This window comes from Streptomyces sp. NPDC045678, from assembly GCF_056432085.1.
In genome coordinates this window covers 1-56,193 of sequence record NZ_JBWKJS010000012.1, presented here as the reverse complement: position 1 = coordinate 56,193, position 56,193 = coordinate 1, and the positions used below count along the sequence as shown (strand labels likewise).

The window sequence follows — 56,193 nt, the reverse complement described above, 5'->3', positions numbered from 1 at the left end:
AGACCGCAAGCGCGAGGGGTACTTCTGATGAGCGTTCTGAGCGACACCGCCGCCGACACACTGCGCTTTGCCACCGCCGGCTCCGTCGACGACGGCAAATCCACGCTGGTCGGCCGCCTCCTCCACGACTCCAAGTCGGTCCTGGCCGACCAGCTGGAGGCCGTCGCCCACGCCTCCCGCAACCGCGGGCAGGCCACCCCCGACCTGGCGCTGCTCACCGACGGCCTGCGCGCCGAGCGCGAGCAGGGCATCACCATCGACGTCGCCTACCGCTACTTCGCCACCCCCCGGCGCCGCTTCATCCTCGCCGACACCCCCGGCCACGTGCAGTACACCCGCAACATGGTCACCGGCGCCTCCACCGCCGAGCTGACCGTCATCCTGGTCGACGCCCGCAACGGCGTCGTCGAGCAGACCCGCCGCCACACCGCCATCGCCGCCCTGCTGCGCGTCCCGCACGTCGTCCTGGCGGTCAACAAGATGGACCTCGTCGGCTACCAGGAGTCCGTCTTCGCCGCGATCGCCAAGGAGTACACGGCCTACGTCAAGGAGCTCGGCGGCCCGGAGGCCACCGTCATCCCGATCTCCGCGCTGGACGGCGACAACGTCGTGGACACCTCCGCGCACATGGACTGGTACGGCGGCCCCACCGTCCTGGAACACCTGGAGACCGTGCCGGTCAGCCACCACCCGGCGCCCTGCGCCGCCCGGCTGCCCGTGCAGTACGTGATCCGCCCGCAGAGCCCGGCCCACCCCGACTACCGCGGCTACGCCGGCCGCATCGCGGAGGGCACCTTCCGCACCGGCCAGCAGGTGCGCGTCATGCCCTCGGGCCGCACCACCACCATCACCGCCATCGAACGCCTGGGCCGGCCCGTGGAGTCGGCCCGGGCCCTGCAGTCGGTGACCGTGCTGCTCCAAGACGACCTCGACGTCTCCCGCGGCGACCTGATCGTGCCGGCCACCGACGCCCCGGCCACCACCCGCGAGGTGACGGCGACCGTCTGCCACGTCGCCGACCAGCCGCTGGGCGTCGGCCACCGGGTACTGCTCAAACACGGCACCCGCACGGTCAAGGCGATCGTCACCGACATCCCCTCCCGCCTCACCCTGGAGGACCTCTCGCCCTACCCGCACCCCGGCCGGCTCCTGGCCAACGACATCGGCCAGGTGCGCCTGCGCACCGCCGAACCACTGCCCCTCGACTCCTACGCGGACTCGCGCCGCACCGGCTCGTTCATCCTCATCGACCCGGCCGACGGCACCACCCTGACCGCGGGCATGGCCGGCGAGTCCTTCGCCCTGCCGGACCCGGCCGCCCCCCGTGCCAAGGACGAGGAATGGGACTTCTGACCCGGCGCTGCGCCCCCGCCCTGCTGGCCGCCCTGCTGCTGCTCGCGCCCGCCGGCTGCGGCTACGGCTCGCAGGCCAAGGACGAGGACACCGTGCGGATCGCCGCCGGCGCCCGAAAGATCGACGGCCTGGACTCGGTACGGATCGGCTACTTCGCCAACCTGACCCACGCCACCGCCCTGGTCGGCAACCGGCAGGGCTTCATCCAAAAAGCGCTGGGCGCCACCAAAGCGACGTACGCCACCTTCAACGCGGGACCCTCCGAGATCGAGGCCCTGAACTCCGGGTCCATCGACATCGGCTGGATCGGCCCGTCCCCGGCGATCAACGGGTTCACCAAGTCGGGCGGCACGAACCTGCGCATCATCGGCGGCGCCGCCTCCGGCGGCGTGAAACTCGTCGTGAACCCCAAGAAGATCACCTCCCTGGACGACGTCAAGGGCAAGAAGATCGCCACCCCGCAGCTCGGCAACACCCAGGACGTCGCCTTCCTCAACTGGATCGCCGAGCGGGGCTGGCAGGCCGACGCGCAGAGCGGCACGGGCGAGGTGACCGTGGTGCGCAGCGACAACAAGGTCACCCCCGACGCCTACACCTCCGGCTCCATCGACGGCGCGTGGGTGCCGGAGCCGACCGCCTCCAAAATCGTCGCCCGGGGCGGAAAGGTGCTGCTCGACGAGAAGAGGCTGTGGCCCGGCGGCGCCTTCGTCATCACCAACATCATCGTGTCGCAGAAGTTCCTCGCCCGGCACCCCCGGGTGGTCGAGGCGGTACTGACGGCGTCGGTGCACACCAACCGGTGGATCCGCCACCACCCCGGCCGCGCCCGGCAGGCCGCCAACCGCCAGCTGGCGGCCGACGCCGGCAAGGCCCTGCCCCGCCAGGTCCTGGACCCCGCCTGGCGGTCGATCGACTTCACCGACGACCCGCTGGCCGCCACCTTGCGCACCGAGGCCGCACACGCCGTCAGGGCCGGCCTGCTGGAGCGCCCCGACCTGTCCGGCATCTACGACCTCACCCTGCTCAACAAGGTCCTCAAAGCCGCCGGGCAGCGCCCGGTGGACGACGCCGACCTCGGCGTCCGGCAACCCCCTCGATGAGTTCCCGGAGGTGACGACCATGACCACGATCCTCGACCAGGCCACAGACGGCACCGCGACGGCCCGCCACGCCGCCCGCCTCGAGCACGTCTCCAAGTCGTTCACGGGCCCCGCCGGGCCACAGCTCGTCCTGGACGACATCAGCCTGACGGTCGCCCCCGGCGAGTTCGTCACCCTCCTCGGGGCCTCCGGCTGCGGCAAATCCACCCTGCTCAACCTCGTCGCCGGCCTCGACGAGCCCACCACCGGCGAGATCACCACCGACGGCCGGCCCGCCCTGATGTTCCAGGAACACGCCCTGTTCCCCTGGCTGACCGCCGGCAAGAACATCGAACTCGCCCTGAAACTGCGCGGCATCGCCCCCAAGCGGCGCCGCGAACGCGCCGAGGAACTCCTGGCCCTGGTCCGTCTGAAGGGCGCCCACCACAAGCGGGTGCACGAACTGTCCGGCGGCATGCGCCAGCGGGTCGCGCTGGCCCGCGCCCTGGCCCAGGAGAGCCGCCTGCTGCTCATGGACGAACCCTTCGCCGCCCTGGACGCCATCACCCGCGACGTGCTGCACGACGAACTGACCCGCATCTGGAGCGAGACACAGCTCTCCGTCCTGTTCGTCACCCACAACGTGCGCGAGGCCGCCCGCCTGGCCCAGCGCGTGATCCTGCTGTCCTCCCGCCCCGGGCGCATCGCCCGCCAATGGGCCGTGGACATCCCCCAGCCGCGCCGCATCGAGGACACCGCCGTCGCCGAGCTCTCCATCGAGATCACCGAACAGCTGCGGGGGGAGATCCGCCGACATGGCCAGTACTGACACCAGCGCCCCCAAGGACGGCAACGACCTCGCAGGCCTGGACGCCCTGGAGACCCACCAGCAGATCCGCAAGCCCTTCACCCTCACCCTGAAGGAGAAGGTCCTGCCGCCCGCCATCGCCATCGCGCTGGTCCTCGCGGTGTGGCAGGGCCTGGTCTCCTTCGGCATCGTCGACGACCCCGGCAAACTGCCCGCCCCCGGCGCCGTGTGGGACGTGGCCCACCGGGCCTGGCTGGAGGGCGAACTCCTCGGCTACATCTGGACGTCCGTCTCGCGCGGCCTGTCCGGCTTCTTCCTGGCCCTGCTCATCGGCACCCCGCTGGGCCTGCTCGTGGCCCGGCTGACGTTCCTGCGCGCGGCGATCGGCCCGATCCTGTCCGGCCTGCAGTCCCTGCCCTCGGTGGCCTGGGTGCCGCCCGCGGTGATCTGGCTGGGCCTGAACAACTCGATGATGTACGCGGTGATCCTGCTCGGCGCGGTCCCCTCCATCGCCAACGGCCTGGTCTCCGGCGTCGACCAGGTGCCGCCGCTGTTCCTGCGGGCCGGCCGCACCATGGGCGCCACCGGCCTCAGGGGCACCTGGCACGTGGTGCTGCCGGCCGCCCTGCCCGGCTACGTCGCCGGACTCAAACAGGGCTGGGCCTTCGCCTGGCGCTCCCTGATGGCCGCCGAGATCATCGCGTCCTTCCCCGACCTCGGCCTGGGCCTGGGCCAGCTGTTGGAGAACGGCCGCAACGCCAGCGACATGGCCATGGTCTTCGAGGCCATCCTGCTGATCCTGCTGGTCGGCATCGCCATCGACCTGCTCGTCTTCAGCCCCCTGGAGCGCTGGGTCCTGCGCAGCCGCGGCCTGCTCGTACGCCGCTGAAACCTGGCACAGGCCCTCATCCGACGACCGTCGACCCACCCTCTACTCGGGCTAGAGAAACCGCTGCGACGCTCATCCGGAATGGCAGCAGAAAGGGCACACCGGATGGCTTTCAAAGACGGGCGGGCTACGGTGATCGCAGACGGTTTGAGTTCTGCCGCATTACAGTACAGCGAACCGGCGGCCGGTGAGAAAACCGGCCCCGAAATCGCCTCCCAGAACATCGAAAATACACCGGCACAGGAACTCCCGGTCCATGCGCTGTCGCCCGGACTGCACCTGCGCCAGGGCGGAATCAACGCCGCCTATCTCCAATTGCTCGTCGAAGCGTCGGGCCGCTCCCCATTGCCGCCCGTACTCGTCCAGAAAGACGGCTGGCGGGTCATCGACGGCCTCCACAGACTGGAGGCCGCGAAACTCTGCGGCGACCACAGCATCACCGCGCGGCTCGTCGACTGCACCGATGCCGAAGCACTCGTACTCGCCATGAAGGCCAACAGTTCCCACGGACTTCCCCTCTCGCGGGCCGACCGCATCGCCGGCGCCGAACGCGTCCTTGTGGCCCACCCCGAATGGTCCGACCGCGCCATCGCCAGCGTCACCGGACTGAGCGCCAAGACGATCGCCGTCCTGCGCGAACGCTCCGCGTGCACCACCCCGCCCGGCGGCCAGCGCCTGGGCCTGGACGGCAGACTGCGCGCGGTCGGCTCCGGCGAGGGCCGCCGCCGCGCCGCCGCCTACATCCACGCCCACCCCGAGGCCACGCTGCGCGAAGTCGCCCGCGAGACCGAGGTGTCCCTGGGCACCGTCCACGACGTCAGCGCCCGCCTGCGCCGCGGGGTGAGCCCGGAACGCGACGGACTGCGCGGCCCCGGGGCGCGGCCGGGCCCGCACCCGGCCGACCGGCCCGCCGACCCCCCGCCGCCCCCGCACCCCCAGGGCCGGCCCGTCACGCCGCCGGCCGCCGAGGACCTGCCGGCGCGCCGGCCCGCCGCCCCGCCGGCAGAGGCGGTCCCCGCCTGGGAGACGGTCGCCGCCAAGGTCGCCAACGACCCGTGCATCCGCTACACCGCGGGCGGCAAGGAGTTCCTGCAGTGGATGGCGCTGCACGCCGGCGACCCGGACGGCTGGCGCGAGCTCGTCGGCGCCGTCCCCGCGCACTGGGTCGGCGTCATCGCGCCCATCGCGGAGAGCGTCGGCAAGGAGTGGTGCCTGTTCGCCGAGCGGCTGCGAAGCCGCCAGGAAGCCGTCTGACACCGAACCCCCCAAGGCCCCCACCCCTCAGAGCCCCGGGAAGCCCTTCCGGGTCCTCGAAAGCTCTTCAGGGCCCGGTCTCCAGCTGCCGGTTGAGGGCGCGCTCCACCGGGGTCAGGGCGACCTCCGGGCACAGCCGCTCCGGATGGCCCGCGGGCGGCCCGCCCTGCTGCGGCGCGCGGGGCGGGGCCGGGTCCTCGGCAGGCTGCGCCCCCGCGATGTAGAAGGCGCCCAGCGCCTGCAGGGCCGTGTACACCTCGCGCCACAAACGCCTGATGAAGCTGGCCATGGAATGTCCCTCCAACGGGGCGTGGCCGCGTGGCGGCGGTGGCCGGGGGCGGGCCGGGAGCCGTCACTGTGCGGGCCGCCGGTCGCACCGGGTTCGAAGCCGACTCGACCGCCGCGGCCGCCCGCCGGGCCCGCGCGATGCGGTGTCGAGGCGGACTCGAGCCGCCCCTCCGCCCGGCCTCGAGAGCGCCTTGCCAACGTGGGCGGGTGGAGCGAGCCGGCTCCGCAGGGTGCACGGTCGCCGGAAGGACAGGCCCATGGACGAGGCCGAACGCGAGCGGCAGACACGCGGTGCCGAAGGGGTCGCGCCGGTGCTCCGGCTGGCCGGGGTGGACGAGGAGGAGGACGATCCCGCGGAGCGGAACGTGGTCCGCGGGATCGACTGACCGGGTGCCGGGCGCGTTGCGCCGGTGAGACCGAAGAGGAGTCCAAGACGATGACGCTCTCCCCGCAGCGCGCCGGCGCGACGGCGCTGTCCCCCGCGGCACGCCGGTTCCTCACCGCGCCGCACACCGGCGTGCTGAGCACGCTGCGGCCCGACGGCTCGCCCCACCTGGCACCGGTGCGCTTCACCTGGGACGCGCCGGCCTCTCTGGTCCGCGTCCTGACCGTGAACACGACCCGCAAGGTCAAGAACGTGCTGGCCACCCCGCACGCACGCGTCGCGCTGTGCCAGGTGGACGGTTTCGCCTGGGTGTCCCTGGAGGGCACCGCCCGCGTCGTCGATGCCCCCGAACGCGTCGCCGAAGGGGTCCGCCGCTACACCGAGCGCTACTTCTCCGGCCCGCCGAACCCGCCCGGCCGCGTGGTCGTGGAGATCACCGTCGACCGGGTGCTGAGCCTCAACTGCTGACCCGGCGCCCGCGGCCGCCCCGCCCGCCGCCATCAGCCGCGGGCGCCGGGCGGCACCCCGTCCACCCAGATCAGGGCGAACGAGAGCCGGGTCAGCCGCCAGCCGTCCGCGGTGCGGCGGGCCGCCCCGGTCACCGAGGTGCCGGTGGTGAACAGCTCCGGGGCCGGGCCGCCGGGATGGTGCACGTGCGTGGACAGCAGATTGGCGCGCAGGCTCGCCGCGTCGCCCGCGCACTCCACCACCGCGGGTGAGTTCAGATGCTGGGTGCGCGCGAAATTCTCCAGCGCGGCCCGGTGCCACCGGGCCAGCCCGTCTCTTCCCTCGTGCCGGCTCAAAGGGAATGCGACCACCGCGTCCTCGGTGAACAGGGTGCGCGCCCACGTGTCATCGAGTTTTTCGGTGTCCAGCGCCAGGAGATAGCGGTCCAGCAAAGAGCGCACCGTAAAGGCGTCCACCATGGCCGTGTCCGGAGTGAAGGATTCAGCTTCAGTCGAGGTCATGCTTGAGAATGGGCCCACAAACCCGCCCCGACCAACCCCGCATGTAGAAGATCTGACGTTGTCCGCACGTTTCTGTAGTGGACTGCAAAAGCTGTGTACCGGCGTCCCTTTACCGGCCGCTCGGCCGCTGTCCATACTCGTAAAACATCAACCACACGACGGCGGATGGGCGACGATGGACAATTATGACGCGGACGTGATCATTGTAGGTGCAGGGCCCACCGGCCTTATGTTTGCCGGTGAGTTGGGCCTGCACGGAATTTCCGTTCTCGTGCTCGACAGGCTCGCCGAACCGATGCGGCAGTCACGCGCCCTCGGATTCTCCGCGCGCACCATCGAGGAATTCGCACAGCGCGGACTGCTCGCCCGCCTCGGCGAGGTCGACGTCATCCCCGCCGGGCACTTCGGCGGCATCCCCCTGGACTACCAGGTACTCAGCGGCGGTTCCTACGGCGCACGCGGCATCCCCCAGTCCCGCACCGAGGCGATGCTGGCCGACCGGGCCGGCGAACAGGGCGCCCGCATCCGCCGCTCCGTCGAGGTCACCGGCCTCAGCCAGGACGAGCACGGGGTGACCCTGCACACGAGCGGCACCGGGGCCAAGGACGGGGCCGAGGAACTGCGCGCCCGGTACGTGATCGGCTGCGACGGCGCCCGCAGCGCGGTGCGCGCCGCCGCCGGCATCGACTTCCCCGGCACCGAGCCGGCCGTCGAGCTGCGCTTCGCCGACATCACCGGAGTGCGGCTGCGGCCCCGCTTCGCCGGCGAGCGGGTGCCCGGCGGCATGATCATGGTGCTGCCGCTGGGCCCGGACCGCTGCCGCATCATCTACTACGACCGCAGCGAACCGCTGCGCAAGAGCACCGAGCCGATCACCTTCGACGAGGTCGCCGACACCTTCCACAAGCTGTCGGGCGAGGACATCCACGCCGCCACCCCGCTGTGGGTGAGCTCGACCACCGATGTGAGCCGGCAGGCCGCCGAGTACCGGCGCGGGCGGGTGTTCCTGGCCGGCGACGCCGCGCACATCCACCTGCCCATCGGCGCCCAGGGCATGAGCGCCGGCGTGCAGGACGCGGTCAACCTCGGCTGGAAACTCGCCCTCGTCCTCAAGGAAGCGGCCCCCGACACCCTGCTGGACACCTACCACAGCGAGCGCCACCCGGTCGGCGCCCGCATCCTGACCAACACCCTGGCCCAGCGCATCCTCTACCTCGGCGGCGAGGAGATCACCCCGCTGCTCGACGTCTTCACCGAACTCACCCGCTACGAGTCGGTCCAGCGCCACCTGGTCGGCATGGTCACCGGCCTCGACATCCGCCACGACGTCGGCGCGGGGGAGCACCCCCTGCTCGGCCGGCGCCTGGAGGACGGCCACCTCATCTGCGAGGGCCGGCACACCAGCGTCCACGCGCTGCTGCACGCCGGCCGCGGCGTGCTGCTCGATCTCGGCGGCGACAGCCCGCTGCCGGCCGCCGCCAAGGCCTGGTCGGACCGCGTCGACATCGTCACCGCACGGCCCGGCCCCGGCCTGCCCGCCGCCGACGCGATCCTGCTGCGCCCCGACGGCTACATCGCCTGGATCGCGCCCGACCCGGGCGCGCCCGCCCTGCCCGACGCCCTGGAGCGCTGGTTCGGCCCCGCCGCCTGAACCCGCCCCGCCCGCCGCGCACCCACTCCTGACAGGAAGAGACCCCACCGCCATGCCCTACATCTCCACCCAGGACAAGCACCTGACCGTCCTCAATCTGTTCACCACCGACCAGCCGGAGAAGCAGGACAAGCTCCTGCAGGAGATGCGGAAGATCGTCGACACCGCGGCGTTCGACGGCTGGATCTCCTCCACCGTGCACGCCGGACAGGACAGCCCCGGCACCGCCAACTTCATCCAGTGGCGCAGCGGCGAGGACCTGGAGAAGCGGTACGCGGGCGAGGAGTTCAAGCACCGCACGCTGCCCGTCTTCCAGGACATCACCACCTCGATCCGGCTGCTGCAGAGCGTCATCGTCCACACCGGGCGCCACCCCTCCCAGGGCGAGGCGACCGAGGTCTCGCCCGACCGCGACGACCACACCGTCATCGAGATCTTCAAGGTCTCCCAGGGCAACCAGGACGAACTGATCGCCGAGCTCGGCAAGGGCCGCTCCTGGCTGGTGGACGTGGACGGCTACCGCTCGCACAGCGTCTTCAAGGGCCTGCGCGCCCGCTTCCTGGACGGCCCCTTCGTCGTCGTCTACTCCCAGTGGGCCAGCAAGGAGCAGTACGACGCCCACCGCCACCAGGCCACCGCGCAGCAGTCCGAGGCGCGCCAGAAGTCCGAGGCGCGCATCAACGCCCTGAAGACCGAGAGCGACTGGAACTCCTACCGGGTCGTCCACAGCCGCGCCGCCGGCGCGTGAGCCGCCCGGACCGGCCGCGCGGGCCCCGCCCGCCCGGCCGGTCCCGTCCCCGTCGACCACGGCGCCCGTCGCCCACCGCAAGGAGCGAGGTATGCACAGCACGCTGATCGTGGCCCGGATGGCGATCGACTCCAGCCGCAGCGTCGCCGAACTGTTCACCGACTTCGACGCCACCGACATGCCCCACCGGATGGGCACCCGGCGCCGCCAACTCTTCGCCTACCGCGGCCTCTACTTCCACCTGCAGGACTTCGACTCCGACGACGGAGGCGCCCGCATCGAACGCGCCAAGGACGACCCCCGCTTCGTGCGGATCAGCGACGACCTCAAGCCGCACATCGAGGCCTACGACCCGGCGACCTGGCGCTCCCCGGCCGACGCGATGGCCCAGCGCTTCTACTCCTGGGAGGCCGGCGCATGACGCAGCGCCGCGTCGCCATCACCGGCATCGAGGTCCTGGCCCCCGGCGGCCCGGGCCGAAAAGAGTTCTGGCAGCTCATCAGCGAGGGCCGCACCGCGACCCGGGGCATCACCTTCTTCGACCCCGCCCCCTTCCGCTCCAAGGTGGCGGCCGAGGCCGACTTCTGCGGCCTGGAACACGGCCTGAGCCCGCAGGAGGTGCGGCGCATGGACCGCGCCGCACAGTTCGCCGTGGTCACCGCGCGCAGCGCCGTGGCGGACAGCGGCGCCGAACTGGCCGAGCACCCCCCGCACCGGATCGGCGTGGTCGTGGGCAGCGCGGTGGGCGCCACCATGGGCCTGGACAACGAATACCGCGTCGTCAGCGACGGCGGCCGCCTGGACCTGGTCGACCACCGCTACGCGGTGCCGCACCTGTACAACTACCTGGTGCCCAGCTCGTTCGCGGCCGAGGTGGCCTGGGCGGTCGGCGCGGAAGGCCCCTCCACGGTCGTCTCCACCGGCTGCACCTCGGGCATCGACGCGGTCGGCTACGCCGTGGAGCTGGTGCGCGAGGGCTCCGTCGACGTCATGGTCGCCGGCGCCTCGGACGCACCGATCTCCCCGATCACCATGGCGTGCTTCGACGCGATCAAGGCGACCACACCGCGCCACGACGCCCCCGAACAGGCCTCGCGGCCCTTCGACAGCACCCGCAACGGCTTCGTGCTCGGCGAGGGCGCCGCCTTCTTCGTCCTGGAGGAACTGCACAGCGCCCGGCGCCGCGGCGCGCACATCTACGCCGAGATCGCCGGCTACGCCACCCGCTCCAACGCCTACCACATGACCGGACTGCGCCGGGACGGCGCGGAGATGGCCGAGGCCATCCGCCTGGCCCTGGACGAGGCGCGGCTCAACCCCGAGAGCATCGACTACATCAACGCCCACGGCTCGGGCACCAAGCAGAACGACCGGCACGAGACGGCCGCGTTCAAACGGGCCCTGGGCGAACACGCCTACCGCACCCCGGTCAGCTCCATCAAGTCGATGGTGGGCCACTCGCTGGGCGCCATCGGCTCCATCGAGATCGCCGCCTCCGCGCTGGCCATGGAGTACGACGTCGTGCCGCCCACCGCCAACCTGCACACCCCCGACCCCGAATGCGACCTGGACTACGTGCCGTTGACCGCCCGCGACCAGCGGGTCGACACGGTCCTCACGGTCGGCAGCGGCTTCGGCGGATTCCAGAGCGCGATGGTGCTCACCTCGGCGCAAAGGAGCACCGTATGACTGCGGTCGCGGTCACCGGCATGGGCATCGCCGCCCCCAACGGCCTGGGCGCGGCCGACTACTGGGCGGCCACCCTCGGCGCGAAGAGCGGCATCGGCCGCATCACCCGCTTCGACCCCTCCGGCTACCCCGCCCAACTGGCCGGCGAGATCCCCGGCTTTGAAGCAGCCGACCACCTGCCGGGCCGGCTGCTGCCGCAGACCGACCGCGTCACCCGGCTCTCGCTGGCCGCCGCGGACTGGGCGCTGGCCGACGCCGGGGTGGACGTGGCCGCCTTCGACCCGCTGGACATGGGGGTGGTCACCGCCAGCCACGCGGGCGGCTTCGAGTTCGGCCAGGACGAACTGCAGAAACTGTGGGCCAAGGGCAGCCAGTTCGTCTCCGCCTACCAGTCCTTCGCCTGGTTCTACGCCGTCAACAGCGGCCAGATCTCCATCCGGCACGGCATGAAGGGCCCCAGCGGCGTCGTCGTCAGCGACCAGGCCGGCGGCCTGGACGCGCTCGCACAGGCCCGGCGCCTGGTGCGCAAGGGCACCCCGCTGATCGTGGGCGGCGCCCTGGACGCCTCGGTCTGCCCCTGGGGCTGGGTGGCCCAGCTCGCCGGCGGACGCATGAGCGACAGCGACGAACCCACCCGCGCCTACCTGCCCTTCGACCGCGACGCCCGCGGCTACGTGCCCGGCGAGGGCGGCGCCATCCTCACCCTGGAGCCCGCCGAGGCGGCCCGCGCCCGCGGCGCCACCCTCTACGGCGAACTCGCCGGCTACGGCTCCACCATCGACCCGCCCCCGCACAGCGGCCGCGGCTCCACCCTGCGCACCGCCATCCGCACCGCGCTGGCGGACGCAGGCACCGCGCCCGGCGACATCGACGTGGTCTTCGCCGACGGCGCGGGCGTACCCGAACTGGACCGGGCCGAGGCCGCCGCGATCAGCGAGGTCTTCGGCGCGGGCCGCGTCCCGGTCACCGTGCCCAAGACGATGACCGGCCGCCTGCACTCCGGCGCCGCACCCCTGGACGTGGCCTGCGCGCTCCTCGCGATGCGCGCCGGCCTCATCCCGCCCACCGTCCACATCGACCCCTGCCCCGAGTACGACCTGGACCTGGTCCTGTACCAGGTCCGCCCGGCCACGCTGCGCACCGCGCTGGTACTGGCCCGCGGCCACGGAGGGTTCAACTCCGCGATGGTCGTACGCGCGGCCCCAGACGAAGGAAACCCCTCGACATGACGGACCAGCCGTTCACCCTCACCGACCTCAAGCGCATCCTCCTCGAGGCCGCGGGCGCCGACGAGGCCGCCCCGCTCGACGACGACATCCTGGACACCACCTTCGCCCTGCTGGGCTACGAGTCGCTCGCCCTGCTGGAGACCGGCGGCTGCATCGAGCGCGAGTACGGCATCGCACTGGACGACGACACACTGAGCGACGCCCTGACCCCCCGGGAACTGATCCACACCGTCAACGAGCGGCTGGCCGCCGCCCGCGTGGCCTGAGAGGACACCCGCCATGACACAGACCGCCCCCCGCCTCGCGCTCGTCACCGGCGCCACCAGCGGCATCGGCCTGGCCACCGCCGCCCTGCTGGCCCAGCAGGGCCACCGGGTCTTTCTGGGCGCCCGCACCGACAGCGACGTCGTGGCCACCGTCAAAGCCCTGCGCAACGACGGCCTGGAGGCCGAGGGCCAGGCACTCGACGTACGCGATGCCGCCTCCATCGGCGCCTTCGTGACCGCCGCCGTGGAACGGTTCGGCCCCGTGGACGTCCTGGTCAACAACGCCGGCCGCTCCGGCGGCGGCGTCACCGCCGACATCGCCGACGACCTGTGGGACGACGTCATCGACACCAACCTCAACAGCGTCTTCCGCATGACCCGCGAGGTCCTCACCACCGGCCGCATGCGCGAACAAGGCCGCGGCCGCATCATCAACGTCGCCTCCACCGCCGGCAAACAGGGCGTCGTGCTCGGCGCCCCCTACTCCGCCTCCAAACACGGCGTCGTCGGCTTCACCAAGGCACTGGGCAACGAACTCGCCCCCACCGGCATCACCGTCAACGCCGTGTGCCCCGGCTACGTGGAGACCCCCATGGCCCAGCGGGTCCGCCAGGGCTACGCCGCCGCCTACGACACCACCGAAGAGGCGATCCTCACCAAGTTCCAGGCCAAGATCCCCCTCGGCCGCTACAGCACCCCCCAGGAAGTCGCCGGCCTCATCGGCTACCTGGCCGGCGACACCGCCGCCTCCATCACCTCCCAGGCACTCAACGTCTGCGGCGGCCTCGGCAACTTCTGACCCCCGACCGCCCCGTACAAGGAGCAGCAGTCATGACGACGCGTCAGGTCGAGCACGAGATCACCATCGGCGCGCCCGCCGCCACGGTCTACCGCCTGCTGGCGGACGTGAGCCACTGGCCGCAGATCTTCCCGCCCACCATCCACGTCGAGCGCGAGGAGACGGGCCAGAACCAGGAGCGCATCCGCATCTGGGCCACCGCCAACGGCGAGGCCAAGAACTGGACATCGCGCCGCACCCTGGACCCCGGCCGGCTGCGCATCGTCTTCCGCCAGGAGGTCACCACCGCGCCGGTCGCCGCGATGGGCGGCACCTGGATCGTGGAGCCGCAGGGCGCGGACACCGCACGGGTGCGGCTGCTGCACGACTACCGGGCCATCGACGACGACCCGCAGGACCTGCGGTGGATCGACAAGGCCGTGGACACCAACAGCACCTCGGAACTGGCCGCCCTCAAGGACAACGTCGAACACGCCCACGCCGCCGAGAGCGAGGACCTGGTCTTCTCCTTCACCGACACCGTGGAGATCAACGGCCCGGCCAAGGACGCCTTCGACTTCGTCAACGAGGCCGGGCGCTGGCCCGAACGGCTGCCGCACGTGGCCACCGTACGCTTCGAAGAACCCGCCCCCGGCCTGCAGGTCCTGGAGATGGACACCCGCGCCAAGGACGGCTCGGTGCACACCACCAAGTCCTACCGGGTCGCCCTGGACACCCGCAAAATCGCCTACAAGCAGGTCACCCTGCCCGCCCTGATGACCCTGCACACCGGCCACTGGACCTTCACCGACACCGGCCGGGGCACCACCGAGGCCGCCTCCCAGCACACCGTGTCCCTCAACACCGCCAACATCGCCACGATCCTCGGCGAGCAGGCCACCGTCGCCGACGCCCGCGCCTACGTGCACAGCGCGCTGAGCACCAACAGCCGCGCCACGCTGGGCCATGCCAAGGACTACGCGGAGCGGACGCACTGACATGGCCGCGCAGGGCGCAGCCCGCCCCCGCAGGACCGCCACGGCCCCCACCGACGTACTGGACACCCAGGTCATCGTCGTGGGCGCAGGACCCGTGGGGCTGCTGCTCACCGCCGAACTGTGCCTGCACGGCATCCAGGTCGCCGTCGTCGAACAGCGCCACCGCCCCACCAAGGAGTCACGGGCCTCCACCCTGCACGCCCGCACCATGGAGATCTTCGACAGCCGCGGCCTGCTCGCCGACTTCGCCGGCCCGCCCACCGAAGCGCGCGGCCACTTCGGCGGCCTGCCCCTGGACCTCACCCTGCCCGGCGCCTACCCCGGCCAGCACAAGGTCCCCCAGACCAGGACCGAGTCGGTCCTGGAGGAGTGGGCGCTCTCGCTGGGCGCCGACATCCGCTGCGGCCACCGCCTGGAACTGATCGACCTCGTCCAGGACGGCGAAGTGGTCGAGGCGCAGGCCGTGGGCCGCGACGGCCGCCCCGTACGGCTGCGCGGCAGATACCTGGTGGCCTGCGACGGCCAGGACTCCACCGTGCGCCGCCTGACCGGCGCCGACTTCCCCGGCCAGGGCGCCACCCGCGAACTGCTGCGCGCCGACGTCGAGGGCATCCACATCCGCGACCGGCGCTTCGAGCGGCTGCCGGGCGGCCTGGCCATCGCCGCACGCCGCCCCGACGGCGTCACCCGCGTGATGGTCCACGAATTCGGAGCCCGGGCACAACAGCGCACCCGCCCCCCGCGGTTCACCGAGATGGCCGCCGCCTGGCAGCGGGTCACCGGCGAGGACATCGGCGCCGGCACCCCGCTGTGGGTCAACCACTTCGACGACGCCAACCGCCAGCTCACCCGCTACCGCCACGGCCGCGTGCTGTACGCGGGCGACGCCGCGCACCGCCAGATGCCCATCGGCGGCCAGGCCCTCAACCTGGGCCTGCAGGACGCCTTCAACCTCGGCTGGAAACTCGCCGCGGTCCTGGCCGGCCACGCCCCCAAGGGCCTGCTGGACACCTACCACAGCGAACGGCACGCGGTGGGCCGCGCCGTGCTCGCCAACATCCGCGCCCAGGCGATGCTGCTGCTGGGCGGCGCCGAGGTGGAGCCGCTGCGCGCGGTCCTTGCCGAACTGCTGGCGGACGAGCAGGTACGCACCCGCCTCGCCGGCATGATCAGCGGCCTCGACATCCGCTACGCCGACCGCGGCACCGGCCACCCGCTGACCGGCCTGCGCCTGCCGCACGCCCGGCTGCGGGTGGGCAGCGCCACCTGCACCACCCTGGAACTGCTGCGCTCGGGGCGCGGTCTGCTGCTTGGCCTGGACGGGCGGGTGCCGGCGGCGGGGGAGCGGTGGGCCGACCGCATCGATCTGGTGGTGGCCCGCCCCGAGCCGGACAGCGACCCCGGCGAACTGGACAAGGTGGCCGCGGTGGCGGTGCGCCCGGACGGCTACGTGGTGTGGGCGGCCACCAGCCAGCAGCCCGGCGGCGCGGAGGACCTGCCGGCCGTCCTGGAGCGCTGGTTCGGCATCCCGCACTGAGGAACACCCCGACATCCGCGAGCGAGGAGAGGCAGGACAATCATGGCTGGGACAGCGGTGGACACCGACGTCATCGTGGTCGGCGCCGGCCCGGCGGGGCTGATGCTCGCGGGCGAACTGCGCCTGGGCGGGGCGCGCGTCACCCTCCTGGAGCGGCTCGCCGAGCCGACCGGGCAGTCACGGGGTCTTGGCTTCACCGCCCGGGCCATGGAGGTCTTCGACCAGCGCGGGCTGTTGCCCCGCTTCGGCCAGGGCCCCAGCCTGGAGGTCAGCCCGCTGGGCCACTTCGGCGGGGTGCAGTTCGACTACACCGCGCTGCAGGACGCCCACTTCGGGGCCCGCGGCATCCCGCAGAACCAGACCGAGGCGGTTCTGGAGGCCTGGGCGAAGGAGCTCGGCGCGGACATCCGGCGCGGCTGGGAGGTGACGGAGCTGGCCGAGGGCTTCCTGGACGGCGACCACGTCGAGGTCACCGCCCGCACCCCCCGGGGGACCTGCCGGCTGCGCGCCGCCTACCTGGTGGGCTGCGACGGCGGGCAGAGCGGCATCCGCAAGGCGGCCGGCTTCGGCTTCCCCGGCCTGCCCGCCGGCCGCACCATGTACCTGGCCGACGTCGTGGGCTGCGGGCTCAGGCCCCGCTTCCTGGGCGAGCGGCTGCCGCACGGCATGGTGATGGCGGCCCCGCTGAAGGAGGGCGTGGACCGCATCATCGTCTGCCCGCACGGCGTCCCGGCCGGCGACCGCGACGAGGACATCACCTTCGCCGAGGTCGCCGCCGCCTGGCAGCACATCACCGGCGAGGACATCAGCGCCGGCAGCGCGCAGTGGGTCAGCTCCTTCAGCGACGCCACCCGCCAGGCCGACACCTACCGGCGCGGGCGGGTGCTGCTGGCGGGCGACGCCGCGCACATCCACCTCCCCGCGGGCGGGCAGGGGCTGAGCACCGGCGTGCAGGACGCGGTCAACCTCGGCTGGAAACTGGCCGCCACCCTCCGCGGCACCGCCCCGGCCGGCCTGCTGGACACCTACCACGGGGAGCGGCACCCGGTCGGGCAGCGCCTGCTGACGAACACCCGCGCGCAGGGCCTTGTCTTCCTGGGCGGCGAACCCGCGGACCCGCTGCGCGCCCTGCTGACCGAACTCCTCACCCACGACGAGGTCAGACGCCACCTGGCCGGCACCGTCAGCCACCTCGACATCCACTACGACATGACCGCCCCCGGCACGCCCCCGCCGCCGTCCCCCCACCCCCTGCTCGGCCACCGCCTGCCCAAGCGCCCCCTGACCGGCGCCGACGGCGAGAGCGACACCGCCCGCCTGCTGCACCCCGCCCGCGGCATCCTGCTCGACCTGGCCGACGACGCCGCACTGCGCGCCACCGCCGCCCCCTGGGCGGACCGCGTCCGCACGGTGACGGCCACCGCCAAACCGGCGGAGGGCACCACCGACGTCCTGGCCGGCCTGGACGCACTCCTGGTGCGCCCCGACGGCCACGTGGCCTGGACGGGCGAGGACGCACCACAGGGCCTGACCGCCGCCCTGGCCCACTGGTTCGGCCCGGAACGGGCGGCGTAGTGCCGACCACCCGCGGGGCGGGCGGGATCGACCCGCGTGCGGCGCCGGCGCCGGTGTCCGGCCGGGGAGCGGGCGATGCGGCGGCAACGGCCCCCGGGCCGGGCGAGACCGCCGCCCCACGCGGGCAACAGGCGCCCGCGCCCCGGCGAGGGCCGGGCCGCGCGGCGTCCACGGGCGCAGGAGCTCCCCGGGTCGACCCGCGCGAGGAACAGCCGGGTGGTGGGGTCCGTACGGTCGTCCTGGACGCCGCCGGGCTCGCCCTGTCCGCCCTGCTGAGCGAACCCGCGGGCGCCCCGCGCGCACTGGTCGTGGCGGTGCACGGGGGCGGCATGAGCGCCGGCTACTTCCACGCTCAGGCCCGCCCGGAGCTGTCCCTGCTCCGCCTGGGCGCCCGGCTGGGCTGCACGGTGCTGGCCATCGACCGGCCCGGCTACGGCTCGTCGGCCGCCGCACTGCCGCACGGCCTGCCCCTGAAGGAGCAGACGCCGCTGCTGGGCGCGGCCGTCGCCGACTTCGCCCGCCGCCACCCGGTGGGCGCCGGCGTCTTCCTGCTGGCGCACTCCTTCGGCGGCAAGCTGGCCCTCCGGCTCGCCGCGCACGCCCGGGACGGCGAGGGGCTGCTGGGCGTGGACATCTCGGGCTGCGGGCGGCGTTACGCACCGGGCGCCGAGGACGAGGTGCGCCACAACCGTCCCGCCGCCCGGCGCCGGCACTGGGGGCCGCTGCGGCTGTACCCGCCGGGCACCTTCCGGGCCAGCGCGGACACGGTCGCGCCGATGCCCCCGCGGGAGAGGGCCGATCTGACCGCCTGGCCGGGGACGTTCGACCGGCTCGCGCCGCGGGTGCGGGTGCCGGTACGGCTCACCTTCGCCGAGCACGAGCTGTGGTGGCGCCACCAGGACGCCGACCTGGCGGCGCTGGCGGCCGGCTTCAGCGCCGCGCCCCGCGTCCTGCTGGAGCGCCAGCACGGCGCGGGGCACAACATCAGCCTGGGCTGGGCGGCCCGCGCCTACCACCTGCGGGCCCTGGCGTTCCTGGAGGAGTGCCTGCCCCCGGGCGCCTGAGCGCCCGAGCGCCGGGGGGGGGCGGACCGCCGCGGCGGCGCTCAGGCGTCCAGGACCACGATGTCCATCTCCCGCAGCCGCTCGGGCGCGGCCACCAGGTCGATGGCGGTGATCTTCCCGTCCTCGATGGTGAAGTCGAAGACCACGATCGGGCGGACCTTGGACTGCCACACCGCGCCCACCGACCCGTCGACGAGCGCGATGCGGGCCGCTTCGGCGCCGCCGGAGAAGATGCTCGCCACGCCCTGGGCGCCCTCGGTCAGCGGCGCCGCCCCGATGCGCACCGCCGTGTCGTCGGCGTGCATGGAGGCGTCGGGGGCCAGCAGGGTGAGCAGCCGCTCGAACTCCCCGTTGCGGGCGGCGGTCAAGAAGGCGTCCACGACCTTGTGCTGGCGCTGCAGGTCGGGCAGGGGAGAGGCGCCGTGCACCCGCCGCCGGGCCCGGCTGGCCAGCTGCCGGGTGGCCGCCGGACTGCGCCCGATGATCGCGGCGATGTCGGCGAACGGCACGGCGAAGGTGTCGTGCAGGACGAAGGCGAGGCGCTCGTCGGGGTCGAGGGTGTCCAGGACCACCAGCATCGCCAGGCCCACCGAGTCGGCGAGCACGGCCGCCTGCTCGGGGTCGGAGGCGTCCTCGGTGCGGGGCTCGCCCGAGGGCTCGGCGTGCTCGGCCAGGAACTCCTCGCGCCGGTTGCGGGCACGCAGCATGTCCAGGCAGACCCGGCCCACCACCGTGGTGAGCCAGCCGTCGAGGTTCTCCACACTGTCGGTCTCGCTGCGGTGCAGCCGGATCCAGGCCTCCTGCACGGCGTCCTCGGCCTCGTCGGTCGAGCCGAGCATGCGCTGGGCCACGGCCTGCAGCCGCGGCCGCTTCTCCTCGAACGCACGCGCCAACCGTTCGTTTTCCTGCATGACCACCGTCGTCCCCTTCGGTCCCGGTCGGTGTGTGACAAACGCCTGTCACATCTTCGCGCTGCCGGGCGTCATAGCAGTGACGAACGGGACCACCCGCGTGTGACGGGATGCGGCAGCGCAGGCAACGCCGGGGCGCCGCGCCCCCGGCCGCGCTCTCTCCCGGAATTTTTCAAGAGCGGAGCTGTCCGAAGCAGGCTCCCTGACCCTTTGCGAGCATCCATGACAACGCTACGTCGTCGACCAGACACCCACAGTGACAGTCCAGGCGCCGCAGCCGGATTCCTGGCCCGCTATGCCCGCATGGTCAGCGGACGCCGCACCAAGTGGGCCGTGCTCGTCATCTGGCTGGTCCTCATCTCCGCCGGCGGATCCCTCGCCGCCAAGCTGGGCGACGTCCAGGACAACGACCCCGAGACCTGGCTGCCCTCCAGCGCCCAGTCCACCCAGGCCGTCGCCCTGGCCGAGAAGCACTTCGCCGACAAGGACAGCAGCACCGCCATCATCATCTACGCCCGCGGCGGCGGCCTCACCGACGCCGACCGGGACAAGATCGCAGCCGACCGCACCGCGCTGCAGGACGACATCGCCGTCGGCGACGTCGCCAAACCCCAGATCTCCAAGGACAACAAGGCCGCCTTCCTCAGCTACCCGCTGCGCACCAGCCCCAGCGACAACGGAGTGCTCACCGACGCCGTGAGCGACTCCGAGGACATCGTGAAGAAGGACGCACCCGACGGCCTGGACGTCCGCATCGCCGGCGAGGCCGGCAGCGTCCGCGACTTCGCCGAGGTCTACAGCGGCATGGACGGCGCCCTGCTGGGCGCGGCCCTCGGCGTCGTCGCCCTGCTGCTCCTGCTGACCTACCGCAGCCCCGTCCTGTGGCTGGTCCCGCTGCTCACCGTCTTCCTGGCCAGCCAGGTCGCCAGCGGCGTGGTCTACCTCCTGGCCAAACACGCCGGCCTGCTCGTCAACGGACTCAGCGCGTACATCCTGATGATCCTGTGCGTGGGCGTCGGCACCGACTACGCCCTGCTGCTCATCGCCCGCTACCGCGAGGAACTGCACCGCCACGAGGACCGCCACGAGGCGATGCAGATCGCGGTGCGCCGCTCCCTGCCCGCCCTGGCCGCCTCCGCGGCCACCGTGGGCGTGGCCACGCTGTGCCTGGTCTTCGGCAGCATGAACTCCACCCAGGGCCTGGGCCCGGTGGTGGCCATCGGCATCGCGGTGGTCTTCCTGGCGATGACCTCCCTGCTGCCCGCCCTGCTGGTCATCCTGGGCCGCTGGACGTTCTGGCCCTTCGTGCCCCGCCACACCCCCGGCTACGACGCGAGCGCGCACAAGGAGCACGGCACCTGGGCCCGCGTGGCCGGCGCCGTGGGCCGCAAACCCCGGGTGATCTGGGCCGCCTCCCTGGGCGTCCTGGCCGTCCTGGCCCTGGGCACCGCCACGGTGGAGACCGGCCAGACCCAGGCCGAGCAGTTCACCAAGTCCGTCGACTCCGTCGAGGGCCAGCACCTGCTGGCCAAGCACTTCCCGGCCGGCTCCTCGGCACCCGCCGACATCTACGTGCCCGCCTCCGGAGCGGACAGCGCGCTGCGGACCGTCCAGGACGTCCCCGGCGTCGAATCGGCCGCCACCCAGCGCACCGCGGGCGGCTGGACCCACCTGACCGCCGTCTTCGAGGCCGCCCCGGACACCTCCGCGGCCAAGGACACCGTCGAGCGGATGCGCACGGCCCTGGACAAGACCCAGGGCGAGAGCGCCGAGGCCGTCGTGGGCGGCCAGACCGCGATCGTCCTGGACACCTCCGACGCCCAAAAGGACGAGGAGATGCTCCTCATCCCGCTGATCCTCGCGGTCGTCCTGCTCATGCTGATCCTGGTGCTGCGCGCGGTGGTCGCCCCGCTCGTCCTGCTGGCGTCGGTGGTCGTCTCCTTCGCCTCCGCCGTCGGCGCGGCCTCCCTGCTCTTCCACGCCATCGACTACCCGCGCATCGACCGCGGCCTGCTGCTGATCGGCTTCCTGTTCCTGGTCGCCCTCGGGGTGGACTACACGATCTTCCTGATGGCCCGGGTCCGCGAAGAGGTCAAACTGCGCGGCCACCGCGAGGGCACCCTGACCGGCCTCACCGTCACCGGCGGCGTCATCACCTCCGCGGGCGTCGTCCTGGCCGCCACCTTCTGCGTCCTGGCCGCCATCCCCACCGTGGCCTCCCTGCAGCAGGGCCTGCTCATCGCGATCGGCATCCTCCTGGACACCTTCCTGGTGCGCAGCCTGCTCATCCCCGCCCTCTCCCTCAGCATCGGCCCGCGCATCTGGCGCCCGGGCCACCCCGAGGACGAGGCGCCGCTGCCCAGCGAGCGCCCGTCACAGACCGCCCGCGTCGACGTCGGCACCTGACCGGCGCGCCGGACGGAAAAGGGGGGCGCCGCGTCGAATCCCCCGCGGCGCGGCGCCTGCCCCCCGACCCGGCCCCCGACCCCGGTCCCCGACCCCGGTTCCCGACCCCGGTTCCCGACCGGCCGTCAGGCCCCGGCAGCCCCGGTGACCTGCCGCTGTCACACTCATCCGCCCCCAGTCGTCATAGAAGTGACGCTGCCTGTAAGCGGCGTCGATGGTGATCCAAGAGAGGAAGAATCATGGAAGCGCGCCTGCAGAACCCGGCGATGATCCTTGACGCCACCCAGCCTGTGCAGGACCTGTACAAGGCGATCTACTCCGGTGGAGTCCCGAAGACGACCCTGGACCTGGTCCACCTGCGCGCGAGCCAGATCAACGGCTGCAGCCCCTGTGTGGACTCCGGGGCCCGCGGCGCCCGCAAGGCCGGCGAGACCGAGGAGCGCCTGTTCGCCGTCTCCGCCTGGCGGGAGACCTCCTACTTCACCGACGCCGAGCGCGCCGCGCTGGAGCTGGCCGAGTGCGCCACCCGCCTCTCCGACCGCTCCGACCCGGTGCCGGACGACGTGTGGGAGCGCGCCAAGGCCCACTACGACGAGAAGGGCCTGGCGGCCCTGATCCTCATGGTCTCCCTGACCAACTTCTTCAACCGCCTGAACGTGACCACCAAGGCGATCGCCGGCGCCTGGGGCTGACCGGCACCCGCACCAGCACCGGCACCCGCACACGGCTGAGGCCGGCCCCCCTGACGAGGCGGGCCGGCCTCAGCCGCATGCGGCCCCTCAGCGGGCGCGCGCCCTGCGCGACGGCACGAGGTTGATGCGCCACGACACCCCGAACCGGTCGGTCAGCCACGCGAACCGGGCACTGAATTCATACCCGCCCGCCGGCATGATGACCTCACCCTTCTCCGAAAGCGCCGTGTAGAAACGATCGAATTCACTTTCCGATTCGCACTGCACGTATATCGCGGTCGCGGGGGAGAACTCATACGAATCCCACGGCGCAAGATCGTATCCAACGGCCCCCGGCGGCGGCATGTTCGTACACATGAACATCTGCCCGTCGAGTGTAAAGAGAGCGTGCTGCAGCACCCCTTCCTCCCACCCCGGTTCCCCGGCACGGGCCCGGATCATCCGGTGCACCTCGGAGTTGTCGAAGAGCGAGGTGTAGAACTGCAGCGCCTCCTCGGCCTGGCTCCTGAAGGCCAGGAACGTCATTAGTTTCGGCGCCGGCGTCGCAGGCATCGTGGCAGCTCCTGTTCGTGGTCAAACCCCTGGGGAACGGCTTTGGGGCACGACGGTAGAACCGCCCGTCACTGTTCAACCGAGCAATTCCCCGGTTGAACAAAGCAGTCGAGCAAGCCACCACCGAAGCTCATGGAGTGGTCGAGACACCGTCGTAACGATGTGGGCGTCTCGAACCGACCCGAAGGGTGAGTGTTCCGTGAGCGAGAACGCAATGCCGGCGGCGAAATCCGCCCGTTCCGAGCGGATCGCCGCGCGAACTCGCGGCGAGAACTGGAAGAAGCCACCGCGCCGCATAGAAGCCTCGGAGTGCATCACCTGCGACAGCTGCCTGCGCGGCTGTCCCGAGGAGTTCGGCGCCATATTCGACCGCGGTCTTGACGTCATCATCATTCCCGAACTGTGCTCGGGCTGCCCCGCCTGCGTCCTGGAGTGCCCCGTCGACTGCATCTACGTCGACGAGGACTGGGACCCCACCGACGCCGGCCTGTGGAGCCACATCGACCTGTCCGCGGGCACCTCATGACCGGGCCCGCCGACACGAACGGGCCCGCCGAACGCGAGAGCCGCCGCGCCGCCAACGCCAGAAAACGCCTCAGCCGCCGCCCCAGCCGCCTGGGCACCGCCGCGGGCACCGCACCGGGCCCCGACCGCACCCGCGAGCCCGGCGCCGGCTTCCCCGCCCTGCTGGAACGGGTGTGGCACCGCGCCCGCACCGCCCCCGACCTGCGCACCGGCGTGGACATCCTCCTCGGCCTCGACGGCCACGTACCGCCCCAGGTACAGCTGCGGGCCCTGAGCACCACCGAGGAAGCCGCCTGCCACGCCCTGTGGGGCCTGACCTGGCGCGAGGACACCACCGCACACGAGAGCGCCGAGCCCGAGCAGGCCCCCGACCTCATCGAAGCCGCCGCCGAGGAACCCGTCTTCGTCGGCGAGCTCGCCCTGGCCACCACCGGCCGCATCGTCCTGCGCGGCCCCGCCCAGGGCCCCCTGGACCGCCGCCACCTGGTCGGCGGCGTCCTGCGCGTGCCCTGGTCGCTGCCGGCCGCCCGCGCCTACCACGCCCGGATGAGCCGGGCCGCCGCCCGCACCGCCCACACCCTGGCCGACTGCCGCGCCTGGCTGGAGCGCCAGGGCGACAAGGGCCGCGACGAACTCCTGGAACAGGCCAAGGAAGCGGCCCTGCGCACCGCCCCCTTCGTGCTCTACCAAGAACACCGCCAGTACACCAACTTCCGGGAGCAGAACAGCCTCACCGGCAAGACCCTGTGGCCCGGACACCCCGACTGCGTCCTGAGCAGCCTGCAGCAACTGCCCCTGGAACTCTGGTCCGACCACGACGTGCAGCTGGTCATCGGCCTGACCCTGCTCATCCGCTCCGCCGGCGCCGGCCGGGTGGAGGAGGCCAACGGCACGCAGCTGAGCATCGACCACATCGCCGCCATGCTGGAACGCATCCGCCACTCCTACAACAGCGTGCCCGGCGAGCCGGTCGCCCCCGCCGCCTCCCACGGCGTGGAGGACCTCAAGACCCTCGCCGAAGCGCTCGGCGCACGCCGCCGCCAGGTGATCCGCCAGGTCCCCCTCTACCGCGAGATCCACGGCACCCTGATGCACAAGGTGGAACGCATCGCCGCCGACACCGACCAGGTACGGCGCCGCGACGAGGAACTCGCCCGCCGCCTGGCCGCACGCCTGCCGCTGACCGGCACCACCCTGGACGAACTCGGGCACAGCGCGGCCGCCGACCCCGCCTGGCTCGCCCGCCCGCACGGCGCCTGCGCCACCGGACTGGAAGCACTCGTCCACGAAAGCGTCACGGCCGTCGCCGACGTCTTCGCCGCCGACTTCGCCATGAGCCGCGGCATGCGCTCCCTGCCCGCGCTGATCGACGCGCTGCGCACCGAGAGCTGGGCGGAGATCTGCGGCTGGGACATCACCCACTACTTCTGCTGTGTGGTGCCCCGCCCCCAGGCACGCGCCCACTTCGGCGACTCGCTGCGGGCAACCGCGGACGCGGCCTGGGCGATGTCCTCCCGCATGCAGTACAACTCCTGGCACTTCGTGCCCGGCAACCTGCCCCGCCACCCCGCCGTGGTGGCCCGCGACCACTTCGTGCCGCCCACCATCCCCGACATCGCGTTCTTCTCCGACCAGCACCACCACGGGCACGTCAGCAACCAGGTGCGCTTCTCCATCCGCTCCCCGCAACCCGTCGAGGTGGCCGGACGCACCTTCAACGGCTTCGTCGACCTGCGCCTGCTGCGCTGCGCCGGCACCCCCTTCACCGAGCCCGACCTGCTCGCCGCCCACCGCGCCTCGCGCTTCATCGCCCGCGCCACCACCCTGGCCGCCGAACTGACCCTCACCGGCACCCCGGTCGAGGTCACCGCCTTCGACGCCCCCTGGCACTGGCAGACCATCACCGGCCCCGCCCCCCAGGGCACCCCACGATGACCGCCGGGGCGATCGGGGCGCTCACCGGGCGGCTGCGGCGGCGGGAGACGACCGTCCTCGAACACGTGCAGGCCGTGCTGAGCGCCGTCCGCGAACAGGACACCCTCGGCGCGTTCGTCACCGCCGCAGGCGACGAGGCGCTGCGCGCCGCCGAGCAGGCCGACCGCCGCATCCGCGAACGCGGCGCCCAGGCCTGGCAGGGCGCCCCGCTGCTGGGCGTCACGGTCTCCGTCAAGGACCTCCTGCAGACCCGCGACCTGCCCACCACCCGCGGCTCCCTGCTGCCCAACCGCCGCCCCCAAAAAGACGCCCCGGCCGTCGCACGGCTGCGCGCCGCGGGCGCCGTCATCATCGGCAAGACGACGACCAGCGAGTACGGCTGGAGCGCCGCCACCCTCAGCCGCACCGCCCCGCCCACCGCCAACCCCTACGCCCCCCACCTCACCGCCGGCGGCTCCAGCGGCGGGGCCGCCGCCGCGGTCGCCACCCACCTGGGCGAGGGCGCCCTGGCCACCGACGGAGCCGGCTCCATCCGCATCCCCGCCGCGTTCTGCGGCGTGGCCGGCTACAAACCCTCCTACGGACGCGTCCCCTACGTCCCCAACGGCGTCGACCGCCTCGCCCACCAGGGCACCCTGGCCCGCACCGTCACCGACGCGGCCGCGCTGGCCGCCGTCATCGCAGGCCCCCACCCCGCCGACCCCGACTCCGGCCTGGGCTCCATCGACCTGCCCTCCCACCGCCGCCGCCAGCACATCGGATGGATCGAGTACGAGGGCACCACCGACGAGATCCGCAAGGTCACCGAAGAGGCGATGGGCGCCCTCAAGAGCCAGGGCCACCACGTCGAACGCATCCAGGTGCGCTGCCAGGACCTCTACCCCGCCCTCGTCGACATCCTGGCCGCCGCCGAAGCCGCCGGCACCACCCGCGAGGACGAGGAACACTGCGATCCGGGCCGGCTGGAAATCGTCCGCTACGGCCGCACCCTGAGCGGCACCGCCCTGATGCGCGCCGAAGAAGTCCGCCAGCAACTGCGCACCCGGCTGCGCTCGGTGATGCGCCGCCACCACCTGCTGGCCATGGCCACCGTCCCCGTCGAACCCTTCGACCTGAACGCCATCGCCCCGCCCTGGGCGGCCGACCCCCGCGACCTGCTCTGGCTGGCCTGGTCACCCGCCTCCTACCCCTTCAACATGACCGGCCAGCCCGCGGTGACCCTCCCGGCCGGCCTGACCGGCTCCGGACTGCCGGCCGGGATCCAGCTCGTGGGCCCCGTCGGCGCCGACGAACCGGTCCTGACGGTGGCTCACCGCCTGGAGAGCGAGCTGGGAGCCCTGCCCCCGCCCCGCCCCGGGCACGCGCTCGTCCCCGCCACCGAAAGGACCCCCTGAGACATGTACACCCGCGCATGGCGCTCCGTAGCCGCCCAGGACGCCGTCGGCACACCCTCCTTCGTCGCCGACCACCACCTGTGGACCGGGGAGCAGTCCGCCGCCGCCGAACAGATCGAGGCCGACCTCGCCGGCATCGACTTCGTCCGCCTGGCCTTCTGCGACCCGCACGGCCTGGCCCGCTCCAAGACCCTGACCGCGGACACCTTCCGCTCGGTCCTGCGCAACGGCATGAACTTCAGCCCCGGCCCCTTCCTCTTCGACACCGGCCACGCCCTCGCCGTCGACCTGGGCGACCCCGGCCTGGGCGTGGAAGAACTCGCCGGCGCGGGCAACTTCATCCTCGTACCCGACCCGCTGACCTTCCAGCTCCTGCCCGGCACCCAGCCGCGCACCGCCTGGGTCATCGGCGACGAATACCTGCGCGAGGGCACCCGCCACCCGCTGTCCTCCCGCGCCGTGCTGCACCGCCTGAGCGACCAGTACACCGCCCACGGCTACACCCCGGTCACCGGCCTGGAAGTCGAGTGGTACCTCACCCGCCTGCTCGAGGAGACGCCCGGCAACACGGGCAACGGCTTCGGCCTGCAAGGCCAAGCCCCCCCGGTGGCCGCGATGAACGCCGGCTACCAGTTCAACCTCGACGCCCGCTACGACTCCATCGCCCACATCACCGACCCGCTGGCCATGCACCTGAGCGCGCTGGGCCTGCCGCTGCGCTCCATGGAACACGAATCGGGCCCCGGCCAGGTCGAATCCACCTTCAGCCCGATGTCCGCCCTGGACACCGCGGACGCGATGCTGCTGTTCCGCACCGCCACCAAACGCTGGTGCGCCCGGCGCGGCCACCACGCCACCTTCATGTCACAGCCGCGCCTGGACGCCTTCGACCCCAGCGGCTGGCACCTGCACCAGTCCGTCCTGGACACCGAGAGCGGCCGCAACCTCTTCGCCGCCGACGGCCCCGCGGGCGGCCTGTCCCCGCAGGCCAAGGCCTACGCCGACGGCCTGCTCGCCCACAGCAGGGAGCTGTTCCTGCTCTCGGTGCCCACCGTCAACGGCTACCGCAGGCTCAACTCCCGCCACGCGCTGGCCCCCACCCGCATGGACTGGTCCATGGAGGACCGCAGCGTCATGCTCCGCACGGTCGGCGGCGGCACCGGCGCCCACATCGAAAACCGCAGCGGCGAGCCGTGCGCCAACCCCTACCTGGCCATCGCCGCCCAGCTCTTCGCCGGCCTGGCCGGCCTCACCGGCCCGACGGGCACCCCGGACGGCGAACGGCCCGCCCCGGCCGCCGAACAGCACGTGCCGCAGTCCCTGGACGAAGCCCTGGCCGCCTTCACCGCGGGCCGCGCCGAACAGCTCCTGGGCCGCCCCCTCACCACCTGCCTGACCCGCCTCAAGGAGAGCGAACTGCGCCGCTACACCACCTGGTGCGCCACCACCGGCACCAGCCCCGACCAGGTCACCGCCTGGGAACAGCGCGAGTACTTCGAGGCGTACTGAGCGCCGCGCCGACACACCGCCTGCCGATACCAACCAGCGTGCCGACCCTCCGCCTGCCGACCACCAGCGTGCCAACAACCCGCAGAACAGAGGCCGTTGCATGATTGCCCGATACACCCTGCCCGAGATGGCGGAACTCTTCAGCGACCAGCACCGCTACGCCACCTGGGTCCGCGTCGAGATCCTCGCCACCGAGGCACAGGTACGCCTGGGACGCGTCCCCGAGGACGCCGTGCGCGACATGCGCCGCGCCCCCGTGCCGCTCGCGCACCGCATCGCCGAGATCGAGAAGGAGCGCGACCACGAAGTCCTCTCCTTCCTCGCCGCCTACTGCGAGAACATCCCCGAATCCTCCGCCCGCTTCGTCCACCTGGGCATGACCAGCTACGACCTGGTGGACACCGCGCTGGGCCACACCCTGGCCCGCGCCACCGACCTGCTCACCGCGGCCGCCCGCCGCCTGCGCCGCACCCTGGTGAGGCGGGCCCTGGAGCACTTCGACACCCTGATGGTCGGCCGCACCCACGGCATCCACGCCGAACCGACCACCTTCGGCCACAAACTCGCCGGCTACGCCTTCGCCGTCGACCGCTCCCTGACCCGCCTGGCGGCCGCCCGCGAGGCCGTCGCGGTCGGCACCGTCTCCGGCTCGGTGGGCACCTACGCCCTCATCGACCCCTACGTCGAACAGTACGTGTGCCAGTCACTGGGGCTCGGCATCGAGCCGGCACCCAGCCAGGTCGTCGCCCGCGACCGGCACGCCCAACTGGTGCAGGCCCTCGCCGCGCTGGGGGCCTGCATCGAACAGATCGCCCTGGAGATGCGGCTGCTGCAGCGCACCGAGGTCGCCGAGGTCGAAGAACAGCGCGCCCCGGCCTACCAGGGCTCCAGCGCCATGCCCCACAAACGCAACCCCACCACCAGCGAGCGGCTGTGCGGCCTGGCCCGCCTGCTGCGCGGCTACGCCACCACCGCGCTGGAGGACGTCGCGCTGTGGCACGAGCGGGACCTGGCCCACCAGGCTGTCGAGCGGGTCATCCTGCCCGACAGCCTGGCCGTGGCCCACTTCCAGGCCACCAGGGCCGAAGAGCTCCTGGCCCACCTCACCGTGCGCCCCCAGACGATGCGCGCCGCACTGGAGCACACCCACGGCCTCATCTACAGTTCGGCCGTCCTGGCCGACCTGCTCGGCGACGGCGCCGAGCGCGAGCACGCCTACCGCTCGGCGCAGGCCGCCGCCAACCGGACCGCGGCCACCGGCACCCCCTTCCGGGACACCCTGGCCACCGAGGGCGTCGAGCTGAGCCAAGAGCCGCGGCCCGAGCGCTTCCTGGTCCACCACGACGTCGTACGGCGGCGATTGGAGATGCTCGATGAGCTGGAAGACTGAACGCGTCAACGGATGCGACCTCGACCTGGACGAGGTCCTGGCCGTCTACCACGCCTCCGGCCTGGGCGAGCGCCGGCCCGTGAAGGACCGCGCCCGGATGGCCGCGATGGTGCGCGAGGCCAACCTCGTCGTCGTCGCCCGCGGGGCGCAGGGCACCCTGATCGGCATCGCCCGCAGCATCTCCGACTTCTCCTACGTCACCTACCTCTCCGACATCGCCGTGGTCGGTGACCACCAGCGCTCGGGGGTGGGCATCGCCCTGCTGGAGGAGACCCGCCGCCAGGCCCCCGACGCCAAGGTGGTGCTCCTGTCGGCGCCCGCCGCCGCCGGCTACTACCCGCGCGTGGGCTTCACCCGGCACGACTCGGCGTGGGTCCTGAACCCCGGGGCGCCCCTCCAGGGCCCGCCGGCCCACCAACCGTAGGCGACCGCGGCGCCGCCGGCCCGCACCGGCCGGCGGCCCGCCCGGGCACCGCACACCCCACGGGGGAGGCATGAGCCACATACCGTCACCGGCACTGCTGGAGCCCTTCACCGCCGTGCCCGCGGCCGCCCGCCCCGCCGAGCCGGGCACCCCGGCACCGGCCCGGGCACCCACCGGCCAGCGCATCCTGGTGGTGGACGGCGACGCCGCCCTGGCCGGCTCCCTCACCGCCCAGCTGCGCCGCCACGGCCACGACCCCGTGGGCGTGCGGCACGGCAGCGCGGCCCTGCAGGCCTACGAGGACGTCGAACTGGTCCTCCTCGACCTCGACCTGCCCGACCTGGACGGCCTGGAAGTGTGCCGCGCGATCCGCGAGGTCAGCCACGTCCCGATCATCATCGTCACCGCCCGCCGCTCCGAACTCGACTGCGTCCTCGGTCTGCACGCGGGCGCCGACGACTACGTCACCAAGCCCTACGGGCTGCGCGAACTCATCGCCCGTATCGACGCGGTGATGCGCCGCACCCGCTGGCAGCCCGCCGCGGCCCGGGAGATGGACCTGGGCCGGCTGCGCATCGACGTCGACTCCCGCCAGGTCACCCTCGACAACAGGACCGTCGCCCTGACCCGCAAGGAGTTCGACCTGCTGTGCCTGCTGGCCGCCCAGCCCGACACGGTCATCCCGCGCAAGCAGCTCCTGCAGCAGGTGTGGGGCGACTCCTGGTCGCGCCGCACCATCGACACCCACGTCAGCAGCCTGCGCGGAAAACTCGGCGGCAACGGCTGGGTCGTCACCGTGCGCGGTGTGGGCTTCAAACTCGGCACCGGCTGACACCGCCCGGCACCGGCCCCGCCCCACCCACCGCCCCCGCTCCTTCCACGCCGGCAGCGGCGCCGACAAGCCCTGGAGTAACCATGATCACCCGACGCAGTGCCCTGAGCGTCACACTCGCCGCCGGCGGGGCGGCGCTCACCGGCGCCGGCCTCACCCCGCTGCTCGCCGCCCACGTCCGCGCCCGGCCCGACACCACCGCCCCGCCCGCCGCCAGGGCACAGACGGTGGAGAAGTTCCGGCGCCCGATGCCCCTGCTGCCCGAGAAGAAGCCCGTGGGCCGCACCGGCACATCCGACGTGTACGTGATGACCATGCAGCCCGCACGCGCCCAGATCCTGCCCGGCCTGCACACCGACGTCCTCACCTACGACGGCCACTTCCCCGGCCCGGTCATCCGAGCCCGCTCCCACCACCCCGTCATCATCCGCCAGCGCAACCGCCTGACCGTGCCCACCGCCGTCCACCTGCACGGCGCCGCGGTGCGCCCCGACAGCGACGGCGACCCCATGGACGTCATCGAACCCGGCACGGACCGCGTCTACCACTACCCCAACCGCCAGCCGCACGCCCCGCTGTGGTTCCACGACCACGCCCACCACCTCGAGGCGGAGAACGCCTACCGCGGCCTGTCCGGCTCCTACCTGCTCACCGACGCCACCGAACGCGCCCTGCCCCTGCCCCGGGGACGCTACGAAGTCGTCATCGCCCTGCGCGACGCCCGCTTCGACGACCAGGGCCGGCTCGCCTACGCCATGGGCGACCGGGCCCGCGACACCCTCCTGGCCAACGGCGTGCCCTACCCCTACTTCCAGGTCGCCGCCCGCAAGTACCGGCTGCGCCTGCTGAACGCCTCCAACCAGCGCCGCTTCGAACTGCGCCTGGCCGACGGCAGCCCGCTGACCCAGATCGGCTCCGACGGCGGCCTGCTCACCGCCCCCCACACCACCGACCGCATCGCCCTGTCCGCGGGCGAACGCGCCGACGTGATCGTCGACTTCTCCCGCTACCGGGTGGGCACCAGCGTCGTCCTGGCCAACACCACCGGCACCGGACCCGCCCCGGAGATCGGCGAGATACTCCGCTTCGACGTGGTGCGCACCGCCCCCGACCCCAGCCGCATACCCGCCAAGCTGCGCACCCTGCCGCCCCTGCCCCGCCCCGACGCCGAGCGGCAGGTGGTGCTGCGCATGGACGAGGGCGGCGAACACCCCGGCGCCTACATCGACGAGAAGGAGTACGACCCCCAACGCGTCGATGCCCGCATCGCGTTCAACTCCAGCGAGATCTGGACGGTCACCAACGCCAACGCCCGCGCCGAGCACAACTTCCACCTGCACCTGGTGCAGTTCCGCGTCCTGGAGCGCGCGGGCCGTCCCCCCGGGGCGGGCGAGAGCGGCCTGAAGGACACCGTCCACCTCGCCCCCGGCGAAACCGTCAGGCTCCAGGCCGTCTTCGACAGCTACCGCGGCCGATACCTCTACCACTGCCACATGTTCGAGCACGGCGTGCGGGGCATGATGGCCACGATGCACATCACATGAGGCGCACCGGCCAGAAGGAGAAGCCCGTGGACGCGCCGATCGACGAGACCCGAGGGACACGGCGCGAGCCCGGGCCGCGCAGCGTACGCCTCGCGCTGATACCCCTGCTGCTCGCGATGCTGCCCTCCTCGCTGGGCAGCACCATCGTGGCGACGTCGATGCCGACCATCGCCGGCGAACTGGGCGGCACCGCCTACCTGTCCTGGGCGGTGACCTCCTACACGCTGGCCGCCGCGGCCTCCATCCCCGTCTGGGGCAAGCTCGGCGACATGTACGGGCGCAAGCGGTGGCTCGTCGTGGCGATGTCGGTGTTCCTGACCGGGTCGCTGCTGTGCGGGCTGGCCCAGGACATGGCCGAGCTGATCGCCGCGCGCACCGTGCAGGGGCTCGGCGGGGGAGGGCTCGCGGTCGGTGTCATGGCGGTCATCGGCGAGCTGATCCCGCCGCGTGAACGCGGCCGCTACCAGGGCATGATCACCAGCGTCATGGTGTTCTCCATGACCGTGGGCCCGCTGATCGGCGGCTGGCTCACCGACTCGGTCGGCTGGCGCTGGGCGTTCTGGGTCAACCTGCCCCTCGGCCTGCTGTCCCTGGCCCTGATCGCCCGCCTGGTGCGGGTGACCGGCCGGCGCAGGAAGGCCCACATCGACTATGCGGGCGCGGTGCTGCTGGTCGTGTGCATCGTCTCCTTCGTGCTCGTGGTCACCTGGGGCGGCGTCGAGCACGCCTGGGACTCGGCCACGATCGTGACGCTCTCCGTCCTGTCGGCCGCGGCCCTGGCCGGCTTCGTCCACGCCCAGTCCCGGGCGCTCGAACCGGTCCTGCCCCCGCACCTGTTCGGCGAGCGCAACTTCTGCCTGATGGCCGCGCTGAGCTTCACCAACGGCTTCGTGATGTTCGGCGCCGTGCTGTACCTGCCGCTCTACCAGCAGGCCGTGCACGGCGTCTCGGCGACCGGCTCGGGCCTGCTGCTGCTGCCGATGCTCGGCGCCCTGGTCCTGGCCTCCCAGCTGTCGGGCCGCACCGTCGCCCGCACCGGCCGCTACAAGATCCTCCAGATCACCGGCTCGGCCGCGATGCTCACCGGCACCCTGCTGCTCTCGCACGTGGGCACCGGCACCTCACGCCTGGCCGCCGCCCTGTTCATGGCCCTGCTGGGGGCCGGCATGGGCTTTCTGGGCCAGAACGTGATGACCGTCGCCCAGAACAGCGTCGGCGCCCACGAGGTCGGCGTCGCCTCCGCCGCGATGACCCTCTTCCGCACACTGGGCCAGTCGGTCGGCGTCGCCGTCATGGGCACCTTGTTCAACCACCGCGTACGCGACGTGATGAGCGCGCACACCCACGGCGCGGCCCTGCACGACACCCGCCTGGACGCCCAGAGCATGCACCGCCTGAGCGCTCCCGCGCGCGCCGTCTACCGCAGCGCCGTCGCCCAGGGCGTCCAGGGGGCGTTCGTGCTGGCGTCGCTGGCCGCGGGCCTGGCGCTGGCGGCCGCGCTCTGGGTCCGCGAGGTGCCCCTGCGCACCGCCCGCAAGCAGCAGCAAAAACAGGGCACCCAAAAACAGGGCACCTGAGAAAAGGGTCCGGCGCCGCACCCCCTTCTCCCGGCCGCCCGGGGGAGGAGGGTGCGGCGCCGGACCGGGCACCGGGGTGCCGGGGTCAGTGCGCGCTCGCCTCGACGATCGAGATCGCCGCCGGGGTCTGCACCACCCGCTCCAGCTGGAACCCGGCCTTGCCAAGGAGTTCGGCGTACTGGGCGCGGGTACGCTCCTTGCCGCCGACCAGCAGCATCAGCCACAGGTCGACCAGCTTGCCCGAGTGCGGGCCGTTGATCTTGTCGGGCACGACCATCTCCATCACAAGGAGCCGCCCGCCGGGGTTCATCGCCTTGCGGACGTTGCGCAGGATCTCCAGGGCCTGCGGCTCGGGCCAGTCGTGGAGGATGTGCTTGAGGATGTAGGCGTCCCCGCCGGCCGGCACCGCGTCGAACAGGCCGCCGTCGGCGATCGTGCACCGCTCCGACACCCCCTGTTCGGCCAGGAAGCCGGCGGCGCCGTTGGTGCCCACGCGGGGGTCGGAGAGGATCCCGCGCGCGGCCGGCGTCTTCTTCAGCACCCCGGCCAGCAGATCGCCGCGGCCGCCGCAGAAGTCGACCACGGTGGCGTACCGCGCGAAGTCGTAGGCGGCCAGCAGCGGTTCGGTCTCCGTGCCCGACATCGCCCCCATCCCGTCGGTGAAGACCGCCCCGTACTCGGCGTTGGCCTCCAGGTACTCAAAGGCGCCCATGCCGCGCAGCTTGGGCAGGCTCGGCTCCCCGGTGCGCACGGCGTCGACCAGATGCCCCCAGTCCTCCCAGTGGATGGGGTGGCCCATCAGCCGGGCTATCCCGTACATGGACATCGGGGCGTCCTTGAGCAGGGCCCGCGCCATCGGGGTCAGCGCGAACCGCCCGTCCTTGTGCTCGGTGAAGATGCCGTAGGTGGCAAGGAGGCGCAGCAGGCGGTGCAGCGCGTCGGCATCCGCCCCGGCCCGCCGCGCGATCTGCTCCGGGGCCAGCGGCCCGTCCTGGAGGGTCTCGGCGATGCGCAGTTCGGCGGCCACGTGGATCGCCTGGCTGACCATGGCGCCCTGGACGAGTTCGAGCAGCGCGAACGGCGGGGGAGCGAGTTTGCGCGTCAGGCTCTGCAGCGCGGCGCGCACGCTTTCGACGGCGCGGACGACACGGGCGGGCGGCAGTGGCGGCATGACATTCCTCCGGCTGAGTGCTGGACGGTTGCGGACAAAAACGGCAGTGGGGGAGAAGGGGGCAGTGGGAGAGAAGAGGGCAGCGGGCAGAAGAGAGGGAAGGGGGGCTCACCCCCGCAGTGCGCGGTCCACCAGCGGCCCCGCCGCCCCGGTGTAGCCCCGCGGATCGAGCAGCCGCGCCAGCTCCTGACCGCTCACCACCCCCGTCAGGGCGGGCAGTTCGGCCAGGACCCGGCCCAGCGGCCGCCCGGTGTCCCGCGCCTGCTGCGAGGCGCGGGACAGGAGCTCCCTGGCCGCGTCCCGGCCGAGCCGGGGCGCCAGGTGGGCCGCCAGCCGCTCGGAGACGACCTGACCGGCCGTCAGGTCGAGGTTGGCGCGCATCCGTTCGGGGTGCACCACCAGCCCGGCGGCCAGTTCGGCGGCCGCGTGCGCGGCGCCGCCGGTCAGCCGCAGGCACTCGCGCAGCGGCTGCCACTCGGCATGCCACAGCCCCGCCGAGCGCTCGTCCTCGGTGGCCAGGCACTGCGCCAGGACCGAGCCCAGCGCGGGCACCTGGACGGCCGCCGAGCGGATCAGGGTGGCCAGGACGGGATTGCGTTTGTGGGGCATCGCCGAGGAGGCGCCGCGCCCGGCGGGCGCGGGCTCGGCGACCTCGCCGATCTCGGTACGGGCCAGGACCTGCACGTCCGCCGCCATCTTGCCCAGGGCGCCCGCGGTGTGCGCCAGCGCGGCCCCCAGATCGGTGACCGGTGTGCGCAGGGCGTGCCAGGGCAGCACCGGCCGGGCCAGGCCCGTCTCGGCGGCGAACACCTCGGCCAGTTCTTCCACCACCTCGGCGGCGCCGCGGTGCGCGGCGGAGCCGTCCGGGTCCTGCTCCGCGGACCGGGGGGCCTGGTGGGCGTACTGCAGGTAGCCGGCCAGCGTGCCGGCCGCCCCGCCCAGCGAGATGACCAGCGACTGTTCGACGACCCGCTCCAGGCGCGTGATGGCCTCCAGCACCAGGTGGCGCCAGCCGGCCGCCTTGAGCCCGAACGTGGTGGGCACGGCGTGCAGGGCCAGGGTCCGCCCGGCCATCACCGTGTCGCGGTGGGCGCCCGCCAGCGCGGCCAGGGACGCGGCCGTCTCCCGCAGGTCCGCGAGGATCAGCCGCAGGGCGCGCGCGGCCACCAGCATCGCGCCGGTGTCGAAGACGTCCTGGCTGGTGGAGCCGCGGTGCACGTACTCGGCCGCCTCCGGCGCCGTGCGGGCGACCACCCGGGTGAGCGCGGCCACCAGGCCGACCACCGGATTGGCCGTCGCCCGTCCGGCCAGCGCCACCTCACGCACATCGAAGTGCTCGGCCCGGGCGGCCGCGGTGATCGCCGCGGCGGCAGCGGCGGGCACCGTGCCCGTCCGCGCCTGCGCCCGGGCGAGCGCCGCCTCCGCGTCCAGCATGGCCTGCAGCCAGGCCCCGTCACCGACCGAGGCCTCGACGGCGGTGCCCACCCGCACCGGCGACAGCAGCCCCGCATCCGGCTGCACCGGGACAGCGGTTGCCGCTGCCGCTGGTTCGCTGCGTGTCGTCCTCACGGCTGCACCTCTTCGGCCGCGGGCACCTGGGCCCTGTCCCCGCCGGGCCCGGGGTCCGCCGCCGTGCGGGTCGGGGCGGGCAGGGCCAGCACCGCCCCCGCGATGGCGTCGGAGTCCTCCAGCGTCACCGACCCGACGCCGGGCCGGATGCCGGCGGCCGTCACCCAGTGCACCGACTCCGTGGGCACCCCGTAGGCAAAGCGCCGCCGGTGCGCCGTTCCGTCGGCGTCCAGCAGGTGGAAGGAGCGGGTCACCGCCAGACCGCCCGTCTCGTGGCCCTCGACGCGGTAGGGGCGGCACTGCCCCGAGGCCAGGAGCCGGCGCAGCAGCGGATCGTCCGTGCGGCGCAGGTCGATCCCGGGCAGCCGGGCCTCGATCAGCGCGCCGGCCCGCACCCGCACGCCGGGCACCAGCGCCGAGGTCCCCACAAAACCCGCCCCGCCGCCGTCACCGCCGCCGCCGTCACCGCCGCCGCCGTCACCGCCGCCGCCGTCACCGCCGTCGTCGGCGGTGACGCGGATGCCGGGCAGGGACACCTGGAGCACCCCGGCCTCCATCAGCGCGAGCATCTCCTCCACCCGCCCGGCGGGCGGCCCGATGGACAGATAGGCGTTGAGCGGCGTGTACCAGTCCTCCAGCTCGCTGCGGTGCGAGACCCCCGTCAGCCCGCCGTGGTCCACGGCCAGCCGGATCTCGTTGCGCAGGTCGCGCAGCACGTCCAGCGCGGCCTTCAGCGGCCCGCGCACATTGCCCCGGCGCGCCTGCGCCACGTCCCCTTCGAGGTGGCCGCGCAGCCAGGAGGCGAACTCTCCCGCGTCCCGGAAGAGGCGGGAGCCGTAGGGGCGGGCGAGCGCCTCCCAGTCCCAGCGCGCGTCCTCGCCGATCCCGGCGGCCGCCAGCACCCCCTCCTCGGCCCGCCCCGGCGCCGCGGCCAGGAACGCGGCCGCGAAACGGGCCACCGCCGCGGGCGCCTCGTCGCGGCCGGCCAGCAGCGCCTCGTAGTACACGCACTGCACCTCTTTGGAGATCAGCGGCCACAGGTCGCGGCGAAAGCGCAGCGGGCCACGGCCCGGCGCGCGCAGCGCCGCGATGTGCCCGGCGGTCAGCAGCCGCGGCCGGTAACGGCCGTACGCGCCTTTCTCGTTGTCGCCGCGGGAGTGGTACGGGATGCCGCGCCGCGACCCGGCGTGCAGCCGCGGCTCGCGCCCCGAGGGCCGGTAGACCAGCCGTTGTCCGGCCCGCTCGAACCGGCCGCCCCTGCCCTGGGTGAGCAGCGACATGTAGTCGAAGAAGTTCAGGCCAAGACCGCGCAGCAGCACGTCCTGGCCCGGCGCGATGGGGGAGAGGTCCACATCGGCGGGGTTGGCCGGCGCGACGTAGAAGAGACCGTGCCGGGCGGCGAACCGGGCCAGCCCGGCCTCGTGCTCACCCGGCCGCACGGGGAGGTGCCCCTGGGCGAGCACCACCGCGGACAGCCCCGAAAGCCGCGTGCCGTCCTCCAGCACCACCGTCTGGGCGCCCGCCCCGCGCCCCGCACCGGCCGAGCCGGCCGCAGCCCCCGCCGCCGCGCCCGCGTCCTGGTCGTCGGTGAGGGCCACCGCCCGCACCCGGTGCACGCGGATCGCCACGTGCGCCGGCGCGTCCGCCACGACCTGCGCGAACGCCCAGGTCAGATACCGCCCGTACAGGGCGCGGGTGGGATAGCTGTCCGGGCCGAGAGCGCGCGCCTCGCCCAGCACGTCGGCGCCGCACGGGGTGGCGGGGCCGGGCGCCAGCGCGCCCCGGCCAAGGGCCCGGGCCCACTCGTAGAGGCTGGGCCCCTCCTCCAGCGGGCCGCGGATGCTGACGCTGTCGTCGGTGTAGACGGTGACCTGCGAGGCGACGGTGTTCATCAGCAGGTGCGGCGACTGCGCGGGCCGCCACACCCGGCCCGCGCCGGGCGGTCCGGGATCGACGACGTGCACGCTCACCCGGTCCCACAGCGGGGATTTGCGTTCCTGCGCGCAGATCCGCTCGAGCACGGAGAACCCGCGCGGGCCGGCTCCGACCAGGCACACCTCGGTGTGCTGAGCCAGGGGTCCTGTGGGCATGGTCGCGTGCTCCTTGTCGCGGAGGGCATACCGGCCAGAGAGGGCAACCGCCGCCGGGCGGTGCGCACCCACACTGGCCACGGGGTCAGGAGGCGTGCTCAACCAGGACTCGCGTCCCGGCGGAGTCCGCAGCCACCCGCGGTTCCCTTTCCGGATCACGCAGGAAGGACCCGGGGAAGGGAACGGGAAGGAGCGGGGGAGGACCCGGGAGGGAAGCAGCCGCATTGCGCGGTCCGGGCCCCTCGCACCGCACTCGCGCGTTTATCAGAACTCCGCCGGAAGGTCCACGGCCGGAGGAATGCGTGAATGCGGACATGGCGCCGTGCCGGACATCGGCCCGTCCGGTGCAGCGTGACAGATCGCAATCTCGCAGACCTTATTACAAGTGCGCCCGGCAGGGGAGACCTCATGTACGGAAGGACGGCGGAGGTAATACCTCCGCTTCACCCCGCACGGGCCCGCCGGGGCGCCGAGGGAAGCACTTGCCGCACCCGCCAATCACTCGACACAATTCCGCTGGCCCATGAGTTATCGGTGGACAACGGCGTAAGTGACATCAGAGGGATACCTGAAAAGCGGTGGAGAATCTGCAGATCCGGGGCCGCTCGGGCGGCCGGCGCACCTGACGGATCGGTTGGCAGAGAGAGGCTGTGGAGTCTGCCATGCAACATGCGCTGCAGATCAGATTCGGTGCCGGCTCGCAAACGCGAAGCCGCCGGATTCTAGGAGGAATCTGTGAGGGTAAAAGTCCTCGGCCCGCTTGGTGCCGATGTTAACGGTGTGAATGTTGTGCCAACCGCAAGCAAGCCCCGGCAGATCCTGGCGCTTTTAGCCCTCTACCCCAGAAGGGTCGTGCCGATCTCGACGCTCATGGAGGAGATCTGGGGGGTCGACCTGCCCGCGAGCGCGATGACGACCCTGCAGACCTACATCCTCCAGCTGCGCCGGCGCCTGGGCACGGCCATGGGGCCGGACGCCGCGGGCAGCGCCAAGGACGTCCTGGTGACCCGGTACGGCGGCTATCTCCTGCAGATCCCGCCCGAACAGGTCGACGTGCACGAGTACGACCGCCTGGTGGCCGGCGGCCAGCGCGCCTTCGACAGCGGCGACGACCGGGCGGCGGCCACGCTCTTCGGGCGGGCCCTGGAGCTGTGGGACGGGGCCGCGCTGGTCGACGTGCGCATGGGCTGCGTCCTGGAGATCGAGGCCACCCGCCTGGAGGAGAGCCGCCTGGTCACCCTGGAGCGGCGCATCGACGCCGAGCTGCGCCTGGGCCGGCACTGCGAGTTCCTGGCCGAGCTGAGCGACCTGATCGCCCGGCACCCCCGGCACGAGGGCCTGCACGCGCAGGCGATGGTGGCGCTGTACCGCTCGGGACGCCAGGCCTCGGCCCTGGACGTCTACCAGCGGCTGCGGGCCCGTCTCATCGAGGACCTGGGGGTGGAGCCGTCGCCGCAGTTGCAGCGGCTTCATCAGGCGATTCTCGCGGTCGACCCGCGACTGGACGTGATCGCAGGCCCCCGGCCCTCCTCCACGTTCGACCGCTACGCGAGCTGAGCGGGCCCGTACGCGGTGGAGTCGGCGGCATCTGCGGATCTCCGCGCAGCACACGTTCTTCGCGGAGGGATGCCGCCCACATCGTCCGGCCCCGGCCCGCAGCGCGGGGCCGACTGCGGAATTTCCTCAGTTGGACGCCCCGGCCGAACGCCCGGCCGGGTGCCTCAGTTGGACGCCTTGGAGCAGTCGTCGCACAGGAGCTCCATGCGCGTGGCGATGCAGTTCCACTGCGCCGCGCACGCCCGGGCCAGGGCGGCGATCTTCCTCGCCTGGTGGGCGGGGGCCTGCAGGGCCAGGCCGGGGTCGCTCTTGCGGATGATGCGGGCCTCGAGCCAGCGGATCATCTCCCGGCCGTCGTTGCTGTACTTCAGGGCGGGGTCCCGCTTCAGCGACTCGAGCTGGGCGAGGGGGTCCATGAGCGGCAGGGCCGCCTCGAGGCCGTGCGGCGCCCGGCTCCTGGCCTCCGCGCCGGCAAGGGGCCCCTCCTCGGCGCTGCGCAACCGTTTCTGCGCCTCCCGGGCCGCCGGTGAGGGCATCCCGGTGGCCTCGGTGCTCTCGCGCCGGGCGATGTCCGGCTCCGCGGGCAGAATATGAGCGTTCTTCTGGCGGTCCTTGTGGGAATTCAGCGGCCGTACGCGGCCGTCACGTCCGACTCTCAGCGGAGCCTGGGCGATTTGTCCCGCGAATTTACGGCGCAGCACCCCGACGGTCTTGCCGGAAAGGCCGGTCTTCACGGCCACCGCCCGGTCCGACCACTCGGGGAAACTCTCCAGGATCTTCATCGCCGACTTCTTGCGGTCGGAGAGAGCCAACGCCAGGCCGTGCTTCAGGTTCAGCTCGACGGCTAAGAGGAACGCTTCCCGGTTCGATCCCTCGAAGTAGCGGACCTCAATGGTTTCCTCGCCTTTCAGGCGCGCCACGTGCAGCCGGTGCATTCCGTCGATGACCTTCATCGTCGAACGGTGCACGATGATCGGCGGAAGTTTATCGGTGCAGGCCGCCAGAGTGCGTACATGATCCTGGTCGACACCGGCGAGACGAGGGGAATCCGCGTCATGGAGCAAGGTGATCGGAATCCTGATGATTGAAGCAGAAACTTCGGTCGAGTGGTCGGGCCCGACGGGCCGACAGAACTGATCTTTAGGAAGTTCCCCCCCAGGGGTGGCCTCCCCTGGCATTCCGATCATCACGCTGCTTCTCCTCCCCCGGACCGAAGCGCATAACGCGGCGAGAGTATCATGAGATTCCGCCACGAACAGAGAACTCTCCGGGATTTCATGCAATTGCGTTATGCCCGTTTTTTCCGGAGAAGGTCCCCGGCAACAGAATCCACCAGCGATCACCGGACCGGACCGACACAAGCCACCTCACCCACACCCCCACCCCCGCCCCCACCGCCCCCCCCAAGCCGCCCGAGACCAGCCCCGACACCCCCAGGGCCGCCCCCGCACCACCGCACACCCCAAGCCACCGCCCACCGGCCGAACCCCCCGCACCCCCCCGCGCCCGCCCCCACCCGGCCCGCCCCCGCACCGCCCCGCCCGCCCACCCCCACATTCAGCCACGCACCACCCTCACCCCGCGGTACTGAGCAAATGGGTCCCTGCGTAAGTAGCGGTGTGCAAAGCGGTATTGCGGTGCCGCACGGTGTGCGAGAGGCCGGCGGTACGAAGCACCGTCGCATGCTGACTCGCACTCGCCGGCGAGATCCCCGCACGACGGGCGAGCTCACCGGTCGTACAGCCCGGATGCTCGGCAATGGTCCACAGCACCACGGCACGCGTATGCCCCAGCAGAGCCGTCAGGGAATCGGGGACCGTACTGAGCACCCGAGCCGTCTCCACCGACGGCAGAAAAAGGTCCGTGGCACGTACACCGACAGGATAGGTCAGCCACGGCTGAGGCTCAGCCGTTTCATCGAAGGCCGGAAACACCGCCCCGAACACCGACGGAATCAACAGCAGTCCCCGGCCCGCAAGATGAATGTCCCCGCTGAACCCGGATGCCATCGTCAGCTCGAGCACCGGCGAATCCCACCGGATACAGCGCGGGTTCAGCCCCGGCAGCAGCATGTCCAGCCCGCCGTGCGCCACCTGACGGGCCCGCAGCGCCCGATCCGCCCGGCTGAGCACATCCATGTGCTCCTGATACGGCGCGACGACCTCCCGGTGCGCACACGCCACCGCATCGGCGAGCTCCCCCAGCAGCCGCCCATCACCCCCCAGCGCCCGCGTCCACGCCGGCACCACCCGCCCCTGGCCGCGCCCCGCCCACCTCTCCATGTCCGCGCGGACCCGCGCGGCGGGCGTGGCCCGCACCCGCTCCACCGCCTCGTCGATACTGCCCGCCCCCGCATGATCGAGGAAATCGACGCTCCAGCCGGTCGGCGGAATCAGATCGAACAGCCGCCGCACCCCGGGCGGCAGCCGCCGCAGCGACTCCCGCCGCCACGCCCCGAACTGCGCCGCATGAGCGCCGTCCTGCAGCAGCCGCACCGCGATGTCCAGCTCCAGCATCGGACGGGGCCCCTCGGCCAGCCGGGTACGGGCCAGATCGGCGGCGGTGAAGTGGATACGCAGCGGCATGCGCAGAGCCTGATCAAGATGTCGTTATTCGGGCTAGCCCAAAACACGTCGACCTCGATCACCCCCCTACGCCACCCTGGACCTCGAGCAGCCCCGCCCCGGCCCTTCGACGAGAGCCGGCCCCATACCGGTGGGACGGCCGTGCCACGGGGGAACACGGCCGTCCCACCAAGCCCCTGCCGCACCCCGAGCCGCTGCGCCCCCGCACGCGGCTTTTCCGGGTTAAGAGCCTGTCTTCGAACCCCCGCCTGCGCCCCGACGCCCGGCACGCACTCCCCCAAGCTCTCGGCTGCGCTCGAGCAGGGGGGACCCCCATGGTGAACGGCGCCCCGGGACAGGTGGCTCCGCCACATGACCTGGAACGCCGCACACCGATCGCACGCACCGGACGCCGCTGCGCCCGCGCTCTGCGCGAACGACGGGGGTTCAAAGACAGGCTCTAACCCCGCGCGTGCCCGGCAGGCGTCGAAACGGCCGCGAGCACGCCCGATGTGAGCAGGGTGCCGGCGGGCCCATCCGCAGAGGGCATCGGCCGCGGTGCGCAAGCCCCGGCCCGGCGAGGGTGTACTCGACCCGCGGCGCCACGGTGGGGTGCACCCTGCCGTCGGCCCGTCTCCGCACGTGGTTACGCTCACCGGCATGGCTGACTACGTCCAGGTGTCCACCGCGACCGAACACCGCGAGCAGGCCGTCGAGCTGGCGCGAGTCGCCGTACGCGATCGCCTCGCCGCGGGCGCGCAGATCATCGGCCCCGTGACCTCCGTGTTCTGGCACAACGGCGAGTTCGGTACCGGCGAGGAGTGGCAACTGCTCCTCAAGACCACCACCGAGCGGTACCCCGTGCTGGAAAGGCACCTCCTCGACCACCACCCCTGGACGAACCCCGAGGTGTGCGCCACGCCGATCGTCTCCGGCGCCGAGCCGTGCCTGCAGTGGATCCGCGCCTCCACCACCCCGGCCCCTGTACGGCTGCGGGGGGCCGCCGGCGAAGACGGCCCCCCGCAGGAGCAGGTCACCTGTTCGGCGAAAGGACCCACCCCTTCTTGACCAGCTGGTCACAGTGCCACCGGCCTTGAGACGGGCTCTCGCCCTTGTCCTTGGTCGCCTTGAGGCAGTCCTGGTAAGGGAACGGGGGGCCCTGCACAAGAGCTGAAGACGATGCCTGGGCACTGGCTGCCGACGCACCGAGCCCGGCAGCCGCCACAGCCAGGGCCAGGGCCATACTCATCCGACGCACAAAGTTCTCCTCTTCTCGCGCCGGAGCGGAACGCTCCGGAGATCCACGCCGTCTTGCCGCGGCTCAGCCGCTGCACAAGATCAACGATCACTCAACGAATGAGGCCGCCGGCAGGACATCGCTCATCCGCGTGATTCCCCCGCCACGACGGAGCCCGCCCCCGCCCGCCACACGACCACGGCACAGGACCCCAACCAGCGCCACCGGAGGCCGCCGCCGGCGTGGCCGACGCGCCGCCGCCCAAGACAGAACGCGGTGGCGAGGAGGGATGAACCCCACCTCACCACCGCGCCTGTGCGGATCCCGAGCGCGTACGTCAGCGCCCGGCGCCGGGCTCGTGGCCCACGCCCTCGTGGCCGTAGCCCGCCGCCTGGGACCAGACGATGCCGAGCGGACCGCCGACGCTGTCGTACGTACCGGCGAACCCCTTGTGGTTGTAGCCCAGCTCGTGGTGCGGGGCGTCGTAGTCCTCGTCGGCGACGGCCGCGCCGGCCCCGACGGCCAGGACGGACACGGTGAGGGCGGCGGCGAGGATGGTCGAGCGAACACGCATGAGTATATTCCTCCTGGAATATGCAGTTACTGTCGCTATGTCACCTGCCGCGGCAGCAGCCCCGGGTAACGGCACAGCACCCCCTCTCCACCCGAACGGTCCCCGGAGTACTACCGCACGGCCCACGCGACCTCAAAAGACCAGGCAGCCGCCCCCGCTTGACCTTGACACGGTGACAAGGTGTCCACTGCCTCCCAGAGAGAGGCGGGCCGATGACCACGACACCCCACACCCCAGACCCGACACGAGCACTCCAGGCACTCCAGGACAACAACTCGTCCATACGCCTACGAGCCGCCCTGGCAACCGGCACAACCCCCCACCCGCGCTACGTCGACGCACTTCTCCAACGAAGCGCCACCGAACCCGAGTTCTTCGTCCGCGACATGCTGACCTGGGCACTCACCCGCCACCCCGTGTCCCTGACACTCCCCCCACTGCTCCAAGAAGTCCGCTCGCAACACCCCCAGGCACGCAGCCAGGCCCTGCACACCCTGTCCAAGATCGCCGACCCGCGGGCCTGGCCGGCCATCACACCGGACCTGCTGACCGACACCGACGACGAGGTCGCACGCAGCGCCTGGCGCGCCGCGGTCGTCCTCGTACCGGAAGACGACGTAACCCCCCTGGCCGCCACCCTGGCGACCCAGCTCGGACGCGGCGAGCGGGCCACCCAGCTGAGCCTCAGCCAGGCACTGGTCGCCCTGGGCGACATCATCGAACCCATCCTCCACGAGGCGACCAGGACCCAGAACCCCGACATACGAGCCCACGCCCTGGCCACCCAACGCCTGCTGCACGACCCGGACGCCGGATTCACCCTGGCCATCGAGGAAGCCAAACGCACCGCGGCCCTCACCGGCACCCCGCAGAACGGGCAAGACACCCCGCAGGCCGGGCAAGCACCCCCACCGGACGGGCAGGGACGGCCGCAGGACCGGCGAGAATAGGCACCGTGCTGATCGGCGAGGTGGCAAAACGGTCCGGAGTCAGTGCCCGCATGCTCCGGCACTACGAATCCCTCGGCCTGGTCCAACCCTCGCAGCGAACCGACTCCGGCTACCGCGAGTACTCCGCACCAGACATCCAGCGGATCTTCCACATCGAAAGCCTGCGCTCACTGGGCCTGTCCCTGCGCGACCTCGGCCGCGCGCTCGACGACCCCGACTTCACCCCCGCAGCCCTCGTCGGCGACCTCATCCGCCAGACACACGACCGCATCGCCACCGAAACCGAACTGCTCACCCGGCTGCGCCGCATCGACGCCGCCGACCCCACCGACTGGCACGACGTCCTCAAGGTCGTCGCGCTCCTGCAGGCACTGGGATCGCACCACGCCGGCACCCGCCAGCGCGCGGCCCTCTCCACCGCCCACGGAACCCCCGTGCCGGTGGAGGCCCTGGTCGAGGCAGCCCTGAGCGAAACGCAGCCGAACGTCGCCGGCACCCTGCGCTGGGCACTGGCGCAAACACCCGACGACGCACCGGCACTCCTGGCCAAGGGCCTTGACTCACCCCTGCCCGCGGTACGCGTACGCGCCGTCCAGGCCCTGGCCAAAATGCCCGGCGACGCGACCACCACCCACCTGCACCACGCCCTCACCGACCCCGACGACGAGGTCCGCGGGCACGCGGCCCTGGCACTGGGAACACGCGGCGAGACCACAGCGATCCCGACGCTCATCGACATGATCGTCGCGGGCAGAAACGACACCGACGCGGCCGACGCCCTGAGCCACCTGGCGAGCAGCGACACCACCACAGCCGACCGGATCGCCACCCACCTCGTCGACCGCCTCACCCACCCCACCACCCAACCCCCCGCACGCGGACGCCTGACCCAAGCACTCGCGGACATCCCGGGAACGACAGCCACCCAGGCCCTGGCACAGCTGTCGCACGACGAGGACCGGGCCGTCGCACTGACCGCCACCTACCTCCTCGGCTCACACTTCCACCGCGACTGACCCCAGCCTCGACCCCCGATCACCCCCGAAGGGGGGAGGGACCCTCCCTCGGGGACCGCCCCCCACGGAATCCCCTCGATCCCCCCCCCGGGATCAGCCCTGCGCGTGCTCCACGAGCGGCAGCACCGTGCGCGGGTCACCACCGGCGAACCACACCCCGATCACAAACGCGGCGGTGGCTTCCACGTAACCGGCCCGGTCCAGACCGCCCGCATCCAGCGGAACCGCCCCCAAGTCCCGCACCAGCACCCGCACCAGATCCACAGCGCCGGCGTCATCCCCGCACAGCGGCACCGCCAGACCGCCCGGACACCGGGCCCACACACCGGCGGCACACACGTTGAACGCCTTGACCACATGCGCCTTTGGCACCGCGTCCGCGATCCGGCGCGCCGCGGACGGCCCGCCGTCGGTGCTGAGCATGAGCCCGCCCGGCCCCGGCACGACCGGATTCGAGCAGTCGATCAAAGCCCGCCCCGCGAGCACACCGGCCAACGGCGCGACCACGTCGAGCATCGCGGTGTGCGCAAGCGCGGCGAGCACCACGTCCCCGTACGCGGCGGCCTCGGCGAAAGTACCCGCGCGGCCCCCGAGCCGGACCGCGAGATCCGCCGCCTTGTCCACGTCACGCGCCGCGACCACCAGGTCGTGCCCGGCCTTCGCCCACCCCGCGCCAAGAGCCTCGGCCATGGCACCCGCACCCAGAATCCCGATCCGCACAGCAACCCCCTCAGCCTGCCCACAGGCTCCTTGACCTGCCGGCTCGTTCAGGTGAACCTAGGCCCGCCGAAAGGAACCGTTCGGTTCCCCAAGGCGGGACCATGATGGAGAGCGTGATGGCAAGCAACGGCGAGTATCTGGCGGACTGCCGGGCACGTGTGGGCTTCGACCTGCTGACCAACCGCTGGAACAGCGTGGTCCTGTTCGCACTCGCGGACGGCCCGATGCGCCCCGGGCACCTGCGCACGGCCATCGGCGGAATCAGCGCCAAGGTACTCAACGAGACGCTGCGCCGCCTGGAGTACGACGGCCTCCTCACACGCCGGGCCTACGCACAGGCACCTCCACGCGTCGAGTACGAACTGACCGACCTGGGCCACAGCTTCATGGTCCCGATCCGCGCGATGGGAGCCTGGTCGGCGGAACACGGCCACCGCGTCCTGGAGGCCCAGGACCACGCCGACGAGAGAGCCCGCCCCTGACCCCCTCCACGACCCGCACCGCCCACACCCACCACCCTCCCGGCGCAACACCCCTCACACGCGGTGGACGGTATGCAAGGAGTCCGCGTACACCCCCGGCCCGTCCAGAAGGGACGCACCCGAGACGTCGGCCATGGTCGGCCCGTCGGCGCTCTTGCGGCTGGAGAGGAAACGCCGCTTGCCCGCCCGGTCGAGACCGAGATAGATCCCCACATGGTCGACGTCATACGCTTCCGGATCCGCAGGATCCCCCGCCGTGTCATGGACGTCGAACAACACCAGGTCACCCGGCTGCAACTGCCCCAGATCCAGCCCCGAACCGCCACCACCCGCCCGCTGGGCGACGCGGACACCCGGCGCGAAGTCCACCATCGCACCCGACTTACGCGGCAGCGCCCTCTTCTCCGGATCCTTCACCGCCACCATGCCCACACCCATGTGAAACCCGAAGACCATCCGCACATACCCCGAGCAGTCCAGGTTCCGGCGCTGACCCTCCTCCGGCCCGCGGGTCCCGTCCGGGAAAGCCCACGACCGTTGCATGTAGTCGTGAAAGTCCGCACCGACCGGCAGCAACCCCTGACTGTCGGGCTCGCCATACCCCGCCTCACCCAGCACATCCGCGCCCGCCACCCGCGCATCCGCACCCCGAACCGGCGGGGCACCGGGCAGGAACATCATCGCGTACGACAAGACATCCGGCGCCATCGAACCGGCCCAGCCACGCACGACGGCCTCCACCGCAGGCGTCCACTCACCGTCGAACGGCGCATCCAAAACCCGCACCCAGTCCCGATGAGCAACCGAAGGCGGCACCGCCCACGCGGCCGCGGCCACCTCGAAACGACGCACGGTCAAGGTGACGGGCAGACTCGTACAACCAGGAGAGGCGAACCCACGAACACCCACCCGCCCACTACCAAGCCCCACCTCGAAATCCTCGACCTCCGCAGTCGGCCGCGCAGGCTCCACACCGGCCGCAGGCCACGCCGTGACCATCGCCTTCGCCCCCGCACGCCGCACCCGGATCCGCCACACCTCACCGGCCCGCACCCCCGTGGCAAGCGGCCCCGCCTCGGCCAGCACCACCGTCCTGGAGTCCGCCACCTTCTCCACACGCAGATCAACCTCCCCCCTCGTGGTGAAGGAGAGCCGCGCCCGATAGTGCGCGCTCCCGCCCCGGTACCCGAAGAGCAGAGCAAAAGAACACGCATTACCCACGGGCACCTTGTCGAAAGAGCCCTCACAGGCGACGTCGACGTCGGATATCCCATCATCCGTCAACGTGGCATAGCGGCCCGCCTCCGTGTCCTTGAGAACCATCGTGGCCGCACCCTTGGCATGGACACCAAAGTCACCGTCACCGGCCGTCCCGCCATACACACTCCAGGCCCCACCGGCCGGAGAGGACCCCCAACCGGGCTTCAACCGCTTGGCGGGCGGGAGCGCCGGATCGGGGACCAGCCGCTCGAACACATCGACAAAGGACTGCTTGTCCTCCATGAACGTCCGCTCCGGCCCGGCCACCACAACGGTACGAGCCCCCTTGGTCAGCACGGCAACCCGCTGCTCCCCGTGCCGGACCTCCAGACGCACCGGCACCCCCGGCAACACCGTCGCGCTCAACTCACCGAGAAAAGAACGGGCGAAGGCCGCCGTGTCATACGGCGCCCCGGTAAAAGCCATAGAGGAGCGCGGCCCACCCACAGAACTCGTAGAAGCAGCACCAGCACCAGCACCAGCACCGGAAGCCGACGCAAGCGACGCAGCGGACGCGAACGGAACACCACGCCCCGAAACCGCACCAGCAGAGGCCGGCGAAACCACGGCCGAAACAGTGAGCGCCCCAAGGGCGCCAAGGACACTACGACGGGAAGTATCGGTCACCCGCCCCATCATCCCCACCACCCCCCGGAAGCACCGCATCCGCCACCAGCCAGACAGCAGCGGTGGGGGAGCGGTCAACCGCCCCAGCACACGCCGATTCCCTCATACAGCGTGCAGGCGTGCCCACCGACGACACCTATCGTCACCTGCACGAGTTCCGAGACACCCCCGGCAAGCCCGCACCGACGTCCTGGCCCGAGATCAGCGGCGGCCAGCTCATCATGACGATGAGCCCCAAACTCCAGCACCAGCGCGTCGCCCACCGCCTCCGCGTCCAGCTGGAACCGCAGCTTGCCAAGAGCCTGGCCCTCATGCTGCAAACCGACCTCGAGGACGCCGCCCTCGGCATCCTGCGCATCCCCGACCTCGTGGTCATCGACGAGAAACTGCTGCACTCGGACGCCGAGTCGATCGACCCACGCCGCAGCCATCTGGTCATCGAGATCGTCTCGCGCTCGAACCCGGCCAACGACTACACAGGAAAGCTCCACGACTACCCCGCCACAGGCATCCCGCACTACCTGATCGTGGACCCCCGGGACGGCACAGCCGTGCACCACTGGGCGCCCTCGCGGCGGACCGGTGAGGCAGGCCACGACAACCGGCAGCACTACACGTTCGGTGACACGGTCACCATCGACGCATGGAAGATCGACACGGGCGTGCTGCCGATGTACGGCGCGGAGTCGGGCCTGTGACCGACACAGCCGCGAGTGTGGGCGGCGGCAGGCACCATGTCGAGCGCAGTGCGCACGAACCCGAACATGGCACCGAAAAACAACGCTGCGCCGTCAGGCGCCGTGGACGCGGTGAGTAGCCCACGTCCGGGTGGCGGCGTGAACGCGTACGGTCCACGGATCCGGGTCGTCCTTGACGATGCCTTCCCACACAGATTCCAGGGCGGCGGCGAACGCGTCGATGCCGAGCGTCGGGGCGTCGCGGAAGGCGGGGATACGGACGGCCCACTGCTCGGCCGTCAGGGGAGTATGACCCCCCTCGGCGATCAGCCACACCGTCCACCACGCCGCGTCCAGCCACGGGGCGCCGCGCGTGGCCCAGGCCCAGTCGACCAGACACGCCCGCCCATCGTCGACGAGCACGTTCGTCGGATTCGGATCGGTGTGACAGAGCGCATCTCCCGCGAAGTAGGCCAGCGCCCTGGCCGGAGCGTGTTCACGCAGGCGGTGCCCCGCCTCCTTCAGCTCGACGTCCGCGGGCGCCCGCAGCGTGGACACACGCCGAGGACAGTGCCGTTGACGGACTGCCCGGCCAGGTCCAGGCCCCACACGGTTCGGGCAATGTCCGTCAACCAGCCCGGCACGGCCGTATCGGTGGCGGAGGCTTGGAGCAGTTCCTCGTACCGGACGGCAGGCAACTGGATGCCTCGCTTGGTGCCGGGGCGGGCGACCAGGTAGGTGCTCTGCTGTGGGCTCGCGACCAGTTGATGCATGACGGCGGCCTTTCACGACATGAGGTTGGGGTCCCGTGCCGGGCCGCCTCAAGGGGAAGCCCCGGGTGAGTGTTCAAACCCGGCACGGGAGTTGTCACGAGGTGGTGAGTACGGCGATGAGGGCGACGGAGAACGCGGCCACGACGAGAATCACGAGCCCCGACGTGATGACGGTCTCGACCAACCGGGACCGGTTCGGGCGCCGGTCCCGGTAGCTGCCCCGGCGAGAGCCGGTCACGACGAGAGCCTCGCTGCGTTCTTCAGCAGCCGGCAAGCACCCGCGAGGAGATACAGACGGGCGGCCGGGTCGGTGAACGCCGCCGCCTGCTGGTCCTCGTACACGGCCCGCGCGTGACGGATGGAGCCGGCCAGAACGTCACGGGCACGCCGCGCGGCGAGGTTGATGCCGCTGATCGCCGTGAACCGGGCCTCCGCCGGCCCCAGAAGCTGGGCCAGGTGGCCGCAGAGTTCGGCGGCCACCTCGTCGGCGAGGAGGCTGGTGGGATCGGCGACAGCCAGGCCCTCCGCGCGACGGATCGCGTTGTCCACCTTCGCCAGGTCGGCCGAGCCGATCACTGCCGGTCGGATTTCTCCGTCCTCACTGGTCATTGCGGTCACCGTCTGCTCCCTTGCCGTGACTGCCAAGCTGCTCCGACTTGGACAGCACTCAGCTTTCCGCGCTGAATTGATGCAGGCCACGGCGTTTGTGGGACACCCTTGGGACACCTTTGCGCGTTACGGGTACAGCACCCCCGCGGAGGTGTCGGATGACGAAAGGCCGGGCCGATGACCTTGGGCGAGCGACGCAAACGGCTGGGCTACAGTCAGGAAGCACTGGCCGCAGACCTGGACGTCGACCGACGTACGGTCGGCCGGTGGGAATGCGGCAAGGCGTTACCCCAGCCCTGCCAGCGCCCCAGACTGGCCCGGCTGCTGCGAGTCGAGCTGCACGAGCTGGACCTCCTGATCAACGAGACACGCACAGGCGCTGCTCAGGAGCCAGCCACGGTCACGCCGGGGGGCGTCTTCAGTACGGGGGTATCCGACGACATGATCCGACGTGAGTTCCTGCGCCTGGTCGCGGTGACCGGCGCCCTCTCCGCGCTGAGCGATGAAGCTGCCGCCGACGACAGCGAGACAACAGGCATTCAGGCGGGGACCTTCACCGCAATGAACAATCACCTCTGGCAGGTGTTCCTGATGGCGCGCGCCAAGTCAGCTGTGTATCCACTCGTGCATGACCAGACGGCCGCGCTGATCGACTACCTCGCCGACGGCAAGACCTGCCACCACCGCTCGCTCATCACAGCGGCCGCAGACCTGTTCCAACTCGCCGGGGAGCTAGCCTTCGACCAGAACCGGTACACCGACGCGGCTGCCGCATACGGTCTTGCCGCCTCAGCGGCGAAGGACTCCAAGGCGTACGATTTGTGGGTGTGCGGACTGACGCGCCTGGCCTACGTCGACCTGTACGAAAACCGCTACACGCAAGCCGTGTCCACACTCAGCGCCGCTGAACGTATCGCGCGCCGTGGCGACCCGCAGCTCTCCACACGCCACTGGGTCGCCTCGGTGCAAGCCGAAGCACACGCGGGCCTGGGGGGCCTGGCCGCCTGTGAACGGGCCCTGGATGAAGCTCAAGAAGTCACCGCAGGCGCAATTACGGGCAACGGCGGCTGGCTGCGCTTCGACGGTTCACGCCTGGCGGAGGAGCGCGGCGCTCGCTACGTACGGCTGGGGCGCCTGGACCTCGCTGAACGGGCTCTCCAGGACGCACTGCGGCTCGACGGACTTGCGCCGGGACTCTCTGTGCGGCGCCGGGCGGCGGTGCTCACCGACCTGGCGGCGATCGGGGCCAAGCGCCGGGACGTCGAGCAACTCACCTGCTATGCCGATCAGGCCATCCAGATCTGCCGCGAGTCCTCATCCGGCTATGTGGCTCGTAGACTCGGCGACCTGCGCACCGCCTGCACGGCGCTTTTCGGAGACCGCAGGGTCACCGAACTCAACGCCCGGATCAGTGCGCTGAACGTCTGACTGAGCAGCGAAGGGTGAGCGTTGTGAGTGACATCGAGGGCGCGAAGGTATTCCGCGAGGCCTGGATCGCAGGAGTGCACAAACATTTCGACGGCGAACCGAAGCCGTCCTACGTGACGCCGTGGCAGGACACCCCGGACTGGGAGCGCGCTGCGGCCGGCGCCGTCTTCGCGCAAGTCGCCCAGCTCCTTGACCTCTCTGATCGCAACGCGTCGCGGCTGTCGCGGGAGCAGAAGAGCCGGTTCGTTGCTACGGCCTGGACGGCGCAGATGTACAAGCACTTCGGCGAGGACGTGAAGCCCGGCTATGTCGCGGACTGGCCCGAGCTGCCCGAGTGGCAGCAGGAAACGGACGCGGACATTTTCGAGGCCGTAGAAGACAGCACCAAGCAGGCGCGATAAGCCCCCCCGTGTCACTCTCAGTACATAAAATGCAGGCCCGACCTCGTACCACTCCTGAACCCGAGCGGCTCCGTTCAGAGCTACCCCGAAAGCCACGACCTCAGCATCATTGACCAGCTCGGCTATGTGCCCGCCCGCTTCTGATCGGCGGCCGCCTGGACGTCACCGGAGCCCGCTGGGACCTCGTGGGCGCGGAAGTAGTTCTCATGCCCGCACGCTGATCGGCAACAGCGACTTCGATGCCCGAGACCCGTCAGACACGTAAATGCCGGAGCGTCTGCGCGGGGCATGGTGTCAGCTCGCATCTCGTTTGTCATGGGAACGCGCAGGCGGGCCCCACTTGACGCCTGTTCCTGGCCTGGGCCACGCCAGCTAGTTACGTTGGATCGCAGGTACCGGCGAGCATCGCAGATGTACGGTCGATACCAGAACCACAAGAAGGCGGGGGGCACACCTTGCGGTGCACCCCCCGAGGGTCGAGTACGTCAGACTAGGCGGCTGAGCTGAACGGCCAGGTCCAGTTGCAGCTGGATCAGCGCGACCATCAGCGACCAGAACGCCCAGTCTGGCGACTCGTCATCGAGCGGGCCCATCCCCATTTCCTCCCTCCTCATCCGGGACGTCCTCGGCTGAGTTCGAAGGGGCGGGGGAGGCCGTGCGCTCGCTTGCCACTGTATGGGCGCTCTCCATCTGCTTTCAGCAGTCTGCGCCGAATTGCAGATTCTGTCCGCACGGCCGTCGTGAATAGTGATAATGCGGGGCGCCTTCCGCGAAGTCGGGTTGCGGTAAGCTCGTGACCTGCACAAATGAAGTTCCTCATAGGCGTGGAAGCCGGCCCGATGCCAGGCGGGACCCAGCCAGGCGGGGAGCAACACTGGGAACTGATACCCCGTCACCGCCTAGTTGCGGAACACCGAGACCCCGCCGGGCGGGAAGCACAGGGCTCGATCGGGTGGGGGCCTCTCCCGCTGTCGGCCGGCTCCTCCGCGCATGGCCTCACGCACCGACACGGTGGCGCTGACATGTTCGCGCTGTCGGCAGTCGAGAGAAGCCTCCGTGCGGCCCGTCCTCGCGGAGACGGTTGAAAGGGGGCCCCTCCCTCCGGAGCAGCGGAGCGTCGATGAGGACGTGGTTGCTGATTTGGAAGGCGTAGCGGGACAGACCTGGACCCGCGCGCCACGCAACTCCCGTACCACAGACCAAGCACACAACGAGCCGCACCGTGTCACGGCGACAAGCGATGAGTGAAAGCACGCAGCCACAGAAGCCGACCCAACGGCAGTACAGCTAACGGCAATTCACCGAAAAGCGGCGCCCACTATTGGCTCAAGTGTGAGAAAACTAGCCGGAGTTAAGGTATCGTGTAAACCACAGATCCTCACAGAAAGGAACCCCCATGCCGGAAAGGACACGTGATTTCGGGCATTACGGGGCCCAAGGAATCAAAGGAAGTGAAGCCGTCGCCCGCCAACTCGACCGGCTCACCGAATTCATTGCCACTCCCATCACCCAACAACGTGGCCTGATGGCCCGGTTGAAGTACCTGACCCGCACAGGCCACGCCCGCCAGGCTGCGCGTGACGCGGGCCTGACGGTCACCGACCGCACCCTGAATGCCTGGCTGACGGGCAAACGTAGCCCCTCGAAGGCCAACTTGGCGAAGATTGAGGCCGCTTACCGTGCGGTACGCCGCCAGAACGTGGCCCGCTACCTGCTGCGCCGGCTGAACAACGGAGGAGGGACCCGAGTGGAGATCCACCCGTTCAACCAGTCTCAGGTCGACCGGCGGTTCCAGAGAGTACTGGAGTACCGCAGTCTCAATATCCGCCAATGGGACGCCATTATCCGGGCCTGGGCGGCTGGAGATGTGACGGCCCAGGACGACGCGTGGGTGGATGTGATTGTGGATCTGGGATCACAATGGGGACAGTACGAATATGTTTCGGCTGTTGGATTTGCGGCGTAAACTGACGTGACGTCAGGTAGTGAGGAATTGGAGCTGACGAGGTGTCACCGAGTGTGTGGAGCCTCCCTTTTGCTGCGGCTTTTAGTGAAAGCCGCGGAGCGGATTTCACCCGGAAATCGCGGAGCGAATTCCGGAAGGCCGAATCGCGGAGCGATTCGGGCCACGGGCAACGGAGTTGCCCGTGCCGGCGACGGAGTCGCCGGCTGCCGCGCGGAGCGCGGCTTCCCGCCGCGTAGCGGCGGCGCGTCGTGTCTGCGGAGCAGACCGCGCGC

Annotated in this window: 54 protein-coding genes and 1 pseudogene (1 of these 55 only partly in view); 39 read left to right on the top strand and 16 right to left on the bottom strand. The window is 71.7% G+C overall.

Annotated features, from left to right (window positions below; genetic code table 11):
* The 6 genes from cysD to AC07DO_RS34610 form a co-directional block, all read left to right on the top strand.
* Positions 1–28, top strand: the 3' portion of a protein-coding gene (gene cysD / locus AC07DO_RS34635; RefSeq protein ID WP_479065530.1) for a sulfate adenylyltransferase subunit CysD. It extends 914 nt beyond the left edge of the window; the window shows 28 of its 942 coding nt (coding positions 915–942); the start codon falls outside the window, past its left edge; the stop codon is at positions 26–28.
* On the top strand, positions 28–1,353 hold the full coding sequence (locus tag AC07DO_RS34630; protein WP_479065528.1) for a sulfate adenylyltransferase subunit 1: 1,326 nt from the start codon (positions 28–30) through the stop codon (positions 1,351–1,353). Before cysD ends, AC07DO_RS34630 begins: the two co-directional genes overlap by 1 nt.
* On the top strand, positions 1,341–2,453 hold the full coding sequence (locus tag AC07DO_RS34625) for an aliphatic sulfonate ABC transporter substrate-binding protein (protein WP_479065526.1): 1,113 nt from the start codon (positions 1,341–1,343) through the stop codon (positions 2,451–2,453). The genes AC07DO_RS34630 and AC07DO_RS34625 overlap by 13 nt, the downstream gene beginning before the upstream one ends.
* 19 nt (positions 2,454–2,472) lie before the next feature.
* Positions 2,473–3,261 carry an ABC transporter ATP-binding protein gene (locus AC07DO_RS34620; RefSeq protein ID WP_479065524.1) on the top strand — a complete coding sequence of 263 codons (789 nt, stop codon included), beginning with the start codon at positions 2,473–2,475 and terminating at the stop codon, positions 3,259–3,261.
* Positions 3,248–4,129, top strand: a complete 882-nt coding sequence (locus AC07DO_RS34615; RefSeq protein ID WP_479065522.1) for an ABC transporter permease — start codon at positions 3,248–3,250, stop codon at positions 4,127–4,129. Before AC07DO_RS34620 ends, AC07DO_RS34615 begins: the two co-directional genes overlap by 14 nt.
* Positions 4,130–4,276: 147 nt before the next feature.
* Positions 4,277–5,383, top strand: coding sequence for a ParB N-terminal domain-containing protein (locus tag AC07DO_RS34610; RefSeq protein ID WP_479065521.1), 1,107 nt, complete (start codon positions 4,277–4,279; stop codon positions 5,381–5,383).
* A gap of 67 nt (positions 5,384–5,450) precedes the next feature.
* Here the strand turns inward: AC07DO_RS34610 and AC07DO_RS34605 are convergent, their stop codons facing one another.
* Entirely contained in the window at positions 5,451–5,672 is a 222-nt protein-coding gene (locus AC07DO_RS34605; protein WP_479065519.1) for a DUF6059 family protein, read from the bottom strand.
* Positions 5,673–5,928: 256 nt separating this feature from the next.
* On the opposite strand from AC07DO_RS34605, the gene AC07DO_RS34600 reads away from it, so the two are divergent.
* Both AC07DO_RS34600 and AC07DO_RS34595 read left to right on the top strand, forming a co-directional pair.
* The gene (locus AC07DO_RS34600; RefSeq protein ID WP_479065517.1) at positions 5,929–6,057 is read left to right on the top strand and encodes a hypothetical protein; all 129 of its coding nucleotides are present in this window, start codon (positions 5,929–5,931) and stop codon (positions 6,055–6,057) included.
* Positions 6,058–6,107: 50 nt separating this feature from the next.
* Positions 6,108–6,524, top strand: coding sequence for a pyridoxamine 5'-phosphate oxidase family protein (locus tag AC07DO_RS34595; protein ID WP_479065516.1), 417 nt, complete (start codon positions 6,108–6,110; stop codon positions 6,522–6,524).
* Between the two features lie 32 nt (positions 6,525–6,556).
* Here AC07DO_RS34595 and AC07DO_RS34590 read toward each other — a convergent pair whose 3' ends face one another.
* On the bottom strand, positions 6,557–7,024 hold the full coding sequence (locus tag AC07DO_RS34590; protein WP_479065514.1) for a nuclear transport factor 2 family protein: 468 nt from the start codon (positions 7,022–7,024) through the stop codon (positions 6,557–6,559).
* 175 nt (positions 7,025–7,199) lie between these two features.
* Between AC07DO_RS34590 and AC07DO_RS34585 the strand changes: the two genes are divergently transcribed.
* The 11 genes from AC07DO_RS34585 to AC07DO_RS34535 all read left to right on the top strand — a co-directional run bounded on the left by AC07DO_RS34585 (position 7,200) and on the right by AC07DO_RS34535 (position 18,559).
* Entirely contained in the window at positions 7,200–8,675 is a 1,476-nt protein-coding gene (locus tag AC07DO_RS34585; protein ID WP_479065512.1) for an FAD-dependent monooxygenase, read from the top strand.
* Positions 8,676–8,727: 52 nt separating this feature from the next.
* Positions 8,728–9,423: an antibiotic biosynthesis monooxygenase family protein gene (locus tag AC07DO_RS34580; RefSeq protein ID WP_479065510.1), complete on the top strand. Its 696-nt coding sequence runs from the start codon at positions 8,728–8,730 to the stop codon at positions 9,421–9,423.
* 91 nt (positions 9,424–9,514) lie between these two features.
* On the top strand, positions 9,515–9,844 hold the full coding sequence (locus AC07DO_RS34575) for a TcmI family type II polyketide cyclase (RefSeq protein ID WP_479065508.1): 330 nt from the start codon (positions 9,515–9,517) through the stop codon (positions 9,842–9,844).
* Complete coding sequence (locus AC07DO_RS34570; protein ID WP_479065506.1) at positions 9,841–11,112, top strand: beta-ketoacyl-[acyl-carrier-protein] synthase family protein; 1,272 nt, start codon at positions 9,841–9,843, stop codon at positions 11,110–11,112. Before AC07DO_RS34575 ends, AC07DO_RS34570 begins: the two co-directional genes overlap by 4 nt.
* The gene (locus AC07DO_RS34565) at positions 11,109–12,341 is read left to right on the top strand and encodes a ketosynthase chain-length factor (RefSeq protein WP_479065504.1); all 1,233 of its coding nucleotides are present in this window, start codon (positions 11,109–11,111) and stop codon (positions 12,339–12,341) included. The genes AC07DO_RS34570 and AC07DO_RS34565 overlap by 4 nt, the downstream gene beginning before the upstream one ends.
* Positions 12,338–12,607 carry an acyl carrier protein gene (locus AC07DO_RS34560; RefSeq protein WP_479065502.1) on the top strand — a complete coding sequence of 90 codons (270 nt, stop codon included), beginning with the start codon at positions 12,338–12,340 and terminating at the stop codon, positions 12,605–12,607. Before AC07DO_RS34565 ends, AC07DO_RS34560 begins: the two co-directional genes overlap by 4 nt.
* 13 nt (positions 12,608–12,620) lie before the next feature.
* Positions 12,621–13,406, top strand: coding sequence for a 3-oxoacyl-ACP reductase FabG (fabG, locus tag AC07DO_RS34555; RefSeq protein WP_479065501.1), 786 nt, complete (start codon positions 12,621–12,623; stop codon positions 13,404–13,406).
* Between the two features lie 32 nt (positions 13,407–13,438).
* Positions 13,439–14,383 (top strand): aromatase/cyclase, encoded by a 945-nt coding sequence (locus AC07DO_RS34550; RefSeq protein WP_479065499.1) that lies wholly within the window; start codon positions 13,439–13,441, stop codon positions 14,381–14,383.
* A 1-nt stretch (position 14,384) separates the two neighbouring features.
* Positions 14,385–15,920, top strand: a complete 1,536-nt coding sequence (locus AC07DO_RS34545; protein ID WP_479065497.1) for an FAD-dependent monooxygenase — start codon at positions 14,385–14,387, stop codon at positions 15,918–15,920.
* A gap of 42 nt (positions 15,921–15,962) precedes the next feature.
* Positions 15,963–17,495, top strand: coding sequence for an FAD-dependent monooxygenase (locus AC07DO_RS34540; protein ID WP_479065495.1), 1,533 nt, complete (start codon positions 15,963–15,965; stop codon positions 17,493–17,495).
* A gap of 239 nt (positions 17,496–17,734) precedes the next feature.
* A complete protein-coding gene (locus AC07DO_RS34535; RefSeq protein ID WP_479065917.1) occupies positions 17,735–18,559 on the top strand; it encodes an alpha/beta hydrolase in 825 nt (274 codons plus the stop codon).
* A 41-nt stretch (positions 18,560–18,600) separates the two neighbouring features.
* Here AC07DO_RS34535 and AC07DO_RS34530 read toward each other — a convergent pair whose 3' ends face one another.
* Positions 18,601–19,470 carry a sigma-70 family RNA polymerase sigma factor gene (locus AC07DO_RS34530; protein WP_479065915.1) on the bottom strand — a complete coding sequence of 290 codons (870 nt, stop codon included), beginning with the start codon at positions 19,468–19,470 and terminating at the stop codon, positions 18,601–18,603.
* A 303-nt stretch (positions 19,471–19,773) separates the two neighbouring features.
* On the opposite strand from AC07DO_RS34530, the gene AC07DO_RS34525 reads away from it, so the two are divergent.
* A complete protein-coding gene (locus AC07DO_RS34525; protein WP_479065493.1) occupies positions 19,774–21,876 on the top strand; it encodes an MMPL family transporter in 2,103 nt (700 codons plus the stop codon).
* Between the two features lie 239 nt (positions 21,877–22,115).
* Positions 22,116–22,568, top strand: a complete 453-nt coding sequence (locus AC07DO_RS34520; protein ID WP_479065491.1) for a carboxymuconolactone decarboxylase family protein — start codon at positions 22,116–22,118, stop codon at positions 22,566–22,568.
* Between the two features lie 87 nt (positions 22,569–22,655).
* On the opposite strand, the gene AC07DO_RS34515 is transcribed toward AC07DO_RS34520, so the two are convergent.
* On the bottom strand, positions 22,656–23,120 hold the full coding sequence (locus tag AC07DO_RS34515) for a VOC family protein (RefSeq protein ID WP_479065489.1): 465 nt from the start codon (positions 23,118–23,120) through the stop codon (positions 22,656–22,658).
* Positions 23,121–23,319: 199 nt separating this feature from the next.
* Here AC07DO_RS34515 and AC07DO_RS34510 point away from each other — a divergent pair, with 199 nt between their 5' ends.
* From AC07DO_RS34510 to AC07DO_RS34470, 9 genes are all read left to right on the top strand, one after another.
* On the top strand, positions 23,320–23,646 hold the full coding sequence (locus AC07DO_RS34510) for a 4Fe-4S dicluster domain-containing protein (protein ID WP_479065487.1): 327 nt from the start codon (positions 23,320–23,322) through the stop codon (positions 23,644–23,646).
* Positions 23,643–25,580, top strand: coding sequence for a hypothetical protein (locus tag AC07DO_RS34505; RefSeq protein WP_479065485.1), 1,938 nt, complete (start codon positions 23,643–23,645; stop codon positions 25,578–25,580). The genes AC07DO_RS34510 and AC07DO_RS34505 overlap by 4 nt, the downstream gene beginning before the upstream one ends.
* Positions 25,577–26,974, top strand: coding sequence for an amidase (locus AC07DO_RS34500; protein WP_479065484.1), 1,398 nt, complete (start codon positions 25,577–25,579; stop codon positions 26,972–26,974). The genes AC07DO_RS34505 and AC07DO_RS34500 overlap by 4 nt, the downstream gene beginning before the upstream one ends.
* A 3-nt stretch (positions 26,975–26,977) precedes the next feature.
* On the top strand, positions 26,978–28,483 hold the full coding sequence (locus tag AC07DO_RS34495; RefSeq protein WP_479065482.1) for a glutamine synthetase family protein: 1,506 nt from the start codon (positions 26,978–26,980) through the stop codon (positions 28,481–28,483).
* Between the two features lie 100 nt (positions 28,484–28,583).
* Positions 28,584–29,873, top strand: coding sequence for an adenylosuccinate lyase (gene purB, locus AC07DO_RS34490; protein WP_479065480.1), 1,290 nt, complete (start codon positions 28,584–28,586; stop codon positions 29,871–29,873).
* Positions 29,857–30,297, top strand: a complete 441-nt coding sequence (locus AC07DO_RS34485; protein ID WP_479065478.1) for a GNAT family N-acetyltransferase — start codon at positions 29,857–29,859, stop codon at positions 30,295–30,297. The genes purB and AC07DO_RS34485 overlap by 17 nt, the downstream gene beginning before the upstream one ends.
* A 70-nt stretch (positions 30,298–30,367) precedes the next feature.
* Positions 30,368–31,129, top strand: a complete 762-nt coding sequence (locus AC07DO_RS34480; protein WP_479065476.1) for a response regulator — start codon at positions 30,368–30,370, stop codon at positions 31,127–31,129.
* A gap of 83 nt (positions 31,130–31,212) precedes the next feature.
* On the top strand, positions 31,213–32,673 hold the full coding sequence (locus AC07DO_RS34475; RefSeq protein WP_479065474.1) for a multicopper oxidase family protein: 1,461 nt from the start codon (positions 31,213–31,215) through the stop codon (positions 32,671–32,673).
* Positions 32,670–34,250, top strand: a complete 1,581-nt coding sequence (locus AC07DO_RS34470; RefSeq protein WP_479065472.1) for an MDR family MFS transporter — start codon at positions 32,670–32,672, stop codon at positions 34,248–34,250. The genes AC07DO_RS34475 and AC07DO_RS34470 overlap by 4 nt, the downstream gene beginning before the upstream one ends.
* 85 nt (positions 34,251–34,335) lie before the next feature.
* On the opposite strand, the gene AC07DO_RS34465 is transcribed toward AC07DO_RS34470, so the two are convergent.
* The 3 genes from AC07DO_RS34465 to AC07DO_RS34455 form a co-directional block, all read right to left on the bottom strand.
* Complete coding sequence (locus AC07DO_RS34465) at positions 34,336–35,421, bottom strand: methyltransferase (protein ID WP_479065470.1); 1,086 nt, start codon at positions 35,419–35,421, stop codon at positions 34,336–34,338.
* Between the two features lie 108 nt (positions 35,422–35,529).
* On the bottom strand, positions 35,530–36,990 hold the full coding sequence (locus AC07DO_RS34460) for a nitrosuccinate lyase (RefSeq protein ID WP_479065467.1): 1,461 nt from the start codon (positions 36,988–36,990) through the stop codon (positions 35,530–35,532).
* Positions 36,987–39,080: an FAD/NAD(P)-binding protein gene (locus tag AC07DO_RS34455; protein WP_479065465.1), complete on the bottom strand. Its 2,094-nt coding sequence runs from the start codon at positions 39,078–39,080 to the stop codon at positions 36,987–36,989. Before AC07DO_RS34455 ends, AC07DO_RS34460 begins: the two co-directional genes overlap by 4 nt.
* Positions 39,081–39,815: 735 nt before the next feature.
* Between AC07DO_RS34455 and AC07DO_RS34450 the strand changes: the two genes are divergently transcribed.
* Positions 39,816–40,637, top strand: coding sequence for an AfsR/SARP family transcriptional regulator (locus tag AC07DO_RS34450; RefSeq protein ID WP_479065463.1), 822 nt, complete (start codon positions 39,816–39,818; stop codon positions 40,635–40,637).
* Between the two features lie 164 nt (positions 40,638–40,801).
* On the opposite strand, the gene AC07DO_RS34445 is transcribed toward AC07DO_RS34450, so the two are convergent.
* Positions 40,802–41,827, bottom strand: coding sequence for a ParB/RepB/Spo0J family partition protein (locus AC07DO_RS34445; RefSeq protein WP_479065461.1), 1,026 nt, complete (start codon positions 41,825–41,827; stop codon positions 40,802–40,804).
* A gap of 384 nt (positions 41,828–42,211) precedes the next feature.
* Positions 42,212–43,222: a winged helix-turn-helix domain-containing protein gene (locus tag AC07DO_RS34440; RefSeq protein WP_479065459.1), complete on the bottom strand. Its 1,011-nt coding sequence runs from the start codon at positions 43,220–43,222 to the stop codon at positions 42,212–42,214.
* Positions 43,223–43,861: 639 nt separating this feature from the next.
* Here AC07DO_RS34440 and cutA point away from each other — a divergent pair.
* Positions 43,862–44,179: pseudogene (cutA, locus tag AC07DO_RS34435) on the top strand (divalent-cation tolerance protein CutA); the annotation flags it as partial.
* A 596-nt stretch (positions 44,180–44,775) separates the two neighbouring features.
* On the opposite strand, the gene AC07DO_RS34430 reads toward cutA, so the two are convergent.
* Positions 44,776–45,012, bottom strand: coding sequence for a hypothetical protein (locus tag AC07DO_RS34430; RefSeq protein WP_479065457.1), 237 nt, complete (start codon positions 45,010–45,012; stop codon positions 44,776–44,778).
* 212 nt (positions 45,013–45,224) lie between these two features.
* On the opposite strand from AC07DO_RS34430, the gene AC07DO_RS34425 reads away from it, so the two are divergent.
* Both AC07DO_RS34425 and AC07DO_RS34420 read left to right on the top strand, forming a co-directional pair.
* The gene (locus tag AC07DO_RS34425) at positions 45,225–45,962 is read left to right on the top strand and encodes a HEAT repeat domain-containing protein (protein WP_479065455.1); all 738 of its coding nucleotides are present in this window, start codon (positions 45,225–45,227) and stop codon (positions 45,960–45,962) included.
* A 5-nt stretch (positions 45,963–45,967) separates the two neighbouring features.
* Positions 45,968–46,978 (top strand): HEAT repeat domain-containing protein, encoded by a 1,011-nt coding sequence (locus tag AC07DO_RS34420; protein ID WP_479065453.1) that lies wholly within the window; start codon positions 45,968–45,970, stop codon positions 46,976–46,978.
* 93 nt (positions 46,979–47,071) lie between these two features.
* On the opposite strand, the gene AC07DO_RS34415 is transcribed toward AC07DO_RS34420, so the two are convergent.
* Positions 47,072–47,698, bottom strand: a complete 627-nt coding sequence (locus AC07DO_RS34415; protein WP_479065452.1) for an NADPH-dependent F420 reductase — start codon at positions 47,696–47,698, stop codon at positions 47,072–47,074.
* 116 nt (positions 47,699–47,814) lie between these two features.
* Between AC07DO_RS34415 and AC07DO_RS34410 the strand changes: the two genes are divergently transcribed.
* Positions 47,815–48,180 carry a winged helix-turn-helix transcriptional regulator gene (locus AC07DO_RS34410; RefSeq protein ID WP_479065450.1) on the top strand — a complete coding sequence of 122 codons (366 nt, stop codon included), beginning with the start codon at positions 47,815–47,817 and terminating at the stop codon, positions 48,178–48,180.
* A gap of 54 nt (positions 48,181–48,234) precedes the next feature.
* On the opposite strand, the gene AC07DO_RS34405 is transcribed toward AC07DO_RS34410, so the two are convergent.
* Complete coding sequence (locus AC07DO_RS34405) at positions 48,235–49,866, bottom strand: NlpC/P60 family protein (RefSeq protein ID WP_479065448.1); 1,632 nt, start codon at positions 49,864–49,866, stop codon at positions 48,235–48,237.
* Positions 49,867–50,186: 320 nt separating this feature from the next.
* Between AC07DO_RS34405 and AC07DO_RS34400 the strand changes: the two genes are divergently transcribed.
* A complete protein-coding gene (locus tag AC07DO_RS34400; RefSeq protein ID WP_479065447.1) occupies positions 50,187–50,765 on the top strand; it encodes a Uma2 family endonuclease in 579 nt (192 codons plus the stop codon).
* A 93-nt stretch (positions 50,766–50,858) separates the two neighbouring features.
* Here AC07DO_RS34400 and AC07DO_RS34395 read toward each other — a convergent pair whose 3' ends face one another.
* The 4 genes from AC07DO_RS34395 to AC07DO_RS34380 form a co-directional block, all read right to left on the bottom strand.
* Entirely contained in the window at positions 50,859–51,302 is a 444-nt protein-coding gene (locus AC07DO_RS34395) for a phosphotransferase family protein (protein ID WP_479065445.1), read from the bottom strand.
* Positions 51,266–51,517: a hypothetical protein gene (locus AC07DO_RS34390; protein ID WP_479065443.1), complete on the bottom strand. Its 252-nt coding sequence runs from the start codon at positions 51,515–51,517 to the stop codon at positions 51,266–51,268. Before AC07DO_RS34390 ends, AC07DO_RS34395 begins: the two co-directional genes overlap by 37 nt.
* A gap of 94 nt (positions 51,518–51,611) precedes the next feature.
* On the bottom strand, positions 51,612–51,755 hold the full coding sequence (locus tag AC07DO_RS34385; RefSeq protein WP_479065441.1) for a hypothetical protein: 144 nt from the start codon (positions 51,753–51,755) through the stop codon (positions 51,612–51,614).
* A complete protein-coding gene (locus AC07DO_RS34380) occupies positions 51,752–52,126 on the bottom strand; it encodes a hypothetical protein (protein ID WP_479065439.1) in 375 nt (124 codons plus the stop codon). The genes AC07DO_RS34385 and AC07DO_RS34380 overlap by 4 nt, the downstream gene beginning before the upstream one ends.
* A gap of 177 nt (positions 52,127–52,303) precedes the next feature.
* Between AC07DO_RS34380 and AC07DO_RS34375 the strand changes: the two genes are divergently transcribed.
* The 3 genes from AC07DO_RS34375 to AC07DO_RS34365 all read left to right on the top strand — a co-directional run bounded on the left by AC07DO_RS34375 (position 52,304) and on the right by AC07DO_RS34365 (position 55,921).
* Entirely contained in the window at positions 52,304–53,554 is a 1,251-nt protein-coding gene (locus AC07DO_RS34375; RefSeq protein ID WP_479065437.1) for a helix-turn-helix transcriptional regulator, read from the top strand.
* A gap of 23 nt (positions 53,555–53,577) precedes the next feature.
* On the top strand, positions 53,578–53,955 hold the full coding sequence (locus tag AC07DO_RS34370; protein WP_479065435.1) for a hypothetical protein: 378 nt from the start codon (positions 53,578–53,580) through the stop codon (positions 53,953–53,955).
* Between the two features lie 1,396 nt (positions 53,956–55,351).
* A complete protein-coding gene (locus AC07DO_RS34365; protein ID WP_479065433.1) occupies positions 55,352–55,921 on the top strand; it encodes a helix-turn-helix domain-containing protein in 570 nt (189 codons plus the stop codon).
* Positions 55,922–56,193: the final 272 nt, after the last annotated feature.

Bases quoted from the DNA above. Each gene is read 5' to 3' on its own strand.
- AC07DO_RS34630 (WP_479065528.1), top strand. From the start codon at position 28: ATGAGCGTTCTGAGCGACACCGCCGCCGACACACTGCGCTTTGCCACC.
- AC07DO_RS34625 (WP_479065526.1), top strand. From the start codon at position 1,341: ATGGGACTTCTGACCCGGCGCTGCGCCCCCGCCCTGCTGGCCGCCCTG.
- AC07DO_RS34620 (WP_479065524.1), top strand. From the start codon at position 2,473: ATGACCACGATCCTCGACCAGGCCACAGACGGCACCGCGACGGCCCGC.
- AC07DO_RS34615 (WP_479065522.1), top strand. From the start codon at position 3,248: ATGGCCAGTACTGACACCAGCGCCCCCAAGGACGGCAACGACCTCGCA.
- AC07DO_RS34605 (WP_479065519.1), bottom strand. From the start codon at position 5,672: ATGGCCAGCTTCATCAGGCGTTTGTGGCGCGAGGTGTACACGGCCCTG.
- AC07DO_RS34600 (WP_479065517.1), top strand. From the start codon at position 5,929: ATGGACGAGGCCGAACGCGAGCGGCAGACACGCGGTGCCGAAGGGGTC.
- AC07DO_RS34595 (WP_479065516.1), top strand. From the start codon at position 6,108: ATGACGCTCTCCCCGCAGCGCGCCGGCGCGACGGCGCTGTCCCCCGCG.
- AC07DO_RS34590 (WP_479065514.1), bottom strand. From the start codon at position 7,024: ATGACCTCGACTGAAGCTGAATCCTTCACTCCGGACACGGCCATGGTG.
- AC07DO_RS34585 (WP_479065512.1), top strand. From the start codon at position 7,200: ATGGACAATTATGACGCGGACGTGATCATTGTAGGTGCAGGGCCCACC.
- AC07DO_RS34580 (WP_479065510.1), top strand. From the start codon at position 8,728: ATGCCCTACATCTCCACCCAGGACAAGCACCTGACCGTCCTCAATCTG.
- AC07DO_RS34575 (WP_479065508.1), top strand. From the start codon at position 9,515: ATGCACAGCACGCTGATCGTGGCCCGGATGGCGATCGACTCCAGCCGC.
- AC07DO_RS34570 (WP_479065506.1), top strand. From the start codon at position 9,841: ATGACGCAGCGCCGCGTCGCCATCACCGGCATCGAGGTCCTGGCCCCC.
- AC07DO_RS34565 (WP_479065504.1), top strand. From the start codon at position 11,109: ATGACTGCGGTCGCGGTCACCGGCATGGGCATCGCCGCCCCCAACGGC.
- AC07DO_RS34560 (WP_479065502.1), top strand. From the start codon at position 12,338: ATGACGGACCAGCCGTTCACCCTCACCGACCTCAAGCGCATCCTCCTC.
- fabG (WP_479065501.1), top strand. From the start codon at position 12,621: ATGACACAGACCGCCCCCCGCCTCGCGCTCGTCACCGGCGCCACCAGC.
- AC07DO_RS34550 (WP_479065499.1), top strand. From the start codon at position 13,439: ATGACGACGCGTCAGGTCGAGCACGAGATCACCATCGGCGCGCCCGCC.
- AC07DO_RS34545 (WP_479065497.1), top strand. From the start codon at position 14,385: ATGGCCGCGCAGGGCGCAGCCCGCCCCCGCAGGACCGCCACGGCCCCC.
- AC07DO_RS34540 (WP_479065495.1), top strand. From the start codon at position 15,963: ATGGCTGGGACAGCGGTGGACACCGACGTCATCGTGGTCGGCGCCGGC.
- AC07DO_RS34530 (WP_479065915.1), bottom strand. From the start codon at position 19,470: ATGCAGGAAAACGAACGGTTGGCGCGTGCGTTCGAGGAGAAGCGGCCG.
- AC07DO_RS34525 (WP_479065493.1), top strand. From the start codon at position 19,774: ATGGTCAGCGGACGCCGCACCAAGTGGGCCGTGCTCGTCATCTGGCTG.
- AC07DO_RS34520 (WP_479065491.1), top strand. From the start codon at position 22,116: ATGGAAGCGCGCCTGCAGAACCCGGCGATGATCCTTGACGCCACCCAG.
- AC07DO_RS34515 (WP_479065489.1), bottom strand. From the start codon at position 23,120: ATGCCTGCGACGCCGGCGCCGAAACTAATGACGTTCCTGGCCTTCAGG.
- AC07DO_RS34505 (WP_479065485.1), top strand. From the start codon at position 23,643: ATGACCGGGCCCGCCGACACGAACGGGCCCGCCGAACGCGAGAGCCGC.
- AC07DO_RS34500 (WP_479065484.1), top strand. From the start codon at position 25,577: ATGACCGCCGGGGCGATCGGGGCGCTCACCGGGCGGCTGCGGCGGCGG.
- AC07DO_RS34495 (WP_479065482.1), top strand. From the start codon at position 26,978: ATGTACACCCGCGCATGGCGCTCCGTAGCCGCCCAGGACGCCGTCGGC.
- purB (WP_479065480.1), top strand. From the start codon at position 28,584: ATGATTGCCCGATACACCCTGCCCGAGATGGCGGAACTCTTCAGCGAC.
- AC07DO_RS34485 (WP_479065478.1), top strand. From the start codon at position 29,857: ATGAGCTGGAAGACTGAACGCGTCAACGGATGCGACCTCGACCTGGAC.
- AC07DO_RS34480 (WP_479065476.1), top strand. From the start codon at position 30,368: ATGAGCCACATACCGTCACCGGCACTGCTGGAGCCCTTCACCGCCGTG.
- AC07DO_RS34475 (WP_479065474.1), top strand. From the start codon at position 31,213: ATGATCACCCGACGCAGTGCCCTGAGCGTCACACTCGCCGCCGGCGGG.
- AC07DO_RS34470 (WP_479065472.1), top strand. From the start codon at position 32,670: ATGAGGCGCACCGGCCAGAAGGAGAAGCCCGTGGACGCGCCGATCGAC.
- AC07DO_RS34465 (WP_479065470.1), bottom strand. From the start codon at position 35,421: ATGCCGCCACTGCCGCCCGCCCGTGTCGTCCGCGCCGTCGAAAGCGTG.
- AC07DO_RS34455 (WP_479065465.1), bottom strand. From the start codon at position 39,080: ATGCCCACAGGACCCCTGGCTCAGCACACCGAGGTGTGCCTGGTCGGA.
- AC07DO_RS34440 (WP_479065459.1), bottom strand. From the start codon at position 43,222: ATGCCGCTGCGTATCCACTTCACCGCCGCCGATCTGGCCCGTACCCGG.
- AC07DO_RS34430 (WP_479065457.1), bottom strand. From the start codon at position 45,012: ATGCGTGTTCGCTCGACCATCCTCGCCGCCGCCCTCACCGTGTCCGTC.
- AC07DO_RS34425 (WP_479065455.1), top strand. From the start codon at position 45,225: ATGACCACGACACCCCACACCCCAGACCCGACACGAGCACTCCAGGCA.
- AC07DO_RS34410 (WP_479065450.1), top strand. From the start codon at position 47,815: ATGGCAAGCAACGGCGAGTATCTGGCGGACTGCCGGGCACGTGTGGGC.
- AC07DO_RS34405 (WP_479065448.1), bottom strand. From the start codon at position 49,866: ATGGCTTTTACCGGGGCGCCGTATGACACGGCGGCCTTCGCCCGTTCT.
- AC07DO_RS34390 (WP_479065443.1), bottom strand. From the start codon at position 51,517: ATGCATCAACTGGTCGCGAGCCCACAGCAGAGCACCTACCTGGTCGCC.
- AC07DO_RS34380 (WP_479065439.1), bottom strand. From the start codon at position 52,126: ATGACCAGTGAGGACGGAGAAATCCGACCGGCAGTGATCGGCTCGGCC.
- AC07DO_RS34375 (WP_479065437.1), top strand. From the start codon at position 52,304: ATGACCTTGGGCGAGCGACGCAAACGGCTGGGCTACAGTCAGGAAGCA.
- AC07DO_RS34365 (WP_479065433.1), top strand. From the start codon at position 55,352: ATGCCGGAAAGGACACGTGATTTCGGGCATTACGGGGCCCAAGGAATC.